Genomic DNA, 57,671 nt, shown 5'->3' with positions numbered 1-57,671 from the left:
AACCAATAAAATCACCATTTGAATGCCATGATGCTGCTGTACCATTTTTTAAAGTGTAGGTTATCCACCCTTTGGGGTATCTACCACCAGAACCTCTGGTTCTTGTGCCATTTCTTAAGATGTTTTTTAATTTTTGGGCGCCAAGTTTGTTTATTGCATTATCAGATCTATATTTTTCTCTTAATGCCTTATTATTTTTAAATCCAAAATAATTAGGGTGTTTAGTTACTTCTCTTCCAGCTTTCGTGAGATCAGATTTTTTGTACTTTGAAAGCGCAGATTTATAAAGCCTTGAGGGTTTATGACTACTTAGTTTATTGAATTTAGTTTTTATATAACCCTTCTTTGCTGGTGGGTTAAACTTGTTTTTTAACCTGTAATGACTAGACTTTCTATTAAAACTACGTTTTGCAAAGTTCTTTTTTGATTTTTTGTTATATATATATTTAAGACTCTTTTTGCGAGCGTTAGAGTTAAATCTAGTTTTTGCATATCCCTTTTTTGAAAACCGATTGAATTTTTTTTTGAGTGTTGGACGGGAAGCTCTGTTAAACCTATTTTTAGCAAAACCTTTATGGGAGGCCCTATTGAACTTACCTTTAATACTACCAGCTCTTTTAAAAGATTTTGGCAAATTCTTTTTTGGATTACCATTTATACTGGTCATACCCAAATGAACAGAGAAAATAAGAGATAGTAATGCTATGATATTTACTAAGACTTTCAATATATTTTAATTTTTATGGTTGGCGTATTCAGATATGCTATTATATATTCTACGGAAAGCGATAGGATTACTATTATAAAGAATTGCTAATCGTTTAGCGTCTTGAATAGCCGAAGATTGCATGGCATTAGCGCCAGAACCTAATCCTAAAAAAGAAAACCCTCTTTCAACCCATGCAGCTGTAGTCCTAGATAAAGCGGGATCTAATTCCAATAATATTTTAGGGTCTTCAGCAAGCCATAAAATATCATTACTCCAAAGCGTTTCGTGTAACTTTGCCAAATAAAATTCACTCAGTTCTTTGTTGTTTATATAACTCCAATCTTTGTTGAATAAAGCTGTAATAATACCAACTTCATTGAATTTTTCTTTTTTTGGGTTGTAGTTACAATAGCCATATACTTCTTTTACCTGAAGATCATTAAACCCTTTTTGCATTGCAATTTCAAGGTATGAAAGCGCTTTATCAACATTTTCGTCTTCATAATAAGAAATATAGCCTAAATATGCGTTTGCGGCTGCTGAGCCATTTTCGGCAGCTATATTTAACCATTGTGTAGCTTTTTGATTATAACCAAAAAAGTAAGCAGCTCTGCCTAAGCCAAATAAATAATGAGGATCCTCTTCTACTTTGTCTAAGGCAAACTCTTTACTGTCTTCAATAAGGTTTGCAATGTCTCTTGGGTCGCTCGCTTCAAGCACCTCATCAGTCGCCCCTAAAGCTTCTAATGTTATTTGGGCATCGTTTGGGTGACCACAATAACGATCAATTAGTAAGGCTATATCATTGTCATCATATGATTCAAAATCATTATCGTTTTTTGATGATTTTTGCATTTCACAGTTTGATAAAAAAGGTATAACCGCTATAAATACTATGATTTTTATTTTTTTCATGATATATGGTATTTGATTGGTCGGAATTTAAATAAAGTAAAGTTGTAAATTATTATCAAATTGTTTAGCAATAAAAGTTTAAAATTGAACATATTAAAAACTAATAAGAATTAGGCGACTCGCTTATTTGATAAATCATTAAAAAAACTTATCAAGCTTGTATATTTTATTATGTAAATAATTTCCAAGATAAAAATAACACCTAAGATTATTAGAACAAACCAGGCAAACCAATTTGGTGCTTTCTTGGTAAAAATAAAACCAATTATAACCTCTTTTTTTAGACTCGGCAGTAATATTCTTAAGTTAGTATTAGGAAACCGGTTAGGGATGGGCCCTTCATATTTTATCGTAAAACAATCTATGTCTTTTCTAATACCATTCAATAAATTTTTCTCACCATCTATAAAAGGTGTCCAATTATTATTAGAGTTACTAGTATGTTTTTTCAATAATTTCCAAGAATAATTACTTCCTATTTGATTTTCTAGAGATACCCATACAAAATCTTTTTCTTTTACTGGAAATTTTGTAACATGAGCAATAGACTTATCAAAAGAATTTTTAAAATAGGGCATATTAATTTTAATCGGTAAAATATAGCTACTGAATAAGAATTGATTTTTGTCATGATATCCGTAGTGTTTATATATTATCCTATGCTTTTTTAGGGTACTATCTATTTTATTAATAATGGGTAACTGCTTATTAACGTAATTATAATTAAATAATACGAGATTAAAATCAGACTTAACAATGGTTTCCAATTTTTTTCCAACATTATCAAAAGCAGCTTTTTGTTGTTTTTTATTTTGACCTTTTACATCATGTTCGAAATCACTGAGGATAACTATGTGTTTACTAGAAGGAATGTAATTACTTCTAGAGTTTAGAGGACCATATTGATGAGAATTTAAAAGGCTGGTAAAGAGGTTTTCAAAATCAGTATCTTTATTTTTGAATTTTAAGTCTAGAATATTGTTGCCAGCATTACGTTTGTTGTCATAAGTTGCTTTTGTGAAATAATTGTTTTTATCGGGAGGATATATTACCTTATATGATTTCCCAAAGGTGATTATTTGGAATCTATTGTTTATAGTGTCATTTAGTGTACTTAGTAATTCAAGAGTTTTAAACTGAATTAAATGAGAACGTTTAATAGTATCTTTAAAGACAGGAATAAATTGATCTCTCTTTTCTTGGTCTACTCCTAATTTTTTACATATTTCATAAAAACTATTCTTGTTGAACCAATCCGGTGTACTTGCTATTTTTTTATCACTGGTAGCACTAATATCCAAACAAATAAAATATTTATCTGGTATCTTTGGGTTTATTAAATTTTTAGTTAGGTCAAGACTATCGCTTGGCTTTATTCGGCTTGAAATTGTATCAACCAGATTATTATCATTTTCATGGATAATATTTGCGTATAAACTAAAAACAAAAACAAAAATGGGAACGATAAGTACTAATATTAGTGCATATAAGCGAGCTCCTTTTTTCCATTTAATACGAACAACGCTAATAACTATTAAAAGAAATCCGCAACTTATAATTAAAGCAAGCAAAGAATTATCTATCCAATCCATATATTATTTAAATATGTGGGAGTTAAAACTAATTAAAAATAGAATTTGCTTATAAATCAAGATTGACTGTAGAGCCCAAACGCTCCAATTCTCCTCTTACTTTATCTATTTTTAAAGCTAGGTTAGCTTTAGTATGATTACCTTCATTTACCAGTATCATGATACCGATAGCTTCTTGCGTGGCTTCTAATACTAGTGGCCCTCCACTATTACCATTATCTACATCAACATTAACGTCCAATAAAAAATCGTATTCATTAGATTTAGAACTAAAACTAGTGGCGGAGATAATACCATCGGTAACTTTGTTTTCTGGATTGTTTACCGGATATCCGATAGCATACACCTTTTCTCTGGTTTCTAGACCTTCTGAGATGCCTAGAGGTAGCTCAGGAATGTTTTGGAGGTTCTCGTACTCTAAAAGCTCCAACACAGCATAATCATTAAAAGACGATGCATAATTAGAAATACCGTCAGTAGGCATAAAGAGAATTTTTGCCTGGGTTTCAATAGGAGGGGAAAACTTTTTAAAAATCAATGTCACTTCATCATTAACGGTTAGGTGATCAACAACATGTTTCGCTGTTAATACCTTAGTTTCACTTATTCTAAAGGCAGAACCAAATGAACCATTGGCGTCCAAAAGAGCAACAGCATATTCAGGACCAATGGTCTTGTGTCCCTTTATGAATCCAAAGGTGAATAATAGGCAAATAATAAATGGTAATAATAGAATAACTAAAAAAGCTCGTGTATTTGTTTTTAAATGCTTTTTAAATTGTAGCGCTTTTTGCTTTTTGCTTGTATTGGTTAAACCGTAGTTGTTCATAATCTTAACTTTATTGCTGGTTATCTTCTTTTTTGTCTTGTTTTTTTACTGGTACATAGGCATTTCTGTAATTATTCCATGTTTTATCGGTAAACCCTTGGTCTTTTTGTAATGTAGGCGTCTTTTCATAAACTTCCTTCATTTGATCAATATAGCTAAGGTGTTTTAATGGAATAAAGGGAATGGCTTTTTCTTGATAGAAAACCAAAATATTTTTAAGGTTGTTTAGCTCTAATTTGTTGTCCCCTTTGTTTTCAAATTCTGAAAAAGAACTACTCTTAAATTTTTCTAGAATTTCAGTAAGAGAAGCATTGTCTGATGCTATTGACAATTTTGGTAAATAATGACTTTCTTGAAAAACCAAGTCTTGTGTAGAAACAAATGCATTAGATGATATGCGTGCCATATCAATACCTTTATTAATGTTTTGTCTTACATATTCGGCAACTTCATAGTCGCCAACGACTCCAGAAACATTTACCTTTTCCTTGTACTTGTAAAGAAGTAAATTAAATAAGCTAATGTTGAAGTTGTCTTTCGTATTAAGAATATCCCATAAATCTTCATTACTAATGTCTTTTTTACTGTAAGTATAAACATTCTTATTTCGTACAAATAGGGTTTTTGCATTTTCAGTATCTTTCTCAAAAGATCCTGTAGAGAAAACCCGAAGAATAGGGATGGTTGTATCTTCTATTTCCTCTTTTATTTCACCCATCCTTTTTTCAATGGAATAATATTCACTATCTGATTTTCCGTGAACTTGTGATACGAGGTTATATATCCTTACATAATCATTTATTTTTGGAAGTGTCTTACCAGATTTGTTAGAAGCAAAAGGGGTGTCCTTCTTTTCAATAAAAGTAGTAAGTTCAAAAATTGTTTTACCAAGTAAGTGCATTTTCATGAAATTGAAAGTAGAAAGCATTCTATCTTTAAGCGTGTCATTTTGCTCAAAAACAGCTTTATTTCTATTATTTAGCATCCAAGAACATTGATTGCGCAAAAACTTTTCCCAAGATTGTGTATCAGAAGACATATTAAATTTTTTCCAGTAAACAATATTTCCCTTCATGGCTTTAACCAATGATTCTAAAGTTTTTCTGGTGTATATAATGTTTTCTGACTTGTTAAGCATATTAACATTCAAATCGTAAATAGAATCTACAATAGTATTTACGGCTTCATTTAAGTTTCCTTTTACTTTAGCGTATAGTTTATCCGATTGATTACTGGAAAACAGGGATTTTAAATAATCATAGGGGTCTTCTTGAATATCATTTCTATTGATTTTTATGCTTTCAATTTCTATTGATTTTATGAGGTCTTCTCCTCCTACATGATCCAATTTTTCAAAAGCATTGTGTATAATGCTGTCCCATTCGTTCTCAATCATTGGATCGATAACACCACTATTTATAGGTTTGCCCATGGCATTTTCAGTGTCTAGCCATTTCTCCAAAAGTTTTTTTGACATTTCGCATGAAACGTATTCTTCAATATGGTCTTTTGGGTACTGAATAGCAGATAGGCCAAACGTTCCATAATTTTTTATAATACCGTTGCCTTTGGCATCTACCCAACGTGCACTACGTTTTTCGTACATTCCGGCTATATTCAGAAATATATATAAACCGGCCATTTTCACAAGACCGCTAAGATTTTGTAATGCAGGAGACCCGTCTTGGTAATCTTGTGATATGAATTGCGAGTAATCAAAAGGAGGCTTACTTGTTTCTATTTCCGCACCATCAGGCAGTTTTTCTTCATACTTGAAATTGATATCATTATAGATGTCGAGTTCTTTTAACGCTCCATAGGCATTGGCGTACATAGATTCATTGCCTCGCATTGAACTGGGGATAGGAGGTAATAAAAACAAACCAAAAACAAAACGAACATTCCTAATAAGGTGGCGTACTAAATAGCCTATATCTATAAACATTCCTGATGCAGTACCTCCTACTAAGGTACCAACAATATGCACTACAGGTTGAGTAGCAACCTCATCTTTTTGCGTAAAACTATTAACTCTTTCATGGGCATACTTTATAGCTTTAGCAATATTTTTAAAGTTATCACCTTCCTTGTTGTGTCCCCATAGAGCCAAACGACCACAAGGGCGAATACCACCTGCTCCAGCTCCTGCATCTACAATTTGTTCTTCAGGAGGTAACCAAGAAAGATTTCCCGAATACTTTTTAAGCTCTTGGACCATTAATTCAATATCTGCCAGGCTACTGAAAACTTTCCTGATATCTTTATCGGAGTCGGGAACAAAACTTTTTTCTCCATCAAAAGTTTCTATATATAGGTATTCCACATGCTCCGGCTTGTTTTTTTTGAAATTTTCAAAATAAAACTTCTGGGTTTCTTGTATAATATGGTAACCACTACTACCTAAACCTATAATTATTGTTGGTGCAACTTTAGCCATTGGTTATTGTTTTTAAATTGTTACTGAATTTTTTGTTTTTTATGTAATAAAATAGCAATACAGCTATAAAGCATATTAAATATGGAAATAGTGTAAGGTTTTGATTTTTGAAAAACGCTAAATATATTTTATAGTCTGACCATGTTATAGCATTGAAATCTATTTGATAGAAGAGTATGACCATTAATACTGAAAACACCAACATAAAAGCTACGATTGACCATAATAGGCATAATGGTAACCGAATATCAGATTTGAGCTGTTTTTCTTTTTTGTTCTTAAACAAAAACTTACTAAACAAGAAGTAAAAAAGATAGATGACTAGTATTGGAATAACCAGCCATATAACCGTTTTAATCAAGGTAAATACTGTATCGTGGTAATTTAAACTTGCAAAAATTTCCTTAAAAGAAAGATGTTCCATTTTGATGTGTTTTAAAAACCTTCAGGTTCGTTATAATTATCTGTGTCGCTATAGTCATTAGTTTGAGAATCGAAATTATTAGAATCCGATGATAAGCGCTGTAACTTTTTTTCCTGTCTTTTTTTATAGAATTGGTATCCACCAAACCCTAGAGCTCCCAGTAATACTATAAATAGGAGAATACCGCCACCACCATTTCCTACATTGATAGATATATAAGTCGTATCAGGTAAACAAATAGGGGAGGAAATAGTTATTTTATAAGTGTCATTAGGAAGTTCAATTTTATAAAAATTTGAAGTCGTAGAAAAAGTCATATTATTTTCTTTGTTCCCACTAGTGCTTCTTATAGACAATGTGAAGTTTGTACCTTTAGGAGCATCATTTACGGCCCATCGTAATGTTATGGGATTGGCTTCTATGTTTTTCGCTTTTTTTCTGCTTCCATTTGCATAACTGGTGAATTTAAGCTTACAAACAGAATCTATGGGAGTGTCCTTAACTACCGAGGCAGGTAGTGTATATGTCCATTTACTCACATCAGCATGATGAATCCGTATTTCAAAGTTGTTATCCAAATTAAAATCTATTTTTCCATGCAATGGTGCCACATACGGATTGGATAGGGTTGCAAAGTTGTTAATTAAATGCCTTTGAGCCGCTGTATAAATTGGTTTAGAGTTTGGACCTCCATAGTCATCGCTAATATTATCTGATACTATTAAAAGAATGTATTTGTCCATTCCCTGCGATTTTGCTGTTTGGGCAGCTTTCGCTTTTGCAAGATTTAAATAAGTGCGCTGATCTGTAACATACTTAGGGTATGAGCTATCAAAATATGCGGTGATATCGTTTTTTGTACGAATTATTTTAGGTGTAAATGACCCATTCATCCATTTAGTCTCACCAAAAGGCATAATTAGTAATTTTTTACCTGAAGAAATCAATGGGATACCACTTTCGGGCTTTATGAACGTTTTTGAATCCATATTCAACATGAAATTTTTGTTTTTAATGGATTCTCCAAGCACAAAGTTTTTCACGACCTCTTTGGCTTGTCTAAAATGATCTTGGTTGATAGATTTTGAGACATCTACCAAAATAATAACATGCTCTTGTGTATAAGTTTTTATACTTACGAACGAAAGAATGAATAATAACAGTATGGATTTTTTCATAAGATGAGTTTTTTAGGACTTAATAGAATAATAATAATGCATCCAATTAGATATATGACTAATACCCAAAAAGGAAAATACCATGTATTTGTTTTTAAATCATGAACAATGTCTTCTATTGCGAATGAATAATTATCGGTATCATAGCCTTCATATGTATTACCAGGATAACAGTTTTCAAATTCATTCACAAAGGGTTCGGCTGATAAATCAGGTGCTTTTAAATTAATAAGAAAAGCATTGCCCTCGTAAAATGCATCATAACCATATGAATCATTACATAATTGCGTGTCAAAAAAGCCTTCGGGGCCATCTCGAAAATCACTTATAATGATAGCTATTTTATTATCATATGTCTTTAGATTATCTGTTTCTAATTGTCTTGATACTAGATAATTATGCCATATTGCATAAAATATGAATTCGTTGCCAGAAGCTTGTAGGTTTTGAATAAGGTTAATAGGTAATTCATTTTGTAAGGGGACTGTGTAACTACAAAGTTGATCAGGATTATTCTTTTTAAGAATATCACTAAAGGTAGTATATTCAATACATTCAGATTCATTTGGATGAGGTGAAACAGAGATGACAAAATCTGTTGTTTTTTGATTCAAGTTGCCTAATGTATTAATAAGGTTACTTTTTCCCGTTTCAAGACCTCCATCAGACATACTTCCTGAGGCATCAATCACTATTGAAACTAAGTTTTGTTCATTTTTTAATAAAAAAAGCAATAAAAAACTTGTTAGAGGAAGCAGTAGCCAAATTTTTAATCGACTAAAATCTTTTTTTAGCTTTAAATAAGTTTGCGATTCTTTTATTCTAGTAATTGGTTGTGTTTCAATTTCTTGTATTTTTTTTCTGGAGAAATATGAAGTTAATCTGAAAAATGTAATTATTAAAACAGTTTGTACAATAATTATCGAGAGTAAAAAGGTAAATCGGTAATCTAAGCTAAAATAACCTTTAAAGTTAATTACCCAGCTATAAAGCGAAAGTCCCATGACTATTGTTAATACTATTGAACAGGAAATTATAAAGCTTTTTATGACTCTAAAATTGGCATTAGATTTTTTAGAAATGAATTTGAGCTTAGATGTAACTATAGCTAAAAAATAAACGGCCAATAGCGCAAGTATTGGTAATAGCCAAAGAGACTTATCGATAAAAAAACTATAGAATTCCTGGAAATATTCCCCGAACTCACGAAAAAATAATTTTAAATGATCTATAAACCTCATAATTAATTTTTTATTATAACCTCAGTTGTTTCGTTTTCAAAACCATTCACCTTTTTAAAACCAAATGAAAGAACCTGAACAATATGCTCAGAATCTACATTTGTATTTTTAAAGATACGATTGGTAGTATTGGAACTTACTTTTGTGAAAGTTTCTGATTCGTAATGACTTAAGATAGGTATATAATTAATTTTTAAATTAGCTAAATCTTGCAAGCTCTTTTTTAAATTGTTAATTATAGTTATTGCTCTTTTTTGTAAATCATCAGAAAATTGATTTGGCTCGGTAATGTTGCTCAATACTCTTAAATGCTCCAACTGGAGAAATATTGCATTAGCATAGGGTTCCCACAAATTTTTATAGGCTCCTATTTTAAGATATCTTACTTTTTCATCGTCATCACTGTGGCCTATAATGGTATCGGATAATGTTGTATCAGTAAAAACTTTACCTTTGGATAATTGATTTAAAAATATAAGCCAGTCATCAAAATTGTTGCTTGGGTAATTCCCCATAATGCTTAAAATCAAGTTACCTTGTTTTTCATTAATGTCGAGGCTTTTATTATTGACGAAATTGATGATTTCTTTTTGAGCACTTTTGAAATGATTGATTAACTCAACATAATTTTTTCCGATTGATTGAAGCTCAGTATTAACAAAAACTAATTGATTCTTATATAAATCTAAGTTTTTTGAACTTTCTATAAGGTTAGATCCTAATTTCTCATTTTGGTTTTTAATGTCTTTAAGTGATTCTTCAAGCCCCTCAATTTTGGTTTCTGCGGATTCTAATTCCTTTTTTTTGTCTCTTAATTCTTCTAGCGTTATGTTTTGTTTTTCATCGTTCTTTTGTCTACGAATTTCCTGAATAATGCTATTCGTATTTTGATGCAGCAGGTTTTCGAGTTTTTCTATTGTCAATTCCGAAGTAATTCTATTATATGACTCACTTTCGCCTATAGGTGTTTCGTTGTTTTCTCTTTTAGGTTTAAAAGCATAGTAATAGTCTATATTTAAATCATTTCCTTCTTTTTCTATTTTTTCTAAAATGTTAGCATTTGAGCTACGATTTTCTGAGGAATCAAAATGATAAGATTTGAAGATAGGATTTAGTTTCTTAAACTTTTTAGTAGACAAATTATGGGTTTCCATAAACTCTTTGATGCCTTCATTGTCGTAATGTTTTTTTATAGGGTGCTTAAAGTATTTATTTAATAAAAACCATATTAAAAGCCCAATAAGGATAATAATAACAAAAATTATTACAGTATTAAGGAGTTTTAGTTCGGTTGTTTTTCCCCATGTCCCATTATTATAACTGTATACATTTTTATTAAGAAATGTTGACTTCGCCAATGTATATTTTTCCGTTTGGGAAAGGTTTCTAAGAGTATTTGGCTCTAAAGAATATGTAGAATCTTTCTTTCTGTTGCTTTGGGTTAGGTAGCTTCTTTTAATTCTATACCATGTATTGCTAGGATGATTAATTCCAATAATATCACCATTGTCCAGCGTATCTTTTACAGAAACTATAATATTTGCTTTATATTTTGTTATATCATTAGCATTGAGAAAAATAGATGGAAAGCCTGGAATGAATAAACGTGTCTCATATCCGATTTTACTAGTGGAAATACAAGCATGTTTTTTATCAAATGTGATTATGTCATCATTATCATCATTATCATCATTATGAAAGATTAAATAGAATTTAGTACTAACGTTATTGTCGCTCAAGAGTTTTTTAACCTTAGAAAGATCAATCTCAAGATTGTTTTTTTCTTCTTCTTCTTGTTTAAAAATAGTATGCTTCTTTGCTAAAAGCTTTTTATATAGATCAATATTAGGTTGTTGTATTAATTTGTATCGATTTTGATCGACCTTAAACCTTAAAAGATCTTCATTGAAAATAATGTAATCTTGGTTGTCTTTATGATTAAGTTTTTTACCTTCAGCTCCCTTTTCCTTATTAATTAATATTTCTCCTTTTTCCAAAAGTATCGGAAAAATTGCAGTATCATTTTTTAACTCATGTGAGTCGTTATTTTCTATTTTAATCCCTTTGTCAAGTGCTATTTCAATCCAATTTTCCCCTTCAATCCAATTTTGAGTAAATGTATTTTGGATGGTGAAAACTGTTAATAATATTAAAACTAATTTTTTCATGTTTTGGTTGTTTTATTCTATATACCAGGTATAATGTTCTTCATTTTCATTAGTAATTTCCATATCTGAAATGATGTTTTTTGCTTTTTTAGGTTTTCCGGTTACTAACTTTATTGCGCAATCAACCATATCGTTTTCATATACTTCCATATACTGTTCAATCACATCCTGATCTGCTCGAATTCTGGCTACTTTATTTTTTTTATGACTCATATCATCTCTACGAACAATTTCTTGGGCATTTTTCCCCATTATTTGATAAAACTCCACATGGTGGTTGTCAAATTTAAAATTGCTTTTCACTGTTTGCTTACCAGTTGCTTTTGGAGTTTTCATACCGTTAAATTTCTTTCCGAAAGGAATCAATTCGACAAATTCTTCTTCGCCTTTTACACCAGTTTTGGTATGTTTAAAACCAAATACGCCATTTGTTTTAATATTGTTTACTGTAATACCAGATTTTGCAACGCCATACCAACATGCTCCCTTAGCAACAGCCGTCTTAGACTCATCGAAAGAAAGTTCTACGGTGTTTTTAACTTTTCCAATCCTTCTGGATACTGTTTGTTTTATTTCGGGGAAAAACACACTTCTGCCAGAAAAGATTATAGTGTCTATTTTCTTATTGGCTAAAGAGACTACATCATCTATGGCGCTTTTAATATTATTTATTATATATTTTATAAACAAAGGGTGATCATAAAGCTTCTTTGGTTTATTTTTTAATTCTTTCATTTTGAGTTCGTATTCTTCTTGAGTAATAAACTTATTAGAAAGATTAAGCTCAATGGCTGCTATTTCTTGTTCTATATGTTCATTATTAAACAGTTTGACCAGAGAATTAGAACTGTCTAATCCTGCAGTTATTGACAGTTCGTTTCTTATTATATTATTTAGTTGGGCAGTCGATAAGATGTAATTTTTTTTCTCTTGATTATTTTTAATAATTTCCATTTTTAAAGATAAAGCAAACTGTTTTAACTTGTTTTTTAGAGATAAATTAGCATTCTTGTTAAAGGCGGGTTTTAGGTAATTATGTAAACTCGTGCTACTACCACTTTCTTCATAGCATATTTTCAACAACACATAATCAATGGTGTCACCTCCAATACTATATCCAAGTTTTCCTTGGATATTAGAGTCATATACCGTTTGCCCTTTTTCATCGGTTAAAGGTTTTAACGTAATTACACTAGTATTTATAGTAGCGCCTCCCATATCAAATATTAAAATATTTTCCTGTTTGAGCTCATCATCTGTGTACTTTTTACGATTGGCCAGATAATAGAACGCAATGGCTTCAGCCTCAAATATATAACGTACTTCTTTAAACCTCTTTTTATTTTCTTGTTCATTGAGTACATAATCAAATGCACCAATCATATCCATTATTTTGGTAATCGTAAAATTATTAGGAACAGCAACCACAGCCCTTTGTGGGTTAAAGTCTTCATTGGTATCAAATGTAATCCCTTGATTTTCGACCGTTTTTCTCATGCCTCTAAAAGCCCCATTAATAAGCAAAGCGGTAAGCTTTCTTCCTGTTAGCGTAACATCTTTATCATTAAATGGGATTTTTTTAGCATCCTTGTAACCAATTAATTTTTTTACAGATTGAAACTTTAGGTCCTTATCAGGCCGTTGTATAGCAGCAGAACCAAACCTGAAAAAAGAATCAATACCTTCTGTTTCAAAATGAGGGAATTTTGCATTTTTGAATTCCCTGTCAGGATTAAATGAGAGTACAGATGGCATTATCTGTTTATTCGTTTTTATCTCTTTTCCAATATGTATAGTCCCTGGAGAGTTGGAAACAGCAATACAGGTACCTGTCGTGCCAGGATCTATTCCAACCCATGTATTACCTAGTTCTGGGCCAATTTGAAAATGAATCTCAAGGTCAGTTTCATTTTTAAATGAAATGAATAGTATCCTTTTGCGAGTTTTTACATGAATATGAACTTTTATTTCTTCGGGACTGTCTAATTTAAAATTAGGGTCATTGGATTCATAACAAGTGTAGAAATTAAAAGCACCATCTTTGGTTGCTACTATTAATGGTTCTTGTGGGTATGCACGCTCAGTGGTATTAAGCCCTCGCTTTAAATAGATATCAATGTTTTCGGGTTTTTTATCAATGAAGAGTTCCGCTCTTATTTTTAAACTTTTCCATTGAAATAAGGCATTTTTTCTGTATTTAAGGTTACCAGTAACTAAATTTTCATTAGTAAAATAACCTCTGCCATTTGTTGAAAACGGAAGATAACCAGTTAAAAGTCTACTTAGTCCATCATCATTTTTTAAAGTTTCCAGACTATCCGAAAATTTGGAGCAATTCAAAGTAAACCCCTTAGGTTTTCCTAACCATATAAAAAATCCTAGAATAATCATCAACGGGAGAATTAATAAAAAAGACATAAGGGTATAATTTTTTTGTTTTGGTTTTGCTATAAATGATTCAGCATTTAGTATTATTGTTCTTTTAGGGGTTTTAAAAACTGTGTTTAAAAACGAACCGGTATAGAGTTGGTATTTTGTATAAAAACTATAATTTATATTGAGTGAATCGGCGCCTTTTTCATTTGCAAGCGCAAACGATTTTGCGGTTTTAAGAGCTATGTTTTTTTTTGAAAATTTATAAATAGGAACCAAATTTTTATCATAAGTAACACTGTAATTAACATCAACATTTTCTAGTATGTTCTCATGTTTATCAGTAATTGTTAATATTACTTTATCTACAGAAAGCAGGGAATTGTGCGAAAATTTTAAAGACTGTGGACTTAATTCAAAGTCTATACTTTCATATGCCTTTTGAGTTATAACTATATCAGAATCATAAGATAACCAAGTATCTTCAGGTTTTATCTTTCCTGAATTTGGAGTTACCTTATAACCCAGAAAGCCTATTGACGTTGTTTCTTTTTTTAATCGGTCATAATAATTAAAATCCTGTTCGAAATAATCTATTTTGTGAAATTTCCTTTTTAATGTCTCATATTTTGATATGATTCTATCATAATAATAAGATTGTTCAAAAACTCGTTTTATGAGTTTAATGTCTTCTTTATTACCAAAATCTGAGCCAGTTAAAAAGTCACTTAAAACTATGATTATAAATTCTTCAGCGTAAGACTCTTTATCAATAGCATCCAAACCCATCGGGTATATTAAATGGGAAAGAGAAATTCCATTACGCCAACCAGGTTTTTCTATTGACCATAACGTTTTTATATATTCTGAAACATTTGTATTGTTATATTTTCTTTTGTAGGAAGACCAATCATACTCTGGATGTGGAAAAATAAATTTTTGTACGAAAGATGAATACAATTTCTCATTTCTGGACAAGTAATCTTTATGTTGTTTTAAATAGTTCGTATTCTTCTTGTTAATTCCAAAATGGTAGTATGAAATTTGATCTTTATTCGGGTCAAAGAATTTTTGAGCGCCTTCTTTTCTTATAACTTTATTTTCAAAAAACTTAATAAAGCTACTTTTTACTGCTAAAATTTTTTCTTCTTTTGAATAATGAGGGTAAGATATGTCATAGAAAATCAAAAAGTGTTTTCTATAACTTTTAGGATTATAATCGGTTTGACTAAATCCATAAATTGAAAATAACAATAAGAAAAGTAATGTTTTGGGAGTTGGTTTGATATTGTATAACAAATCTCTTTTTTTTAATCTTAACTATTTAAAAAAATACTAGAAATACTTAATAAATTTATTCATGATTAATAATCAATACGTTAGATGGATTTTAAAGATACTTTTTTTTTTAAAATGAGTGATAAATAGTATTTTAAAAGTAAGTTTTTTCGATGAAAAACCTTATTAATTGGTTTAAAGGGAATTATAGGCTTTTTGAGCTTTAAAATTTGGTCTTGTAACAAAAATATTTAGTTTAATTCCATATAATATAAATCTTCATAGCTAGCCCAAAACTGCAACCTAAGTATCAACAATATATTATATAATCATCTAGAGAATAGCCATAGAATATATTATTTCATTATAATTCAATTATAATAAAATCAATTATATATAGTACAAGAGCGAAATTTAAAGTATGCAGCACTTACAAGAACCAAGAAAAACTTATATCTTGTCAACGCGATTAAAGAGGAAAATGATACTGAAAGAGAAAGTCTTTTTGATACATAGGAGATGACTTCATTTAACCGAAATAATGCATAAATGAATAAGAATTAAACATAAATGACCCAAGACAATATAAAAAAATTAGAAACAGAATTATGGGATGCAGCAGACGATTTAAGAGCAAATTCTAAACTTACAGCTGCCGAATATAAAGATCCACTTTTAGGGCTAGTACTCCTGCGTTTTGCTCAAAACCGTTTTGAAGATGCTAAAATTGAAGTAGAAAACAAATGTTTCAGTAAATGCTAATCTAAGGCTTGTAAATAAACTTTCTACAAAATATTTGCGTATAGGAGCTTCAGCAACAGGAACAAAAAACGTTTTTGAGTTTTATTCAGGGGAATTTTACCTATATGTAAATTTATTATAACTTTATGCCTATAATATTGGGGGTGAATTTAAAAATTGCACATACTAAAATAAACTCCAAGCGTGAATTAAAATCGAGTCAAAAAGATATTAAATCACTTTCATATAAGGAGGGTCAAAGTTTTGAAACGTTTTATGCAAAGGTGTATGAAACCATGTTTCAAAGTCTTTTTGCTTACGGCATGCAAATATGTGGAAATAAGGATTTGGTTAAAGATAGTATTCAAGAACTCTTTTCAGAGCTGTGGAAAAACAAAAAAACATTTATTAATGTTAAGTCTGTAAAACCATACCTTCTTAAATGTCTAAAAAGAAAAATTAGACGAGAATTAGGTAAAGAAAAAAGAGTGCAAATACAGAGTGGGTTTGAATTCGAAATTTCTCCTGAGCTAAAGTTGATTAATAATGAACAAGAAGTTGACAATCAATATTTATTAAATAAAGCTATAAAATCTTTAACTGCCCGTCAACGGGAAGCCATCTATTTAAGGTTTTATGATAATCTTTCCTATGAGGAAACAGCCGAAGTTTTAAAGATTAATGCTAAAGCCTCCTATAAACTGGTATATAGGGCTTTATCTGCCCTAAAGGGTGCTATGATAATGTCTTTGTTCTTCTCTTTTTTACCTTAGAATAAAAAAAGTTTTCTTTTTATGGGGTAAAAATTAGAAAAATTGCCTGTAGTATATAAACAGTTATTGTTTATAGTTATGTCGGGCAAAAATTATTTAGATTTTACTCCAGAAGAATTCGCATCAGATACATACTTTCAAAATTGGGTATTGAAAGATGACCACATGACCAATTTATTTTGGGAAAAGTGGCTAAAAGATAATCCCAAAAAACAAGCTGACATAGATTTAGCTAGAAAATTGATTCAGCAATTCACCTTTAAAGAGTATCAAGCATCAGAAGAAGATTTTAATGAAGTATGGAAAAACTTAAAGGAGAATCAATCAACATTTGCAACAAAGAAATCTTTTAAGAAAAGATGGTATGCAATTACGGCTGCAGCTTCAGTAGCATTATTGATTTCGGTTTCGGTACTATTTAATAAAAAAGACCCCAAAATCAATCTGCCAATAATAGTAAATAACAATATTAAAGCCGGAACAGATAAAGCTATTTTAACTCTGGAGGATGGTAAGGACATAGCCCTGGAAAAAGGACAAAACTATACTACCGACAATATTGTAAGCAATGGTGAAGAAATAACTTATAAGTTTAGAAAGCGCAATAAAGCTAAAATATTATATAATTATTTGACAACCCTCGCAGGAGGCCAATTCCATATTACATTATCAGATGGAACAAAGGTTTGGTTGAATTCTGAATCCCAATTAAAATACCCAGTAACATTTATTGAGGGCGAAACCCGACGAGTAGAATTGGTATATGGTGAAGCATATTTTGATGTATCTTCAAGTACAGAGCATAAAGGTTCTAAGTTCAAGGTATTAAATCAAGCCCAAGAAGTAGAAGTGTTAGGGACAGAATTTAATATTAAAGCTTATAAAGATGAAAACAATATTTACACTACTCTGGTAGAGGGCAAGGTAGCTGTGAATTTCGAAAATACACAACAAGTACTATTCCCAAATCAACAATTAAATATGAACTTTAAAGATAACAGCACTAAGGTTTTATCTGTTGACGTTTATCGAGAAATATCTTGGAAAGATGGTGTGTTTAGTTTTAAAAATAAAGCCCTTAAGGATATTATGAAGGTTTTATCACGTTGGTATGAAATCGAGGTGATTTTTGAAAATCAAGAACTTGAAGATGTAACTTTTAATGGTGCCTTAGAGAAGAAATTAGACATTACAGATATTTTATCAATAATTGATGTTGACTATGAAATAAATAATAAAACAGTAACGCTCAAATAATAATTCAAACTAAAAACAACAAAGTATGGTATAAATAACTAAAGAAAAAAATGCTTAATAAAAGGCAAAATTAAAAGGGAAACAAGGGTCTGAATTCTGACAAACAACCCTTTACTTCCCCTTAGATGTATTAATTAATTTATTAACTAACTAACACAGAACAAATTTATGGAAATTAAATTTAGTACTACGCTTTTGCCCATACGGAAAAGTGTATTGACCTTCATTATGAGAACATTTATTTTGTTATTCTGTACATCTGTATTTAGTTTCTCTTCAGGAAATCTCCTGTCTCAGAATACTAAAGTGGTTATAGATGCAGATATGACAGTTACCATTGAAGAAGTTTTCGACATCATTGACCGACAAACTAACTTTTCCTTTATCTACAGGTCAAATTTATTTAAAGGCTTGCCAAAAGTAGAACTTAAAAAAGGTTCTTTTCGAATCAATAGACTATTATTGAAAAGTATTGATAGCAAAGATTTTAATTTTATCCTTACCAAGGATAATGCAGTAATAATTAAAAAGAAAGCTCCAGGTGATAAGAAACAAGAAGTTAAGGTTTCTGGTAGGGTAACCAATGAAAAAGGACTTCCCCTTCCTGGTGTTACGGTATTAATTAAGGGTACAGTTACAGGTACAGCAACAGATTTTGATGGCAATTATACTCTTACAGTTCCTTTTTCTGAAAATGTATTGGCTTTTTCTTTTCTGGGTTATGAAACCCAAGAAATCTTAGTAAAGGACCAAACGGTTATTGATGTTCAATTAAAGCCATCTATTACGGGACTTGATGAAGCAATTGTCATTGGCTATGGTAAAGTAAAAAGAGAAGCACTTACTGGAGCCGTTAGCTCCGTAGACGTAAAAAACATTACCAATCAAGCCCCAACAGTTAATTTAGATAATGCTTTGCAGGGGCAAATTGCAGGCGTTTATATTTCAAGTGCAACTGGACAACCAGGCGCAGCAGCAAGGGTAAGGATTAGGGGAACAACATCTTTGTTTGGGTCTAATCAGCCCTTATATGTCATTGATGGTATCCCAGTAGTCCCTAATAGTAATATACCGATTGGAGGAACCGAAGGCCAAAATTTAGGAAATCAATTGGCGCAAGAAGGTATAAGTACGCCATTAGGTAATATAAATAGTGCAGATATTGAATCCATAAGTGTCTTAAAAGACGCTTCTGCAGCAGCTATTTATGGTTCAAGAGCCGCAAATGGAGTTATTATCATAAATACTAAACAAGGGGTTTATTCAGGCAAACCAAAGTTTGATGTGAATTATTCCTTAAGTACACAATCACTGCAAACTTTAGACGTACTGGATGCAAACCAATATAGACAAGTGTGGACTACAGCAGTTGAAAACGGAAGTTCTAATGATGCTTTTGCTCAAAGCGTATTAGATGGATCGCACTTTGGAAACGCTAATACTAATTGGGAAGATGAAGTGAGTCCAGGTAATCCTTTAACCACATTTTTTAATATCAATGTTTATGGAGGCACACAAAAAACTAGATACCATACGTCTATTGGAATCAATACTCAAGATGGGATTTATGATGGTGTTGGTTTTGATCGTTATTCTTATAACCTGAATTTAGATACAGAAATAAATGATAACTGGAAATTTGGTTCTAAGTTAAATGTGTCATTTGCGAATCAAAAAGCATTAGATGGGGGAGTTACACAATTAACCTATAACTATAGACCTGATTTACCAGTGTTTAATGATGAGGGGGAGTATTCATTTTCACCAACATACAGTTTTGAAAACCCTGTAGCACGTTCTAAAGCAAGTAATAATAATAAAACATTACTGTTATTGGGGTCATTTTTTACAGAATTAAGGTTAGCTAAAGGATTACATATTAAGACACTGTTTGCTTTAAATTACAACAATGGCAACCAGCAAAGCTTTTATCCAAAATTTACATTTAGAGGAGGATGGAATAGGGCAAGAGGAGATGGAGATGGTTTTGCTCAAGAAAGTAGAAGTAGGTTTACAAATACGTTATGGCAAAACACTTTAACTTATAATACATTGATTAATGACTTTCATAATGTAGATGTCGTATTAGGAGCTTCTTTTGAAAAGACCAAAAATTCTTTTACAAAAGCTTTTGGGACAGGTTTTTTTAATGACGTACTCACTAATATATCTAGTGCAACAGTTTCTGATAGTGGATCATCTTTTGAATCAGGGTCTGGTATAGAATCTTATTTTGGAAGAATTAATTATGATTATGACGATAAATATTTTATTACGTTATCAGCAAGAGTCGATGGGTCATCAAAATTCGCTAAGGAGAATACACATGCCTTTTTTCCTGCAGCGGCAGCAGCGTGGAGGATATCCAAAGAGTCTTTTTTAGAAAATGCTGAGTTTATTGATGAATTAAAATTACGTGTAAGTTTAGGGAAAACGGGGCAACAAGATTTTGGAGATTATGCATGGCGTACACTTTTTGAAACTTCTAATTACGGAGGAGATCCCTCTGTAATTTTAAGCCAATTAGGAAATGATCAACTAAAATGGGAAACGACAGACCAATTTGACCTTGGCCTAGATTTTTCATTATTCAAAGGAAGGTTATCAGGAGGGATAGGATATTATGTTAAAGATACTAAGGATGCTTTATTTACAGCCATAATACCAGGTAGCACAGGTAGTAATAGAATAATTGCCAATGTAGGTAACACAGAAAATAAAGGTATTGAGTTTGAACTTAAAGGAGATATCATTCGAAAAGATGATTTTAGTTGGAATTTGGGCTTCAATATAAGTAAGAACAAAAATAAACTTACTAAAATATCAGATGACTTTTTAGGAGATGATGGGTTTTTGACAGGTTTTGGCGGCGGTGGAAGGCTTAGAGAAGGAAGCCCTATTGGTTTAATCTATGGATACTTGTCTGAGGGGATTTTCTCAACTCAAGAAGAAATAGATGCTTTAAATACTGCCTCGCCTACAGGAACTTACCAAAATACTCAAACTGCTCCTGGAGATTTAAAGTTTAAAGATTTAACAGGTCCAGATGGAGTCCCTGATGGAAGAATTACAAGTCTTGATCAGGATGTAATTGGAGATACACAACCTGATTTTTTTGGAGGTATTACTAACACGATAAGCTACAAGGGATTTACTCTGTCAACGTTCTTCTCTTATTCAGTTGGGAACGACATTCAGGCTTTTAATTTGGCTAGGGATACTAATTTTTTCAGTACTTTTTTTGGAGAAAATAAGACTACGGATGTTTTAAATGCTTGGACGCCAGACAATACTTCAACCAATATTCCAAGAAGTGTTTATAGAGACCCTAATAATAATGGAAGAATATCGAGTCACTACGTATATAAAGGCTCTTATCTTAGGTTAAAGACATTGAATTTAAATTATACGTTCCCAAAAGAGGTTATACAAAAGTTAAAATTTATAGATAACCTTTCTTTATACTTTACAGCTCAAAATTTGTTTACCATAACAAATTATCCTGGGGCGGATCCAGAAGCTTCTAATTTGTACAATAATGATATAAGTGCAGGAAGAGACAATAACCGTTTTCCAATAGCAAAGGTTTTTACGACAGGTATTAAAATAGGGTTTTAATTAAAAAAGAAATTATCATGAAAAAAATATTGATTATTACAATAGTACTTTTTTTTGCTACCTCTTGTGAATTAACAGATGTAGTGGAAAATAATCCACCAAATAATTTAGTTCCAGAAAATGTTATTCAAAATGAGAATGATGCAAAGGCACTATTAAATGGTGTTTACACAACCATAACGTCAAGAACAAGTGCCTTTTACTATATGTATACAGAATTGATACCGAGTACATTAATCGGTTCTATGAGTAGAGTTGGGTTTGGTACAGCAGCAGGCCAATTTGCAACTAATACTATGACGTTTGATAATACTAATGTCAGAGATTATTGGCTCATATTTTATAAAGTGATTGACCTTTCTAATAATGTTATAACATTAACAGAGGCGTTTCCTGATAGTGAGTTTACTGGAAATAATAAGTCGGAAATCATAGGAGAAGCTCATTTTTTAAGGGCTATGGCTACTTTTGATGCCTTGAGATATTATGGACAATTTTTTGACCAGAATAGCAGTTTGGGTATAGTTTTAAGAACAGAACCATCTAATTTCGTCAATAGAAGTAAAGCTAGAAGTACGGTTGCGGAGTGTTACGCTCAAATCATATCAGATTTGGATAAAGCTATTGCTGATGCACCTGATTTCTCTGTATCATATAGAGCTTCAAAAACGTCGGCAAAGGCCTTAAAAGCTAAAGTGTTACTTTTTCAAGGAAAGTATGCTGAAGCAGCAGTTCTTGCTGATGAAGTTATAAATGGCGGTGTTACAAGCTTAGAAGCAGATTATGAATCAGTTTTTAGTAAAGGATTAAATTCTAATGAAATGATTTTAATGGCTCACAGAGACGAGAACTCAGATGTAGATGACAACAATAGAAAGCGTTTTTATTCAGGAAGAGCTGGTACCACATGGTTTTCTACACTTATGGAAACAGACCCCAGAAAACCTTTTACCTTTAGTGGAGCTACAGTTTTAAAAACAAACGATGCGGATAATTTCAGGCCTACTTACTTCTTACGACTCTCTGAAATGTATTTAATAAAAGCTGAGGCTCTTGCTATGAGCGGTGCTACTTTAGCAGATGCAAGCGTTCCATTGAACATTGTTAGAAATAGGGCAGGTATTGGAGATTCTCCTGCCACAACCCTTGATGAACTTAAAGATGATATTTTCAATGAAATAACTCGTGAACTTGCCTTTGAAAATGGAAGTGAATGGTTTGCTGCCATACGTTTAGGAAAGGCTATGACATTAAAGCCAGCTATCACAAGCTCTAACCAATATATTTTACCAATACCGGAGGAAGAAATAACAGGTAATGGCGCATTGACCTTAGCCGATCAAAACCCTGGTTACGAAAGTATATAGTATCATATTTATTTGAGTTAGTCACTTAAAATAATAGAGCTGTAAACAAATTTACAGTTTATGGCTCTATTTCTTTAGATTTTTCAAATCTACTTATTTGGTATTAATAGGGCTATAACTCTTAAAATCACAAAACATCAATCATGAAAAATATAACAGTAATCATAATTATCATTTTAACCCTTTTTATAGGGGAAACAGTGGCTCAAACTACTAGTTTTAATACACACATCCCAATAGACCCATCAATTAAAACAGGTAAATTAAGTAATGGCCTTGCTTATTACTTAAAGCGCAATGCTAAACCAGAGAACAAAGCAGAATTAAGACTTGTATTAAATGTAGGTTCTGTACTAGAAGATGATGACCAGCAAGGTTTGGCGCATTTTATAGAACATATGGCATTTAATGGAACTAAAAGCTTTGAAAAAAATAAGCTTATAGATTATTTACAGAGCTTGGGAATTGAGTTTGGTGCCGATTTAAATGCCCATACCGGTTTTGATGAAACGGTATACAAGTTATCTGTTCCTACTGATGACGAGGCTATTTTTAATACCAGCCTCCAGGTTTTAAGGGAGTGGGCAGATGGTATTACGTTTGATGATGAAGAAATAGACAATGAAAGAGGGGTGGTTGCAGAAGAACTGCGGGCAAGAAGCGGTGCTAATATGCGCATGTTTTATCAATCTATACCAGCAATAACAAATAACTCCAGATATGCTAAAAGATTACCCATAGGAATGTTAGATGTTATTTTAAATTCAGAATACGAAACTATGAAGCGTTTTTATAGGGATTGGTACCGTCCTGATTTAATGGCACTTGTTTTAGTTGGGGACTTTAATGTTGATGAAACCGAAATCAAAATCAAGAAATTATTTGATGATATAGCCCCTGTTAAAAAAGCAAAAGAACGCATCTATTATGAGATTCCTAATAATATAAAGCCTGCTGTTACTATAATTACAGATAAAGAGGCAAGAGGTGTCAATATTTCTGTCTACCATAAAAAGAAAGGTAAAGCAATTACTACTTTAAAGGAGTATAAGCAAGTGGTTTTACAGGAGTTGTATTCAGGTATGTTGCGTCAGCGCTTAGATGAAATAGAAGTGTTACCTGATGCCCCGTTTTTAACAGCAACAGCTATAATTGGCAAGTTTTTTGGTAATATGCATAGCTATTCTTTAAGAGCTAATTTAAAAGAAGATAAAATTAAAGAAGGTATTGAATCTATATTAATTGAAAGTGAAAAGGCTAGAAGATATGGTTTTACAGAATCTGAATTAGAACGTTATAAATCGGTTATATTAAATAACGCCAATATATATAAAAAGGAAATAGGAAAAATACCTACCAGATACTATGTTGAACAATACATAGATCATTTTACCCATGGCGACCCAATTCCTGGAGATAACTTTATTTATGAATTTTATAAAGAGGTATTACCCGCCATAACGCTTGAAGAAGTAAACAAAGTAGGTGCAGAATGGGGTAAACAACAAAACATAGCTGTAGTGATAAAGTCCATAGCAAAAGATGGCTTGAGGTTACCAAGTAAAAGCGAAATATTGAAAATACTATCTTCCAGTTATACTAAAGATATTGAGCCTTATAGTGATAAGCTAGGAAATTTAGAATTAATGCCAGAGAAACCAAAACCTGGTAAAATTGTAAAAACGGAATATCACGAAAATGTGGATATCACTACATGGAAACTTGATAATGGTGTTACCGTTATTGCCAAACCCACAGATTTTCAGAACGATTTAATAGTTATGAATGGTTTTAGACCTGGCGGGAGTTCCCTTTCACCAGATTCCTTATATGTGTCTGCTAGAGAAGCGGGTAATATTATTAGCTCAAGTGGAGTAAATAATATTTCGAATATAGATTTGAAGAAATTGAATATGGGAAAAACTGTTAGAGCCGTTCCTTATATTAATTTTTATGAGGAGTTGTTTTCGGGTAGCAGTTCATCTGCCGATCTTGAAAGAATGCTACAAATGGTACATTTATATTTTACAGCTCCTAATAAAGATGCCAATGTTTTTGATGTACACAAAGAACGTTTAAAATCAACATATAAGGATAGAGATAACAGTCCAGGGGCTTTCTTTGAGAAAAAGAAAAGCGAGGTGATGACCCAAAATCATTTAAGAGGTGTTCCATTAACAGAAGGACAAATTGAAAATGAACTAAAATTGGATGAAGTTTATAATTTTTATAAAAAACGTCTTGAATCTGCCAATAACTTTACTTTTATTTTTGTTGGAAGTTTTGAATTGGAAACGCTCAAAAAGTTGGTGACAGGCTATTTAGGAAGCCTTCCTTCCAATTTAAAGGAAGAAAACTCTTGGAAAGATATTGGCTTAAGACGTCCAAAAGGTGTTATTAAGAAGACATTTGTAAAAGGCATTGATGATAAAAGTAAAGTAACTATTAATTTTACTGGAGAACTTGACTTTTCACCAGAAAAAAAAGGACAAATAAGCTTATTGGGTAAATTGTTGAAGATTAAGCTAACGGAGAAGTTACGTGAAAAAATGTCTGGTGTTTATGGAGTGCAAGTTTCAGGTTTTGCTATAAATAAACCCTATGATTGGTATAGGATGAATATACGGTTTACTTGTGCTCCAGAAAACGTAGATAAGTTAATAAGAAAAGTATTTGAGGAAATTGAAAAGATTAAAAATGAAGGGGTGTCAGAAGCTGATATAAACAAAATAAAAGAAGCAGAATTGGCGAATATTGAAGAACGCCTTAAGTTAAATTATTATTGGGTTTCTCAGATTAAAAATGTTAATGAATTCAATTTGAATTATGATGACATTTTAGATTACGAGACGAAAATAAATAAAATTGATTCAGAATATTTCAAACAGTCTGCAAACATTTACTTTAATATGAATAATTATGCCCAATTTATTTTAATGCCCGAAAATGAAGAGAACAAACAAGAGAACTAACTAATAAAACGGTAATGGTTAGAAAGCGAAAACCACCCATTATGGGTGGTTTTTTATGCACTGTCGTTTTTGATTATGATGCTTTAAGGAATAGAGTCTTTTCCATTCCAATTAGGGTAAGGTTGTAATTTTTTAGAATAATTAGTATTTACCCAATTTGTAAGTAGTGATTTTAGTTTTTTAGAACATCTGTTATAAATGTGGTATCTGTAGATATTTTAGCAAAATGAATATGCATTAGGTTTTCTTCATCTTCCTTTTTTAATTTTAAGATTAAATACTTAACTAAATTCTTATCTACTTTTTGATATACAATCTCGAACTTCATTAACAATCCGATTAAGTCATCGAGATAATCAACTTTTGATATACCATCTATAAGAGGTGATGCAGTGATTTTTAATGCTTCATAATAAGACAAAATACCATCGTTTATGTCTAAAGCAACAAGTAAACGGTACAATGTTGGTCTGTGCTTTTTACAAATGATTTTAATTCTATCTTTTGTGAAATTTGTAGTAGGCTTACAATAAGCATATTGCCCCTTGCCAAAAGTTAAAGGTGTTGAAGATTTAATTACACCTTTCTGTGTTGCTCTTTGGATTATTTTACGAGCGTTACTGTTTGATATATTAAAAGAATCTTCAAGTAACTGACATAATTCATTGCTTACTTTTACATTTTTATCGTCAAGAGATTTTAGAATAAAAGATTCATATTTATTTAAATTAGCCATAGTGAATGTCACACTGCACTTATATTATTTAATTAACACCTTTTATGGCACTCTTTAATTTTTATCTACAATGATTTTTTGTTTTATATCAATTTGATAATCAGTTATTTAATATTGTTTAAAATGCCTTTTTAAAACTAAAAAAGCCTAATAACATATCTTTTTTGTCACAAGCATATTAAATATTATAATCAAATAGCTTGTTTTATTAAACTCATTATGTATTCTAAATCGTTTGTATTTTTTATAACTAATTCATAATCTCCATTACCCCAATGACCAATGTTAGAAACATCACGCATTAAGTTTTTAGGGTCATCAAGTTCTCCACTTTTTAAGTTTACCCATAACTTTATACCGCTTTTTTGAATTAAAATATCACAAATGATACGGTTGCCTTTAAATGCAATTCTTTTCTTTCGTGGTATTATTTCTATGTCTTCTTTGAAATTTAGAATAGCATCTCTAAAAGATTCATACAACTCTACTGCACTATCAGACTTATTTAATGTATGGCCTTCTTCTGAGTAAACTTTTATTTCTTTGGTAATGTTTTCTAATTCCTTATTAGATGCTGTTATTGGCTTAATACTTTCTGCAGACTTACTTTTTCTAATTTGATTAATACTTATTAAATTATTTTCATAGCGTTTTACTTCCCACAGTTCAATTGCTATATCTTTAAAATTTGTTGCTGTTCGTTGATTATCAGTAAAAATTGTTGAAACAAAAACGACTCTTGTTTGACTCCAATCTACATCAGTACGCTTTAAATTCTCTTTTAAAGTTTCATTATACTCTACAATAAAATCAGCTTTGTTTTCGAGCATTAAACTTAGATACGTAAAACCTTGGTCAACAACACTTATATTCTTACTTCTCTTATATTCAATAATTATAAATGCATTTGATTGTTTATCATAAGCTAAAGTATCTATACGCTTATTTTTTATAGAGAACTCTGACTTTACTAATTGTAAATTCATCAAAGCATCTAAATTACTTTCAAAAAGAGCTTGTATCTCCTTTTCTAATTTAAATGGCTTTTCCTTTAGAATACTTATAGTATCTTTTGATTTTAAGTTATATAAGTTCATCTTAATAATTTTTAATAGTATAACTACCTGTTTTAAGAGAACCTACATATTCAATAAAACCTTCATCTTTTAATTTTTTAAGATAACGTTCTGTAGTAGATAAACCTTTATCTATAACAGTAGCAATATCTTTAGTTTTTAAACCAGAAGTAGAATCAATAAGCTCATAAATAGTAATAAGTTCATTTTTTATACCCTCATTTTCATCTTTAAAAGTTTCTTTTAGCTTACTTTTTATACCCTCATTTATACCCTCATTTATACCCTCACTATTTTTAAGAGTTACTTTAAGTTCCGGAAAAACAACTGTAGTAATATTATTATTTTGTTTCCAGGAAGGTGTTTTGAACTTATTCTTCTTACAATCATTAATCATTCTTAAAGTACCACTACCAAGCATTTCAATATACCTTCTTATAAAACATATTTTAGCAATATCTGGATTACGTAGTATAGAATTATGTTCTCTTCTTAAATCTCTTAATGTAATACCTTCTGGCAAACCACCATAATTAGCAATTTCTGTTCTATCAGAAAAAATTGAGATTTGTAAAAAACCATTAACAGAATTATAATCTCTATGTACCATTGCATTTAGTAAACCTTCTCTTAAAGCTAATAAAGGATAGTTTAATTTTTCTTTTCTATGAATACCATCAACACTAATACTTTTACCAAAAGTTGCATCTAAAAAACTTAGTACACCAGTTATGTTACTAAATAAATTATCATCAAAAATGCGGTCGTTTAAAAACCTATCTCCTGTACTATCTGATGGATATACTGTAATTCTTATTTTAGACTGCGGAATAAACAGCATAGGTGATTTTGCAAACAGTACAATACAAGCGTTCGTATAATGACCGTTTTGCATTAATCCCATTTGAATTAGGAAATCTTCTTCATCTTCAAAATGAACATCAGATTTAAAATCTTGATAATACTCAATAGTTTTGTTTATTTCATCTTTATCTAAATCTGAAAGAGAAGCACCTAAAACCGAACGTCTTTCCCAATGAAAATCTGCTGCTTTACGCTCACTAATTAGTTCTTTTAGTATATCTTGACTTGATAGTTTAGTTCTGTCATTTTCACGAGTAAAAATCTGACCTTTGTATTGATAAGGTTTATTTGCACCTTCCCAAACACTTATTAATACAAGGTCTTTACCTTTATATCTAATTACTTGCGATGAAATCGGTGCATTAGGTCTAATAGTATCTATTAATTGATGTTGTATTCTATTTCTTAACCTTTGAGCATTATCTACACCAACTATTTGTTTATTATCAGCTACACCAATTAATAAATCACCACCTTCTGTATTAATAAAAGCGGTTATAGTTTTGGCAATAGTAGTTATATGGGCATTCGTTTTAAACTCTAAACGTACACTCTCTTCTTTCTGTAATAAGTTATTTATAATAAAACTATTCTCCATCTGCCTCTTGTATTTCATTAATTATACCCTCAACAAAACCTTTATCTGAAAACTGAGTAATAATATAAGTTAGCATTTCATCTAAACGATAAAATTCTTGTGCCCAATTACCATTTCTTAATGTAACAGGTATATGATTCTCTATAACGTACTCATATATTTCAATAGTACGCTCATCAAAAAATTTATTCTTATCTACAACTATAGAAAAGTCTTTGTATTCATCATCATCTTTTGCAATAATTGTATCTCCTTTTTTAAGACGTAATTTACCACGTAATAAACGACCAAACGTAACGTCTCTATGTACTAAAAACCAATATGGTTTCTTTAGCTCAATCGCTTTTTTAATTTCTTCAAAAGTTATGTTTTTATCTCCAATATTTCCTGTACCATAATAAGGTCTTATAATCCCTAAAAACAAATCACATTCTTCTACTGTATTTAAACAGTTTTCTAAATTAGACAATGTAGGATTTACTTTTATAGTACCTATATGAGAGTTTAAAACTGTATAACCTAACTGCTGTAATTGCGCTACTATTTGGGATAGTTGGTCTTCAAAACCATAGACAGTAGAGCCTACCATTATTTTTATGTCTTTTTTCTTTTTAGCCATAATCTTCTTGTGGTTCTGCTGCTTGGTTAATATGCTTTTGCGCTTCTTTAAACGTTACTTGACCATTTATAAGCAATGGGGTAAGCCAGTCCAAAAGATTTTGATATTTATCAATTTCGGCAAAAAGTAATAACTTTTTTTCAACTAAAGGGGCAACTATATTATTATACTTTTTAATAATTTTTTCATCTGGTAGCACAATGTTGTGCACTGAAACATTCGTCCGAGTTAACTGACCTTGAACTGAACCAGTTGAAGAGTTTTTTAAATTTAGCCAACGTAGAGAATGATAAATAAATTCATTATTAATATTCTTATTCTTTATTTTAAAAACCATTGAATTACCAGTTATCCAAGATTTGGGCCTCGTCCTATGTATGTTACCACAAGCACCTCTGCAAGAAACAACAACTTCTGAATCTTCGTGATTAAATTTTGAATACTTGCCAATGATACCATTTGAGCCATAAACTAAATAACTCGCATTAGCATCCATAACTTTTTGGGATATAGTTTTAGGCTGATATATTTCACAAAAATCACCTAAAGTTATGGTTTTCCAACCATCAGGTATTTTTCTATTTAACTCTTTAGAATAAAACATTTCACCACCCGATGTTTTATAGGGTTTAATGCTAATGTTAGGAAAATCAAATTGAATAAACCAATAGTCGAAAATTGACATAGACATATTTTCAATTTGATTAATTAAGCTATTACAAACTTCTATTTTTTCATATATATTATATAATAATTCACCTATTTTACATTGAACTTCAAAGGTTGGTAAAAGTAATTCTAAATATGAAAAAATTTGCTCATTAAAACTTGCTCTTAATGTCATTATAGCGTTATTATTCATTGCTTTTCTAAAAAGATAACTTCTCAAGTAAAAACCAATAAATTTTGAGTCTACTAAACCTTCTTCTTTAGGTCGTAACCTCTTAGAAAAACCGCTAAATGTAGCATCTGGATAATCCTTTAAGGCAACTGAACTCATACCCAACTCATCAAGTGTTTCACTCGTACGAGTTAAAAAAATATCCCCTTTCTTTACAGAATATATTTGTCTTTCCTTTATTGATGTATTCATTAACTCATCAAGTTCATTTGGAAGAAAAACATTATTAAAAATTGTGCTAAATGATACAAACGGAAAACCGTGACCTGCTTGTTCGGGTTTAGAAGATATACCTGAACTCATATCATAGAGTTCATCAAATCTATATTTTTTTAATTTATTTACCACTGCAAGACAATTTTTTTAAATTTTTGAAAATCTCATTTTCTAATTGTGAAGATTTTACAGAAAGTTCACTAATAGATTTTTGATAGCTTACCATACTATCGACAAAACTTTCATTTGATATATCAATGTATTCTATTTTTACTTTGAAATATTGACCAGCACTGAAAGAATAATTCTTTTTTATAATATCATTATTAGAAACCACTACTGAAATATTATCTACAGTTTTCTTATTATTAAAGATTTCTATAATTTGTTGTTCTTCTATATCACTTAATACTGTTTTTTTATTTTTACCTTCTTTTATTTGTGTACCTAAATTTGAGGCGTCGATTAACACAACATCTTCAGTATTATTTTTATCTATAAAAACAATTGAAACATTTGTACCTGTAGTAGCAAAAATATTAGATGGCATACTTACTACACCTGCAAGCATTTTGCTTTCCACCATTTTTTTTCTAATCTTTTTGTCTATGCCAGTTTGTGCTGTAATAAAACCTGTAGGTACAACAATAGCTGCTTTACCATTTTTGGTTAAACTGTGTATAATATGCTGCAAGAACAAACTATAGATAGCCATTGATTCCTTTTTCTTTTTAGGAATATTTGGTATTCCTGCAAAGAAGCGCTCATTATTTTCTTTACTATCTAAATCGTCTCTATACTCGCTAAAATCTAACTTAAATGGTGGATTAGATACGATATAGTCAAACTTCTGTAGTTCATTATCATTATCTTTATGAAAAGGTGCTAAAATAGTATTACCACGTACTACATTTTGAAGTGAATGTACTAAGTTGTTTAAGATTAAATTTAAGCGTAATAGTTTCGATGATTTTTTAGAAACGTCTTGTGAATAAATAGTACACTTGTCCTCACCAATTGCGTGCGCTAAATTCATTAATAATGTTCCAGAACCTGCACTTGGGTCGTAACACGTAACATCTTGTATGTTATCTTCTGTTACTAAAATAGAGGCCATTATTTTGGCAACTGCGTGCGGTGTGTAATACTCTGCATACGTACCACCACTATCATTATTATAGTCTTTTATTAAGTATTCAAAAATAGTAGCATAGAAGTCGTATTTCTCATTAAAAATATGCTCAAAACTAAAGTCTACTAATTGATTAATTACTGCTTTAGCAAATGCATTTCTATCACCTTCATCAATTTTTTCGCTTATTCTTTCAAATAATGGTTCTTTTGAGCCACTTGTGGTTATTACAGAAAATATATCATTGTTTTGAATCGCAATATCCATCAAAGTATCGTCAAATGTTTTTGCGAAATCTGATGTATTTTGAATACCAAATAAATGTGATATAAAATGGTGTGATTGTAAAACTGCTGTATCTGCACTCAATTGCAAGGTTAACATTTCGTATTCTTCCTCTGTTAATTGTTCAATTGCTTGCTGCCATTTTTCCGCTTTAGCTAATTCAGTATTCAGCTGTTTTACCTCATAAGCAAACTTATCGTTTAAAAACTTGTATAGGAAAGTTTGTGTGATGATAATGTATTCGTCGCCACTATTACCCAAACCGTAATTAGAACAAATTCCTTTAAGGCTGTCTATTAGGTTTTTTACTTGTGTTTGAAATTGTACTGTTGTCGTCATTTATTTATCTAAGCTGTACGCCCGTGAAATTCGTTTGTATATTCTTGTACCACTAAATTATTTATGAATTTAGAAGTCTCTGGATTTAGTTTAATATTGTTTTGTTTTACAAATTGGTTAATCACCAATTTAATCATCATCTTATCTAAATAGCCCTCGTTTTGCAGTAAGCGACTGTTTTGTATTACTTGAAGGTCAGCTTCATTTTTAACGGATTGTAAGGCTTCAAATAGTTGGCTTTCTCTTTTCGTTAAACCTCCTTTTTCAATTAGTCTTTTATGAATACGACAGTATTTAGGGTCATTATCATATTTTGCTTGTAATAACCTATTCTGCCTATTTAACTCTAATATTTTTGCGTGTATTTCTCTTAAAGCACCAATATTTGCTTTCATTTCATCTTGAGTTACTTCGTTTAATTTCTTCTTCTTAAACAAACGCTCTAATTCTTCATATAGGCTAACAAACTCTGGGTCTTTTTTATCAAAATTACTTGCTAATTCCTCTCTTGTTTTACGAAGTGTGTCTTTTAGTTGGTCTGCTAATATGAGTTCTTCTTCACCAACTTTATTAAACATAAAAATAACATCCTCTAAAGCTACATTTAAAAGATTAGTAGTATCAATATCATTTTCTAATGCTTCTTTTTGATTGAGTAATTGTAGATGATTATTAGCTTCTCTATATAATAATGATAGCTTTTTAAAATCTATTTTTTCTAATAACTCAAAATGTCTAAATAAACGTATTAGATTATATAGACTTTTAGCATTACCTAAAGCCTTAACTAAACCTAACATCTTTTTACGGTCTGATATTTCAGAGATTTGTTGCGAGAATATTTCAGCATTTTGGGTGTCAAAATGAAATAGAATCTCCTTAATATCTGCTATCTCTTCTTGAATTTCTTCTTTAGATTTAAAGATGTTGGAATAATGTTCCATTTCATCTCCTAAAACATCTTGTAACTCCTCAAAATAATCTTTATTAGTTTTATCAAATTCAGCTTTAATATCTGCAAAATCAACAACAAAACCGTATCTATAATCTTTATATGTTCTGTTTACTCTGGTTAAAGTTTGTAATAGATTATGCTTTTTAATTACACGACCTATATATAATTTCTTCAAACGTTTAGCATCAAAACCTGTAAGCAACATATTGTAAACAAAGAGTAAGTCAATTTTACCATCTTTAAAATCTTCCACTTCCTGTTTGCGTTCATCTTTAGTACCAATATCGTGAAGTATTAAAGCAGCTGTTTTTACTTTATAACTTTCCTTTTTTTGCTTACCATAAGATTCATTTTCTTCTGCAACTTTGTCTAAAACTATATTATTGCTAATACTGTATTTATTATTGAAAATTTCAAATAGCATTTTAGCTTGGTCAGAACTATCACAAACTACCATACCACCAACAGACTCATCATTATTCATTAATCTGAAATCCTCAAAATCTTCAACAATGTAATCTAACATTGGTTCAGCAAATCTTGCATCTGCATAGATTTTTTTCTTGGGCACATCACCTTGCAATACTTTTATTTCTTTTAAGGCTTGTTCTAAAACCATTTTGTAATTAGAAGCAATTTCTTCTCTAATTAGTTTTAATGTATAACCATCAGCAATAGAAGCGTTGTAATAGTACTTATGAATATAGTCACCAAACAAGGTTTTAGAATTGTATTCAGTACCCAATAAAGGTGTACCTGTTAATCCAATTTTAATAGCATTTTTATCGGACTGTTCTAAATTAGCTAAGAAACTACCTTTAGGATTATAACTTCTATGAACTTCATCTAAGAAGTAAATACGTTGAATATTAATATCATAATCTTGTTCTGTTACTATCTGAGCATCCTCAGAAAACTTTTGAATATTTACTACTGTAATTTCTGCATTACCTCTTTCGTTATGAAGTGCTGCTTTAGATTTTATATCTGCAACAAATTCATTTCTTGAATTAACAATATGAACGGTTAAACCTCTGCTGGTAAATTCTCTTTTAGCTTGTATTAATAAGTCCAATCTATCTACTATAAAATAGAATTTTGGTATTACGTTTTGCTTTTGATAATAATCAGTTAGAAACTTTACATTGTAGTAGGTTAAAGCTGTTTTACCACTTCCTTGTGTGTGCCAAATAATACCTTTTCTAATACCCTCATTTAATTTACTCTCTATTGCTTTAGTTGCAAATAATTGAGGATAACGCATTATGTGCTTCTGTAAGCCTGCACTTTCATTTACATAAGCAATAGCATATTGTAAGATAAATGATAAACGGTCTTTTGAAAACAATGACGTAGAAACTCTATTTGTTGGTGTATTTGAATCTTTATTAGTTAAAAACTCTGGTGAGTGTTTTATGATAACTAAGTTGTTGTCTTTTAATATTTCATTTTCAGTAGCATCATTTTCAGGTAACAAAAGACTATTTAAATCAAATGCTTCTTCTTCTCTGAAATAATTAAATATTGGTTTATGATAAGAAGGTGAAGCGTAAAAGACACCTTGTACAGTATCTACATCATCAGTATCGTATTCCATATTATTAGAGAATACCATTAACTGAGTAATGTTTACAAAGCGTCTGAACTTTTTATTCTGAAAACGTTTATTAATTCTGTTGCGTTCTGCAATTATACCCTCTCTATTGTTAGGCTTTTTTACTTCAATAAAAACTAAAGGCAATCCATTAACCAAAAGAATTATATCAGGTCTAAACTCCTCGTCTCCATTTTTATAGGTAAGTTCTGTAACGACATTAAACGTATTGTTTTCAAAGTTTTCAAAATCAATAATCTTATGTCCTGTTTTTTGAATTATGCGCTCGTAAAAAGCCTTACCTAAATCTTCATTATCTAAAAGCAACGAAACATCACTCAATAATCTTTTGGCTTCATCTTCCTCTAAATTGTGATTTATTCTTTGTATGCTATCAATAAATATATCTGTGAATATGTTTGTTTCTTGATTCCAAACAGCTCCCTTTAACGATAAATACTTATATCCTAAACGAGTAAGATGCAGTATTGATGGTATTTTAACTCTTGAATCTTCGTTGAATTTCATTAGTATTGATTGACCTTTGATTTATACTTGTCATTTTTTATGCTACGGTTAATTTTCAATTAAAAGGTCACTTACCTTTATATTTAATATTTCCGCTATTTGATAAAGTACTTCCAAACTTGGTTGGTTTCTGTTTTGCACATAACCATTAACAGTATTGAAACTCTTACCTAATCGCTCAGCAAGCCATACCTGCTTAACCCCTCGTTCTTCGAGGACTTCTTTAATACGGTTCATAGGGAATTATTTTGAATGTTAAATATAGTATATACTTTGTATTAATACATCGTATTACGTTATATTTTTATAATAAATATGAATGTAGGTGAATATGTGTTAAGCGACAACCTTTGCTTTCTCCTTTAAAGTTTCAAGATGCTTTACCATATTGCTTTTACACCATACCTCTGGCTCTAATTTAGGTGCGTGCCCTATCGCTTTGGTTAATTCCTCAGTCATTATAGCCTCAACAACATCTACATATTCTGCTGTGGTAGAAATACTATCGTGAATTGTAAATATTGGTGCATCTGGATATTCTACAGAAATACGTTTTGCTATAACATCTATCATTAAGTAACTCTCAATACTCTGCAATAATCTTGGAAGTAGTGATTTGTCTTTACTCTTAATCTGTCTAAACACCTCATAAACGTATGGGAACATCTCCTTAAACATCTTCTTTGGTTTTGCATCCTCTTGCCCCAAGAATCTATTATCTGTAAATAGCACTTGGAATACTGCTGTTTTTACTTCCTTACGGTTAGCAAATGTTTCTCCCAATCGTTGGCTAAACTGTTGCTCTAAAAACTCATAAAGTGTACCACTCACCACAAGATTTATATACTGACTAAACTCATTATTCATAAGGGTTTTATCAATATCTCCTAACATAATGTAAGAATCAGTATCGTGTACTTTGATATGTGATATATTCAATCTATCATCAATCCTACCATCAACCTCATAATTATTATCATTTATATTATTAAAAGAAGAAAATAATGACTTTTTGGGCTCGTCAAACGTGATTGATAACTCTTTTGGTGCATTAGGCTCATTTTTTTGCTCAATCCAGAACGAGCGACTCAACAATATGGTGCTTAAATAAGGTTGACTATTTTTAATATCAATCGAAATTAATTTTTCGTTACTGCATTTCTGATAACGCTTCGCATATTCGTAAGGTTAGAATGGAAACGATACACATTATCATCGTGCAACAAATAATAATCTTGACGGCTTATTTTTTCTGCGCTAATTTTTGCGTGGTTTAATTGGTCAATCGGTCTTTTATATTTGACTTCAACCTTACCATAGTTATTAACCTTTTTGGATTGCCATAATGATTTGTTGTCTTTCTTTAATACATACTCTACGGATAAAAACTTGTTGACGTAATCAATATCAATTTCTAATTTTTCATCAAACCATTTGGTTAGATAGTTTAGATGCTTTACCGATGCTATTCTATTATTACGCTCAACTTTTAGTTTTCTATAAAATGTTTGTTCGCTTATTGTATGAATAGCCACTTCGCATCTGTATTTTTCAGTTAGCCTAAACCCTTTTGATTTTGACCCAACAAAGTATTGATTATCCGTTTCAATAACTTTTGCAACATTGATAAGATAATTTAAGTACTCTTTGTAATTAGAGGTTTTGTCCTGCAAGATTTTTGCACTTATAGACACAAAATCATCATACATTAAATCTTTGTTGTAGAGTGTAAGCGCATTTATTAAGTGAATAACATATAATAGCTTATCTCTTTTGTGTTTGTACTTTTTAAAATTAGGTGGATAATCATAGACAATTTGGTCTATGTCTAAATTTTCTGGTATGTATAATCTCATTATGCACTTTTGTTTTGGATTAAAATTCCGATTACATCATCATACTCATAATACATTGTTTTACCCATCTTGGTATAAGGTAATGTTCCGTTGATTCGTAAGTTCTGCAATGTGCCTGCTGAAATATTTAATAGCTCACGTACGTCTGCTGATTTTAACCACTTTTTTTGCTCTGTTTGGCTTCCTAAAATTGTCTTCAGTTCTGTGATGATTTCCTGTTTAAGAGTCTTTAAATCATCCTTTGTAATTACTTCAAATGTCATTCTGTATTAAAACGTGTAAACACCTGATTTATATTGTGTTAATTTACGACAATTTGATGCCTTTATAAAATGAAGTTATAAACAGTTGTAAACAAAAAGGGCTCTTTTTTCAACAGAAAAACCCCTGTAAAAACAAGGGTTTAAGCATATACTTATATATTTTGTATTTATGTTCTAATTTGCTATTCTATTGGAAGCGTCAATATTAGTTTTATCTGCAAACTTTTGTTTTAAAATTGCCATATCATCACTTACTTTTCTATCCAATATTTTAGCATAGTGTTGAGTTGTTTTTAATGATTTATGACCTAACATCTTGCTTACTGATTCCATTGGGACACCATTAGAGAGCGTTACAGTAGTTGCAAACGTATGACGAGCTAAATGGGTGGTTAAGTTTTTATTAATACCACACAAGTCTGCTATCTCTTTTAAATAGGCATTAGACTTTTGATTGCTTAATACAGGAAGTAAAACCCCTTTTGTAACTGCTTCTGGATGGTTCTCGTATTTCTTTATAATCTCTAAAGCGGTTGGAAGTAGTGGAATTACTGCGTGTATCTGTTTTAGTACACTTTGTCTTTATCCACTTATCGCCATCAATACCAAACACCAAATTGTCTTTTGAGAGTTTCTTAACGTCGCTATACGCTAAACCTGTAAAGCAACAGAATATAAAAATGTCTCTTACTTGCTCTAAACGATTGGTGTGTAACTCTTTTTCGAGCATTGTTTGTATTTCTTCTTCTGAAAGGAATTGACGTTCCACTTCTTTTAAACGCACTTTATAATTTAGAAATGGGTCTTTTTTAATCCAATCGTTGGCTATTGCTATACGTACTATCTTTTTAAAGTTCTTGATATACTTTATAGTACTGTTATGTCCGCAGTTTCTAACCGTTTTTAAATAGAACTCAAAATCTGTAATATACTTGTGGTCTATTCTGTTCACAGGAATATCACTTACGTTGTACTGATGTTGCATAAACTCTTGCAGATGCTTACATACGGTTTTATAACGTTCTAAAGTTCCTGCCGAAAATTCTTTACCAACTAATTTTTCAACTTGCTTGTTGTGATTGTTAAAGATGGTTATGAGCGTTCTTTGTTTTTCCTCAATACCTAAAAACTTGTTTTTAAGGGTTTCAGTTGTAACCTCTTTATTATCTTGAATTAAGTCTCTTTGACTTTGATATACTTTTGTAGTAAGTGAATCTAAATAGGCATTTAGTTCTCGTATATCTTCTGTTCTTCCAATAGCTTTATTGGCTTCAACGCTCCATTTTTCAATCTCAATGGTACGTTTTGTACTAATCTCTGTACGCTTACCATCTATGATAATACGTAGGTAAATAGGGCATTTACCCTGTGCATCTACTTTACTCTTTTTTAAGTAGAATAATAATCCAAATGTTTTGTTCATTCTGGTGACCTTTAATTATACATTAATTTACAAAATATAGAGGTCTTTTAGTTGATTTATATTACTGATTTATAAGTAGTTATAAGTAATTAGGTGACCTAATTAAGGTTTTAAAAAGGTCACCTAATAGGTCACCAACAGAATGGTTTTTAATACATATTTTGATGTTTTGGGTAAAATAAAAAGTCCCATAAACATTGAGTTTACAGGACTTTCGTCGATTTTGAATAAATCTTGGCGGAGAAAGAGGGATTCACTTCGTGCATCCCTTAGTTGAAATCCTGTACAAGCATGGAAAACCTGAATACGCTGCGCGTATTATGTTTTTTTGTTTTTATACACTTACAAAAGCAAGCTTTCGACGCATATAAAAACAAAAAAACCAGAACTTACGTTCTGGTTTTTCTTTTGCGGAGAAAGAGGCTCCGCTGACCTTTAAATTTTATCAGTGATATCAGGGGCTCCCGATTTTTTAGTTGCCTTAGGGTAACTTATAGGGTAACCGCTTTTTTTAGTATCAAAATGTTTAAATGTAAATATAGTTAATTAGTTTTAAGTCATTTAGAATATACAATTATTATTTCCTTTAATTATTGTGAGTTTTTGTATATATCCAAAATAAGAAATTGATAGAGTTACTCCAAATCTTAAAATAATAATAAAAGTAAGTTTTAAAATTTTTGATATAATACAACTGATTTAAACATAATGTAGTAACAAACTTTCTCCATAATAGTGATAATAAGAGTGAAGTTAATGGGGAGTTAAAAAAAAATGTATATATTTATAAAGTAGTATATTTCTTTAGAAATTGTATTACCTCCCTTTTAAGTTTTTAGTAGTATAAAGATTTCCTTAATATACCCTCTATTGGGTATTTTGAAAAATATAGAGGTCTTTAATTTTATTGTATATAAATAAAAACAACTAAAACCTTATTTAAAATGAAGTCCTTTTTCCTTTTTATTACACTTTTGTTATTAGTTAGTGTATCAAATTCTCAAAACTTTACAGTCAAATTAAATGCTGAAACAGGAGAAGTAATTTCAGGATTACCAACAAGCTTAGCTCCAGAAGACAAACTTGAGTTTCAATTGTATTTTGACCCTTCATACAAATTAAGGGAAATCAAAAAACTCTTAGACCATCATTTTAAAGCCTACAAAAGAATAAACCAACTCATTAAATCCAATGATAAAAGCGTTTTATTATTAAAGGATGAGAAAGGGCTCGTAATAGATTATGTGTTTCTTGATTCGAATGGCTATAAATTAAATGGAAGTCCGGCATCTTATACACGTATAATAGGAAAAGATGGTTTTAATATACATCCAAAAATTAATAGCAAGCTATATTCTTATGATAAACAGATTCTTAATGGTGTAGTTATCTCAGAAATATTATTTGATCCATTACAATCTAAGAATGATACAGACGGTAATGGTAATGTTAATGAATCTGATCAATATATTGAATTCCTTAATCTTGGTTTTGATGAGATAGATATAAAGGATTGGAAAATTTTTATTAATGGAAGTGAAATTTATAAGTTTGATAATTCTACTAAAATTAAATATGGAGAAGTTAAAATTAAATCGAAAGATTTTGAATTCAATAAATATGAGAGAAGTCTATCCGGCTTAGAGATTTGGCTAGAGGATAATGTAGGAAATAAAATTGATGAGGTTTATTTTGATTTTCCTATTCAAGAACCTAAAAAGAAAGATAAACCTCTCACTTGGTCTTATAAAGACGGGAAAGTAATTTTTGAAAGTTATGGTGAACCTGTTAAAACATCTATAAATAATATAATAGAAGATAAATTTCTGAGAGCTTTTGTACCAAACAGTGTAGTCATTAATGAAATATTTATAAACCCCAATACAGATTTAAATAGAGACGGAACAGTAAGTGCTGCAGATCGATTTATAGAAATCACAAATTATTCATACAAAGAAGAGAATATGAACGGCTGGAAGCTCTATAACGGACAAAATCTGTTACATACTTTTTCTAATGTCAATATAAAACCAAATACTCACAAAACTATATTTGGAGGTAATGCCCCTGCAGGATTGATAAATGCATCGGTTAGATCTTCCCAATTTAATTTTAACCAAGGTCTATTTTCTGTACAGAATCTAAAAACAATTCAAACAAAGATTAAAGAACAGGTTAATTGTATAATGAACGACCCTTTATTTGATTTAATAGGTCAACAAAAATTGATTGATTGGAATAGTTATGATAGACAGAGGGATGCTTTGGAATTTCCTGATAAGAATTCTATCACGTCTTACACCAAGAATTTTAATGTACCTGATTATACCACTATGTTTAAAAGAGATTATGAGCTTAAAATAACCTATTTTGACGCTAAAGGTCAAGTTATCAATGAAACATTCCAGAAGTTGAACCCAAAAATTGATTTAAGGACACTGCCTAAAGTTTCAATATCTAATACTAACTCTAATAAATTGATAGCATCATTCCCTTTAATAAGCATAGAAAATAATGGTGCATCAGAAATAGCTTATGAGTTAAGAATGATCAACCCATTTGGTGATTACTTAAATCAATTAGATGACGCAAATGTAAGGTCTGAGTCTTCTAAGTTTCTTTCGAAAAAACCTTTAGATAATATTTTTAAGAAGTATTCTCAAATCAATAAAAGCCAGAAACTATCTGAATATGATAAAGCCATGTTTGAGGCCGCATTAAAACATGAGGTCAAGTTGTACGATCTATCTGTACAATCCAATACCAATTTTAACAAATGGTTTCTTGATTTACTCTGGTTCAATAAGGGAGCGCTAAAAGTCAACCCGTTTAATAATGCCCTATTATCACAAGAATATAAATCTTTGGATGCAGATATTAAATTATTAGAATCTAGAATAGCCAATTCAAAAGATATACATAAGCTCGCCTCAAGGGCTAATGAAAAAAGCTACTTCTATAAAGATCCGGTAGAGTTAAACGGCAAAAAGAAGGCGTTTGCTAGAGTTAAAGGTAAAATAGAAGCCATTAACAGTCTTAAATCAAGAGGTCAGCTGCTCTATAAGGGGAGGCTATTCCTATCACAAGAGAAAAAAAATATAACAGATCTTATGAGGCATCATGATGCCAAGAATAAGTACATTTCATGGTATGAAGCGGATACTAAAGAAGTATCTGAAAACCAAGAACTTCATGTTTTAGTTGAAAATGAAAAAGTGAGTACAGTATTAAATTTAAGCTTAACAGAAACCGCTATTGACAATGAAGAAACAATAACTGGAGGAGATGCGAATAAAGATGGTGCACCAATTGATGGAGGGTCACAGGTAGTTAAAATGGATTTATCAGAAATTTCTAAAAAGAAGACTTTTTATATTGCCGATTTTGCCTATGAAATACCTACTTCTTCTATAGAAGATACTTCTCCCAGTTTACAGACTATAATAGTTCCATATCAACCACCCGTTTTGGCTCCTTCAAATGTCTCATATACTATTAAAAGTGGGCCTAGCGGTAAAGAAAAAGAAGAAGTCAATGCAAAATTCAGAAATAATAAGCTGTATAGGTTGCGATTAAAAGCTGGACTGTTGTACAGTGGTTTAAAGTTGCAGAGCATTGATACCACAGGGACAGCGGATGTAGGTAGGAAAAATGATTTTGGTGTAGATGGAACGTTTGGCTTGCAAATCTATTTTAAACGTACGGATATTAGAAAAATAGGAACAAAGTTTAGAGGGAAACGATCAGTGGCACCTTTTATATATTTAGGTTTTTCTATGAAATCTATAACAGAAAACCTTTATGTGGGTGCTGGTTTAGAACCTTTTAGCGGTGTAAGCTTGATGGGTGGTTTGCATATAGGGGAAAGAGATAAAATTGGTCAACCCGATAAAATAAATGATGCTGTTATTGGTAAAGAATGGGCTACAGGTATATTCGGATCCATTGTTATTGATACCGATGTAATAACCAAGCTCTTTGGGCTATCAACCGCCATTCCAATTGAGTAATGATTGATTTAATTCTACAGGTCACGCACGTTGCAGAGTTTAATCCAACTAAACGCTGGAGACAACTTATTGTGGATAGTTTAAGTCAATTGGGTTTAAACGTTGAAATAAAAATTAAAAAAATTCCAAATGTAAAGCCAAAACTTAAAGATTTTGACTTACATATACTGATGAATAAAACAGATGAATTTAAACAACAAGCCATTTTAGAACAGAAATGGTATATTAATCTGCTTATTGTTCACTCAAATCGGGATGGAGATTATGGATCTATGTTTTCTAATTTTGGTAACAGAAAAAGACAAGGGTGTGCTGTATTTCTAAATGCCATTAAGGCTAATTTTAATGCAACCAAAATGCAGGCTGTTTGTGCGAGAACCTCTATTCACGAAATTGGTCATATTTTTAATTTTTGCCATCCCAGTAACCCAGACTCTGACAATTCTGTTATGATTGGGACAGAAATGGCTAAACATAAAGATAATTGGCTAGAAACCAGTAGTTTTCATTTTAACAGGTTTGATAAGGCTACATTCCTTAGAACAAAATTTAGTATTAGTATACCAGGAAAAAATATTCCATTTCATTGTGCTTAAAAGAACATTATGTATTTAGAAAAAAAAGACTACGCGGATCAAATGTCGTTAAAAGAAAGAGAAGAGCTGGAATATGGTTTCGAGCTTATTGATATAGGCAAGAAAATCAAGAATCCCGCCAAGGAGATGGATGAATTGAAGGTTATGATAAAAAAAATTGGTTTTACTGATGCCAATAAGTTAGGGAAAGATAGCATTGCAAGTTTAAGGGAATATATCAGGATTTATCATTTAAATATTGAATGGTATATTAATAAAATAAGAAAAGTAACTAGGAAGAAAAATATATTATATACTGTTGGTATCGTTTTGATTATACTAATACCTATTTCAATTTTCGCATTAACAAAGGTTGAATCTATTAAGGGTACAGCCGCGTCCTCTTCAGGCGCTATTATAACTATGTTTTTAACTATTATTTTAGGTCTATATAAAGTAACATCTCAATGGTTTGGTGCCAAGAAATTTGAAGGATTATTTTGGGAGGCATCAGCTAAATTAAAAAATAGACTTTATGCTCTAGAGGATACCTGGATAGATAAATTAAATAGATCAAATACTAATGAATTTTTTATAGCATTAGAAAAAGAAATATCAGAAGGAAGAAAAATAGTGCAGGAAGAAACACAATCATATTTTGATAATTTCACGACGTCTATAATAGATGTATCAGGTACTCTTCTTGCTGCTAGGAACAATGCTTCAACTTTATTTCAATCATTCCAGTCACCTAAATTTAAAGAAAAACTTGAAAAAGAAAGTAGAAGTCTGAAAAATGAGCTCAAATCTGAGGATAATGCTCGTGAAGTAAAATTTCTAGAAAGAAAGCAGGAATTGATAATCTCAAGAATTCAGGATATAAGCGAAAAGCTAGATGGAGCTAATGACGATGCAGAAATTAAAAAAATCATTGCATTAAAAGAAATTTTAGAGAGTGAATTAGAAGCATCTGTTCATCAAATTTTATTAAAAAAAGCTGAAAGCGTCTTGTATGAATAAAGCTGAAAATTTATTGAGGAGAAATATATGTGTTGCTAATTAATAAGTTAATCTTGATTCTTCAACTTAGATTTAAAAATTTGCCTTTACCCTAATATAGATTTCATCAAAAAATAATTTACTAACTAATGCTAACCGATACCAAAACTAGAAGTATTAACTTAAAATATTTAGAACAATGAATAGATATGCAAAATTTGTATTTGGATTAACATTGTCTTTAGGATTTATCTTTGTTGGTTGTAATAATAGTAAAGATAAAGTATCAAGCAATAAATCAACTAACACATTCGGTAGAATTATTGAAAAAAACGAAATTAACGTTGGTTATTTCATTTTTGAACCTACTATTATGACAAATCCTGATACCGGAAAATTAGAGGGTGTTTTTATTGATATGTTTGAAGAAATTACAAAGTCAATAAATCCAACTATTAAGATTAATTACCTGCCTACAACATTAGCAACATTTCATACAGAGTTAAACTCTAAAAAATTTGATATATGTATAGGAGCTACTTTTGCAACACCAAAAAGGTCGGCAGTTGTGACTTTTTCTCATCCATTGTTTTATTGTGGATATACAGGAATTACAAAAAAAGAAAATGCTGAAAATTATGACTCTTGGGAAAGAGTAGACAATCCTGATGTTAAGGTAGCTGTATTACAAGGAAGCGCAATATCTGATTTAGTGAGAGTAGAATTTGAAAATCAAAAAAATATTGTCTCATATAGTGGATCTGATTTGACATTGCCCTTAGCAGCTGTTGGTTCAGATCAGGCAGATATTGGATTGATGAATCAGATTACGGTATTTACATATCTCAGGGAGCATCCCCAATTAGTAGAGGTTTTAGGTAATGACCCATTAGCAACGACATATTTTTCATGGTCCGTTAGACAAGATGACTTAGTCTGGTTGAATTTTATCAATACGAGTATTGACTATATGATCAATTCAGGAAAGATGTACAGGTTTGAAAAGGAATATGGAGTGCCTCTAATGCACGATAAAAAAGAATATTTTTTTCCATTAACGGATAAGTAAAGGAGATGTATAAATGGAATTGGGATTGGGTCATTGAGTATAAGGAACAGCTTATAGAGGCTGCTTATGTCACTATTAAACTTAATATTTATATAATCCTTATTGGGTCAGTAATTGGATTGCTTTTAGGATTGTTGAAGAGAGTTAATTTCTTTCCTATTCGAATTATAACAATTGGATTTATTGATATCATAAGAACACTACCTGCACTAGTGCTTTTAATATGGTTTTATTTTTGTGTTCCTATTTTTTTTCAGATAAGCATAGATGCCTTTACAACTACTGTTATAGTACTTTCTTTGAACTTGGCAGTATTTATTGCTGAAATTGTAGATGCAGGAATTGAATCTGTTCCTGAACTCCATAAAGACTATGGGGAATTACTAGGCTTTTCTAAAAGGAATAATCTTAGATATATTGTTTTACCAATTGCCTTAAGAAATATGACTCCTCCAATAGTTGGTCAATATATTAATAGTATTAAGCTTTCAGTTTTAGCGTCGTTTATTGCAGTTCCAGAATTACTGAGTGTTACACAAGACATCATAAGTCAAACCTATAGACCTCTAGAGTTTTACACAGTATTAGCAATTGTTTTTCTCGTGATTTTATTACCTGGGACGCTTTTGTCAAAACGTTATGAGCTAAAGGCAATGATGAAGAAATCTAATAAGGGGTATTAATTAATTTATCAATTCTAAATTGTGAGTGGAGATATAGATAGGATAATCGTAAATAATCTTGAAAAAAGATATTTTCCTGAAAAAGGTATTGGACCAGTTACTATAACTTTAGAAGTGAATAAAATCTATTCAATTATTGGACCCAACGCCTCTGGTAAAACGACATTGATCAGAAGTCTATGCAAGCTTGAAGAACTAGATAAAGGTGATATTCAATATGTTTTCAAGAGTTTAGAAGAGCAAAGACTACTTTATTCTGCCGTTTTTCAACAAGCGGAACCTTGGCCTCATCTTAATGTATACAATAATATAGCCCTGCCTTTAATGAAGTCCTTTGGTTTGTCCAAAAAGGAAGTTAAAAGCAAAGTAGATTATGAGATTGAGCGGTTTGCTTTAAAAGATCATTATAAGTCTCTACCTCATCAACTGTCTGGCGGATTGAGGCAGAGAGTAGTTCAAGCAAGAACATTTGCTATGAGGCCTAAATTTTTATTTCTCGATGAACCAACCTCAGCTCTAGACCCCGAATGGACGGACTATTTTGGAAAGCTTATAAAAAATTATGCTAATGAAGGTAATATGGTTCTAATAATTGCCCATCAGATGAACTTCCTAAAGAAAATATCTGATTACACTTTTTTCTTGGATAAGGGGCTTTTCTTGGAAAAAGGTACTCCTATTGAAATATTTAATAACCCCAAGAATGAAAGATTAATTCATTTTTTAACTAATTCATGATTTGCTAAATGAAAAACTTGTTCAACCATAAATATTTTTTTTACGATGTTAACTTACCATGTGGAGAGCAGAGAAGGTATGTTAACTTGGATAATGCAGCGACAACACCGCCATTTGCTTCTGTTGAAAATGGTGTGCTAAATGATTTAATTGAATATGGAAGTGTCCATAGAGGCGCTGGTAAAAAATCAAAAATTTCGACTAACAAATATGAAGAAGCTAGAGATACAGTAAAAAAGTTTGTAAATGCAAGACAGGATGATTATGCTGTTTTTGTTCCCAATACGACATCAGGAATTAATGTTGTTGCTTATATGTTTTCTCAAATAAAAGGAAAGATATTAGTTTCTGATATTGAGCATTCCTCTAGTTTAATTCCGTGGATGTTCCATGAAGGAAGGCATCAAAACAAAGAACAAGTATCCTTGGAAGACGCATTAAAAAACAATACGGAAACTTATAATGATACTATTTTAACTAAGGGAAGGGAAAAGGTTATAGTCCATAAGACCAAAGAGGATTTTTCATTTAATCTAAAAGATATTGAAAGCGTATTCAAAGAAAACTCGTCGAAATTACCTGATGACCGAATAAAGCTCTTAGTAGTTACAGGTAAATCGAATGTAACAGGATATAGAGCACCAATTAAACAAATGAGTAAGATTGCACATATGTATGGCGCTATGGTTTTGTTAGATGCTTGTCAATTATTACAACATGAAAAACTTGATGTAAGAGAAGAAGATGTGGATTTTGCTTTGTTTTCAGGGCATAAAATGTATGCTCCGTTTGGATCTGGAGCTATAGTGGGTAACAAGAAAATATTTGATGCATTTTGGCCATACCAAATAGGCGGTGGAAACTTTCCTTATATATCGGCTAGTGGTGAAATAGTAAGAGTGAAAAATGAACAAGCGCATGAATCTGGTACTCCCAACTATGTCGGAGCAAGAGCATTACATTTTTCCATCAAGCAGTTATTAAATATTGGTTTTTCAAAAATCAAAACTCACGAATTAAACTTGGTAAATAGGGCATACATAGGATTAAAATCCATAAAAGGATTAATACTATATGTTAATGAAAATAAGGATGGATTATTGAATACAAGTTTGTTGATTTTTAACCTGAAAAAATTTCCTTGTCGATTATTGGCAGAGATTTTAAATGATGAATATGGAATAGGAACACGTGCAGGATCATATTGTGTCTACGAATTCTCGAGACGAATTATGAATGTAAAATCAGATGAAAAAATTCTTGAACAAGCAAAATTTGGAAATATGTCTTTAATTCCAGGTTCGGTGAGGGTGAGTTTTGGCTTGGAGAATGAAGAAGAAGATGTAAGTTATTTAGTAAATGCTATAAGGACAGTTTCAGGAAATGGAGTTGATTATTATTTAACTAAGTATTCTCAATTATTCAATAGTGGAGAATTTGTAAAGAATGCAACAGCATGACAAATATAAAACCAGAAGATTTAAATTATCATTATTATTCTACAGAACAATACGATAGGGATATAGTAAGTACAATTCCAGGCTATAAAGTACTGCATAATGAAATTGCTCGTATTGCTAAAAACTTACCTCCTAATCCAAGAATATTAGAACTTGGCGTTGGAACTGGTAATACTACGCTTGCTATTGCCCAAAATACTAAGAACCCGAATTTTACACTTGTTGACTTTTCTGAAAAAATGCTGAATGGTGCTAAACATAAATTAGACAAGCTTAATTGTAAATATCTTTTGGAAGATTATTCAGCCATTGAACTTCCTCAAAAACATGATGCAGTTATATGTGTTATCGGATTTCATCATCAAGAGAGTGACAAAAACAAAAAAACCATGATTCTTAAAATATATAATTCATTAAAAAGAGGTGGACTCTTTATTTTGGGTGATTTAATGACTTATGATAATAAAGAATTCGCTGCCATTAATGAGGCTAAGCATTATCATTTTTTAGTAGAAAATGCGGAAGGTGAAGAGATGCTCAAAGAATGGGCTTATCATCATAAGTATCTTAATAGTTTGGCTTCAAAGGAATCACATATCAAATGGATGAATGACGTAGGGTTTAGTACCGAAGTAATTTTTGAAAAATTCAATACAGTCCTCATATTAGGAAAAAAGATTTAATGAGAGTTTAAGATGAACAACGACGTTTCAACAAAGACCATACAAGATATCATATATGACATTCATAAAAGGAAGAGTATGTACTTATTTGGATATGATGCTGATGACAATGAGTTTCATTATATGGATGAAGATTGTGTTGAGTGCATAAAAAAGAATGCTAAAGAATGTCCTTTCAATCACAGAGATGATTCATCTGAATCAGTTAAAAATCCTATGCGCTCCGTAAGATGTTATATGAAATATAACAAAGATTTTTTAAAATATCTAAAGCAGAATGACTTTGTAATTGCAGCCCCATTGTTTAGAGTACAAAACTTAGAAAATGAAACTATTTCTTATGAGGATGACTATTGGTATCCTTTTAGGTCAGGTAGTGCTTATCTAGATTTAGAATCTATGACCGAAGATTTCGAAGAAACCATAGATTTATCGGAAGATATATCTTTAAACGAACTTCGATGGGAAATAACCAAGCAAAGGGACGGTGTTAAAACCGAAGCCGAAATCCCCTTTAGTATTTTTAAAAAAGTCGAAAAAACTAAGTATAGTGCGGATGAAAAAGCGAAGTACATAGACGTTTGTGAAGGTCATGCTTCATTTATGATGACCTACTTCGTTATCTCGAGGAGATTTCGAGCTCTAGAAAATCAATCGAATAAAGAAAACAAGTTTTATGGAAAATTAAAATGGTGTATTTCAGACGCAAATGATCCACTTAAAGATTATCTGAAAAAAACCAAACATAACAGATTGAACCTGATACACAAAGGCAAAAAAGTGTATCGAGAATCAACTTGGAAGGAAGATTTAAAATTTTTGGGATTTGTAGATGATGAAAATAAAACAACCGATAAACTCAAATTATTTTACACTTGGTTATATAATAATCGAGATGAAGAAACAAATAATGTGATGATTCCATATAAGGAAGAGTTTAAAAATGTTGTAACACTTAGTTTGGAGGAACCAAGAATAACAATAGATCAGAGCAAGATTGCTCAAATCAACTACTCTAAAAAAGTTAAGGGAGATTTTACTCTTGATCCATCAATTCACTTAATAGTAAGAGCATTTTGGGAAACTCCAGTGCGATGGTTTTTTATTCCAATGACTCCAAAAATAGATGGGCGGAATATTATATCAATAAGCGGATTAATCCTTATGATAAAGGATGAAGTAGATACAGATATATATATGAGGTCGAAATGTACTGAGAATATCAATCAAAAAGTTAAGAATCTACTTCCCATACTTACATCAATTTACGCCATTGAAAAGCAAAGCTTGGAAGACTCTATTAATAAAAAAAGAATAAACTTGTCTAAAAAACAAAAGAGAGCGTCATTCCATAATGCAATAGCTAAAGTGTTTCTCAGAACTCTGTCTCATAATATTGGGTCTCATGTGTTAAGTAGAATGGTTACAACCAAAGATTTAAACATGCTTTCATTACTATTAAATAGCGAAAATTATCTTGATGCTCCTCAAAATGAGCAGTATAGAGGAGTTGGACTTAAAGATGAAGATCATTCATTAACAATTTTTGAAGAAGTAAGAAAGGCCTTAAGTAAGGGTAGAGAGGAAAGTAATGTTCTATGGGTTCTTTATAGAAAATATCTAAGTACTTTTAATTCTTACGTGCAAACACGTATGGAGTTTCTTGCAGATATTGTAACAGGGCCACCACTACTTCAAGTTTCAAAATTTTTTATTGAAGAAGTAATCAAGCCTTTCGATAAGAATAAATACTTATTAAACAGAATAAGTGGTTTAAGTAAAGATTTTAAATTCAAGTTCAAGATTGAGTTGCCCGATGGGGTTGAAGATTTGAGAGTTTCAATTTCCAATGATCTACTTGGGCAGCATGCCCTATATATCATACTTGAGAATATAATCCGTAACACTGCTAAACATAGTCCTCCTAGTGAAACTGATGATGTATGCTTCACTATCAAAGTCGAGGAATCACATTTAGATAAATCGTTCTATAAAGTGATTGTTTTTGACAATGTAGAAAGAAAAGATAAACCAGTTAGATATTCCCTTGACACTTTTAAGAAAAACTATAAAGATGAAAAAAATGAAAAGGTAAAAAAAATATTAAAGTGGTTTAAAACCTATAGTGAAAAGAATCAAAACGAAAAACTGATAATTACTGAAACACAGAAAATTGCTCTTGAATTAAACGCTTTAATCGATAGTGATATCATTGATAAAGATAATTTTGAACTCCGGGAAGAAGGTATGGGAATGATTGAGATGTTAGTATGTGCAGCCTACTTAAGACGGATTCCATCTCATAAGGTTCAGGATGACAAATACCGACTAATTTTTGACAATTACAGAATTGAAGAATTCAATAAACAAGTACGTAAAGGAGAAAATTCTCTAAAAATTTTCCGAGCAATTGCTTATAAGAAAAAACACCTTGGGTTTCAATTTTACCTACCTAAGCCTAAGGACATTTTTATCATAGACAAAAAAGAAGAATTCATTAATACTTTAGACTTAGAAGAGTCAAAAAGGAAAGGTATATGGATAGAGCCTTCTGTAAAACAAGATGATGCTATTTTACATGATATCTGTCTTATAAACGATACGTTTCAAGATTACAAAAGCAGTATGAACTTACCAGTTCGAAGGATTTCATGGAATACAGTTGGAAAATATCATTTTGCGAATAAAAATAACAGGCGAAAACTGTACAATGAAAGTTTAATTCTAAAGGTTTGGAGCGCATATGTTTCAAGATTGTTTGAGAAAAAAGGATTGATTTCCGGGAACAGTCCAGATAGATTATTGATTGAAAAAGCTTACCGCAAGTATGCATATTCTTTTGATGATCATGGTAAAGAATTTAGAGGAATAAACTTCTCAAAACATCATCATATTTATGGTTCACAAAATAATAGGATTGTTCACCGTATAAAGAAAAATTTTGATTTCAAGAATGATAATTCAGTTGAAAGTGAAATCTTAATTTATAAAGTTTTAACTGCATCAGTTACTAATGTGTTGATATTAGATGAACGAATTCAAAAACAATCAGAATCCAAAATATCCTTATCAAATAATGATGATTTTGGATCTATTACTTATCACGAATTCTGGAACATGATAAACGTATATATTCCGCAGGAAGAAGAAATTGATTTAAACCAGAAAAACTATGATACTAATTATACCAAGAAAATTATTAAAATTATACAAAAACAGTTTTATGAACATGAAGAGCGTGTATGCAAAGGAATCGATTTTATAGTAATACATCTAGGTGTAATTGAAAAAATATTGATAGCAGATCATAGATCTTCCAAAAAGAAACAAGAGGAAGTTTTAGATAAAGTGGAAGAGATCAAAAAAGAATTTGATGATGTGGAAATAGTAATTACTTCAGGTAGAGGTCAACCTGCTAATTTACCAAATAATATCCCTTTTGTAAGTTATTCTATGCTATCTCAATACTTAATTAAAAAAAGATTTAAACTGTATTTAAGCGAATTATTATACGCTGCAAAGCCAATTAACAAGAATAAAAATGGAAGATAATAGAGTCGTGGTTTTCTTTACTACCGAAGAAAAAATTAAAGATATATTTCTAACTGATGATGTTGTTGTTGAGTTTGACGAGTTAAACAAAGTAAAATATGAAATAGAAGGGTGCAATAATAGCTTTGTTTTTATACTTCATGATGACACAAAAGTAGAATTGACAGATATTGTCACAAATGCTAAAGGTTTTTATGTGTTCCATAGTAAGACAAATCCTGATCTGCAAGAGCTTATGGATAAAAATAGCTTCCTTGGTTTTTTAGATCATAACGTGGATAAAGATGATTCACTAGCAAAAGGATACTATTTATGGTTGCTTGATGTTGGAGAATATACCCTAAGAGAACAGAAGAAGATTAGCAAAGAGTTATTTGAAAAACTATGGAGTCTATTTGAAGCTACCTCTGAGTTAAAAGAAATACTAGATCTGCTTCATACTATCTACAGTGGTAGGCCTATTACCAATGGTTTTGTTAATAAATATGGTGAAAGACTTAATACGATTTCAAAAAAAAACATACATGAGGGCACAAAAAAATTCATAAATGATGTACAACAAGAGAATTATAAATACGATGACAGCCAGCAACACTTGCTTTCTTCCCTAAGAGATGTGCTGTTGTCAGACATTTAGTTAAGCAACTTCGATTTTATGATAACCAATCCAGATTATTTTTTTGGGAGAACCGATGTCTTAAGTGGACTAGTTCGGTCCTTCCCAAATTTAAAACAGATAACAAAAATTTCTGAATTTTTAAAGGCTCAACATGAACCCTGCAAAATAATATTACATATGGGAGATTCTAAGGCTTCTATTGACAGAACTGTTTATGAAATGCTCCTTTTAAGATTTGGGGGGGCTTCATACCATGAGATAATATTTACTTCATTTTTAGATTTATACTTTTATAAAGTAGAAACTTTTGGTTTACATGATATTAGTTTTTTGTACTTGCCAGATATTCAGATAATGCACTCTAAAGGTTGTTTTGAAATTACTAACTATTATAAACTCCTTAAAAAGGATAGAATTACGGAACAATTTGAACACGACATTCAAAATGAAAAGTATAATCATTCTATCATCGCCAAGATAGAGAAAAACATTACTAACTATGCGGCAAAATAAGACCATACAGCTATTTGTTCTTGATGACGACGTATCATCAAAACTAGAAACTAATTTAAAAGAAGCCTTAAGTTCAATTCAATTAGAGGAACTAAAAAATCTTGAAATTGAGGTTCTTGGGTTTGCAACTTCGGAGGAATTGATTTCAGCTCTTGAATCCAAAAAATGGCGTAACGTTAAAGCTATTCTCATAGATTGGGAATTACGTCAGCCAGAAAATGAAGCCGAATGGCAAGATGTATTCGGTGCCGACTTAGTAGATATAATCATCACTAAAAACCCTTCAATAAAAATATTTGGGATATCTGCTCATGACCCTCAGTCATCACGAAATAGGAATAATCTTAACTTTAAAAGATTTAGAAAGCATCCTAACGTTAAGGACGACTTTATCTGGAAGGACAAGATACTTAAAGGCGGAAGAGACGCAACTTCCGTTTTAACTAGAATATTCAGAGATATGCTTAGCGATATTGAGACTCCTTTTTTTGATAAGTTTGAGAAATATGTAAAAAGATCTAGCAATAGTTGGCATGTACCAGGTCATAATCGTGGTGAAGCTTTGAAAAATTCTGTATATGCAAAACATTTCTATGACTTTTTTGGAGAAAGAACGTTCACAGCTGATCATGATATTCCTAAGACATTTGGATCAATTTTTGCCAAAGGTTCTGCTAAGAATATTATTGGTGTGACACAACGTAAGGTAGCAAATACATTTGATACAGGACAAACATTTTTTGTGACTAATGGTAACTCGTCTGCTAATAATATCATTCTAATGTCATTGTTAAAACCTGATGATCCTGTATTGGTGTCTAGAAGTTGTCATAAATCAATCCATTACGCTATGATTATGTCTGGAGCGTCTCCGACTTATGTGAAATCACTTTATTCTCAGAAATATGAAATCATGGCACCTCCTTCAATTTCTGATATTGAAGCTGAATTTAAAGAAAAAAATAAAGGCTATTATAAACTATTAGTTGTAACGGGATGTAGTTATGAGGGCTTTGTAATGGATATTAAAAGGTTAAAAAAGTTGTGTGACGAATATGAGACTGAGCTTTTTGTAGATGAAGCATGGTATGGGTATTCCAATTTTCATCCTCTTTTTCAACCCACTAGTGCAACAAGAAATGGAGTTCAATATGTGACACAAAGTGCTCATAAGATGTTATCGGCGCTTAGGCAGTCGGCATTTATTCATGTCAATGCTAATGCAAGCTTAGATATGGCTTTTTTTAAGGACATATACAATACATTTACTAGCACGTCACCGCAGTACCAATTAATTGCTTCAATGGATGTCGCAGCTATGCAAATGAGAATGGAAGGCTTTGAATTAATTAGTCAAGCCTTAGAGAGAGCAGAAATGTTTAGAGAAGACTTTCATGACCAATCTTTTGAGAAAATTAGAATTGTCGGTGAGATGGATTTAAAACAAGAATTCCGTTCGATAGGTTATGATATGGAGGGCGAAGGAATATTTCTCGACCCTCTTAAGATATCCTTTGATATTTCTGAATTGGAAATTAATGCTAAAGATGCGTTTGACTATATAAGAAAAAATGCTCAGGTAGATTTAATAAAACACACTAAAAACTGCATACAAATTCTTTTTACAATTGGTACAGCGTTCGATAGAAATAAAGCGGCGACACTTATTACCACTCTATATAGTCTAGAACAAGACTGTATCGCAGGTAAATTACCGAAAGTACCCATTGAAAAGAGGAAAGAAACCATGGTTCCAAAGATTAATAATCTAGGCTATAAAGATAAATCGCCAAGAGAGTTTTTTTACGGTAAAAGAACGGCAAAAAAAATCAACGAGGCTTCAGGTTTAACAAGTGCCACACTTGTAACACCTTATCCTCCCGGTATTCCATTAATACTTCCAGGTGAAACAATTTCCGACAAACATGTTGAATACCTGTTAGAAGTCATAGATTTGGGGCACATATCAATTCATGGATTAGAGAACAATAAGATTTATGTTGTGGATGAGTAGAAAAAAATTATATTAGGTATCTGAAAATGAAATGTTTGTGATATTTTTGGTTGACTTGGTATTCTCAAAATAAATTCTGTATTTGTTAATGAACAGATAGTACTTACAGAAAGCTTATATGTCCAATTTTATACGAACATAAGTTCACTTATAACTAAAGCATCTATGATTTATTATATAGATTATAATATAAATACTGATAGTTTAGATGATAGAATTACTGGTATATCTCCAGCTGATTTTATGGAGTTGGATGACGTTAAAATAGATGATAATTTAGTAGTGCTATGTGAATTAGATATTAGTTCTAGTAAAGAAACAGTTAGTAGAAAGGATTTTTATGGAGTGTCTTTTGTTCAGGAACTGAGAAGGAAAAATTATATGAATAAGGTACTGTTTGTATCCTTTTTGCATGAAGATTATTATAAAACGAGAGTGCTTAATTCAAAGATTATGTTCTTCCCAGGGCATGGTTTTATACAGTTACCAACGTCATCTACTGAATGGATTGATGAATTTGAATGCTTTGAGGCATTGTCAGATTTATCATTATACGATGTTAAAAATCACTGCTGTGGTATTGAACAGGTTATTGAAGAACGATTTCATAGTTTAACCCCAAAATTTAATGTTACTAAAAAATTAACACCTTCTTTAATAAGTGAAGGAAATGAATTAGTGAAATTGATTTACGATAGTTTGAATAAACCTTTGCCAAAATTAGATTCGGTTTTAAATATTGACGTCTCAGGAATTGAGGCATTAAGATCATTAAGACGTCTTTGCGAAATTGTTTTACCAGAATCGACCACAGAGGAAAGTAAAAAGCTTCTACCCAAATGGAAACATTGGAAGGTGTTATGGCTTGATGATGAAGAAAATGAGGAAAGTCCATTGTTCAAAGAATTGGTGAGCAGACTTGGTTCTGAAGAAAAAGTAATTCTGTGTAAGACTTTTAGAGATGCAGTTTACGAATGGGAAGCTGACAAAGCTTTTAGAGAGATAGCTTTGGTGATCTGTGACTATCGCCTTAAGAAAGAGGATGGAACGCCAGCTAAGAAACAAGGTTATGACTTTATGAAGTATTTGTCCGAAACAGAAAGAAATGTGGGTAAAATTGCTTATTCCGGATTAAAAAGGAAATTTCTAATAGAGAGCTTCAAATACTATGGAATACAAATTAATATTTACTCCAAAATAGATTTTAATCAATATGAGAAATATGATCTAGCCTTTCTCACAGATGAAATAGTTAGACTTGGAGATGATCATTGGATTGAAATAAATAATGGACCACAGGCAACAGAATGGGCTAATCTAGCTTCAACCTATCATAAACTTAAGAATGGGTTTTCATTTTATACTTATCAAAACCATGTTTCAAGATTAGTAAAGCAAAACCTTGACACTTTTATTAATAATTTCAATAGTCAAAATAACAAACAAGGTATTTGGAGTTTAAAATTTACAGATACTTTTAAAGTCAGAACGAGTTGTTT

At 31.0% G+C, this 57,671-nt stretch carries 41 protein-coding genes (2 of these 41 only partly in view); 19 read left to right on the top strand and 22 right to left on the bottom strand.

Going from position 1 to position 57,671, the window contains the following annotated elements; all coding sequences use genetic code 11:
• The 9 genes from Q4Q47_RS18735 to Q4Q47_RS18695 all read right to left on the bottom strand — a co-directional run.
• Positions 1 to 727: the 5' portion of a hypothetical protein gene (locus tag Q4Q47_RS18735; protein ID WP_303308170.1), read on the bottom strand. The gene continues 26 nt to the left of window position 1, outside the view; the window shows 727 of its 753 coding nt (coding positions 1–727); its start codon is at positions 725 to 727; the stop codon falls past the left edge of the window.
• A gap of 6 nt (positions 728 to 733) precedes the next feature.
• Complete coding sequence (locus Q4Q47_RS18730; RefSeq protein ID WP_303308169.1) at positions 734 to 1,624, bottom strand: tetratricopeptide repeat protein; 891 nt, start codon at positions 1,622 to 1,624, stop codon at positions 734 to 736.
• A 110-nt stretch (positions 1,625 to 1,734) separates the two neighbouring features.
• Positions 1,735 to 3,216 (bottom strand): hypothetical protein, encoded by a 1,482-nt coding sequence (locus Q4Q47_RS18725; protein ID WP_303308168.1) that lies wholly within the window; start codon positions 3,214 to 3,216, stop codon positions 1,735 to 1,737.
• A 49-nt stretch (positions 3,217 to 3,265) separates the two neighbouring features.
• Positions 3,266 to 4,045, bottom strand: a complete 780-nt coding sequence (locus tag Q4Q47_RS18720; RefSeq protein ID WP_303308167.1) for a S1 family peptidase — start codon at positions 4,043 to 4,045, stop codon at positions 3,266 to 3,268.
• A 10-nt stretch (positions 4,046 to 4,055) separates the two neighbouring features.
• Entirely contained in the window at positions 4,056 to 6,482 is a 2,427-nt protein-coding gene (locus tag Q4Q47_RS18715; RefSeq protein ID WP_303308166.1) for a tubulin-like doman-containing protein, read from the bottom strand.
• 435 nt (positions 6,483 to 6,917) lie between these two features.
• The gene (locus tag Q4Q47_RS18710) at positions 6,918 to 8,084 is read right to left on the bottom strand and encodes a vWA domain-containing protein (protein ID WP_303308165.1); all 1,167 of its coding nucleotides are present in this window, start codon (positions 8,082 to 8,084) and stop codon (positions 6,918 to 6,920) included.
• Positions 8,081 to 9,088, bottom strand: a complete 1,008-nt coding sequence (locus Q4Q47_RS18705; RefSeq protein ID WP_303308164.1) for a hypothetical protein — start codon at positions 9,086 to 9,088, stop codon at positions 8,081 to 8,083. The genes Q4Q47_RS18710 and Q4Q47_RS18705 overlap by 4 nt, the downstream gene beginning before the upstream one ends.
• 239 nt (positions 9,089 to 9,327) lie before the next feature.
• Positions 9,328 to 11,493 carry a coiled-coil domain-containing protein gene (locus Q4Q47_RS18700; RefSeq protein ID WP_303308163.1) on the bottom strand — a complete coding sequence of 722 codons (2,166 nt, stop codon included), beginning with the start codon at positions 11,491 to 11,493 and terminating at the stop codon, positions 9,328 to 9,330.
• 12 nt (positions 11,494 to 11,505) lie between these two features.
• Complete coding sequence (locus tag Q4Q47_RS18695) at positions 11,506 to 15,165, bottom strand: Hsp70 family protein (RefSeq protein ID WP_303308162.1); 3,660 nt, start codon at positions 15,163 to 15,165, stop codon at positions 11,506 to 11,508.
• Between the two features lie 549 nt (positions 15,166 to 15,714).
• Between Q4Q47_RS18695 and Q4Q47_RS18690 the strand changes: the two genes are divergently transcribed.
• The 6 genes from Q4Q47_RS18690 to Q4Q47_RS18665 all read left to right on the top strand — a co-directional run bounded on the left by Q4Q47_RS18690 (position 15,715) and on the right by Q4Q47_RS18665 (position 25,872).
• Positions 15,715 to 15,906 carry a type I restriction-modification system subunit M N-terminal domain-containing protein gene (locus tag Q4Q47_RS18690; RefSeq protein ID WP_303308161.1) on the top strand — a complete coding sequence of 64 codons (192 nt, stop codon included), beginning with the start codon at positions 15,715 to 15,717 and terminating at the stop codon, positions 15,904 to 15,906.
• Between the two features lie 125 nt (positions 15,907 to 16,031).
• Entirely contained in the window at positions 16,032 to 16,658 is a 627-nt protein-coding gene (locus Q4Q47_RS18685; RefSeq protein ID WP_303308160.1) for an RNA polymerase sigma factor, read from the top strand.
• A gap of 42 nt (positions 16,659 to 16,700) precedes the next feature.
• Positions 16,701 to 17,915 (top strand): FecR family protein, encoded by a 1,215-nt coding sequence (locus tag Q4Q47_RS18680; protein ID WP_303308159.1) that lies wholly within the window; start codon positions 16,701 to 16,703, stop codon positions 17,913 to 17,915.
• 228 nt (positions 17,916 to 18,143) lie between these two features.
• On the top strand, positions 18,144 to 21,533 hold the full coding sequence (locus Q4Q47_RS18675; RefSeq protein ID WP_303308158.1) for a SusC/RagA family TonB-linked outer membrane protein: 3,390 nt from the start codon (positions 18,144 to 18,146) through the stop codon (positions 21,531 to 21,533).
• Positions 21,534 to 21,550: 17 nt separating this feature from the next.
• A complete protein-coding gene (locus Q4Q47_RS18670) occupies positions 21,551 to 22,900 on the top strand; it encodes a RagB/SusD family nutrient uptake outer membrane protein (RefSeq protein WP_303308157.1) in 1,350 nt (449 codons plus the stop codon).
• A gap of 143 nt (positions 22,901 to 23,043) precedes the next feature.
• On the top strand, positions 23,044 to 25,872 hold the full coding sequence (locus Q4Q47_RS18665; protein WP_303308156.1) for a M16 family metallopeptidase: 2,829 nt from the start codon (positions 23,044 to 23,046) through the stop codon (positions 25,870 to 25,872).
• A gap of 172 nt (positions 25,873 to 26,044) precedes the next feature.
• Here Q4Q47_RS18665 and Q4Q47_RS18660 read toward each other — a convergent pair whose 3' ends face one another.
• The 13 genes from Q4Q47_RS18660 to Q4Q47_RS18605 form a co-directional block, all read right to left on the bottom strand.
• On the bottom strand, positions 26,045 to 26,608 hold the full coding sequence (locus Q4Q47_RS18660; protein WP_303308155.1) for a hypothetical protein: 564 nt from the start codon (positions 26,606 to 26,608) through the stop codon (positions 26,045 to 26,047).
• Between the two features lie 191 nt (positions 26,609 to 26,799).
• A complete protein-coding gene (locus Q4Q47_RS18655; RefSeq protein ID WP_303308154.1) occupies positions 26,800 to 27,705 on the bottom strand; it encodes a DUF5655 domain-containing protein in 906 nt (301 codons plus the stop codon).
• Position 27,706: 1 nt separating this feature from the next.
• Entirely contained in the window at positions 27,707 to 29,164 is a 1,458-nt protein-coding gene (locus Q4Q47_RS18650; RefSeq protein WP_303308153.1) for an RNA-binding domain-containing protein, read from the bottom strand.
• Complete coding sequence (locus tag Q4Q47_RS18645) at positions 29,136 to 29,765, bottom strand: DUF4062 domain-containing protein (protein WP_303308152.1); 630 nt, start codon at positions 29,763 to 29,765, stop codon at positions 29,136 to 29,138. The genes Q4Q47_RS18650 and Q4Q47_RS18645 overlap by 29 nt, the downstream gene beginning before the upstream one ends.
• Entirely contained in the window at positions 29,758 to 31,014 is a 1,257-nt protein-coding gene (locus tag Q4Q47_RS18640; RefSeq protein ID WP_303308151.1) for a restriction endonuclease subunit S, read from the bottom strand. Before Q4Q47_RS18640 ends, Q4Q47_RS18645 begins: the two co-directional genes overlap by 8 nt.
• Positions 31,004 to 32,638 carry an HsdM family class I SAM-dependent methyltransferase gene (locus Q4Q47_RS18635; protein WP_303308150.1) on the bottom strand — a complete coding sequence of 545 codons (1,635 nt, stop codon included), beginning with the start codon at positions 32,636 to 32,638 and terminating at the stop codon, positions 31,004 to 31,006. Before Q4Q47_RS18635 ends, Q4Q47_RS18640 begins: the two co-directional genes overlap by 11 nt.
• An 8-nt stretch (positions 32,639 to 32,646) precedes the next feature.
• Positions 32,647 to 35,715, bottom strand: a complete 3,069-nt coding sequence (locus Q4Q47_RS18630) for a type I restriction endonuclease subunit R (protein ID WP_303308149.1) — start codon at positions 35,713 to 35,715, stop codon at positions 32,647 to 32,649.
• Between the two features lie 48 nt (positions 35,716 to 35,763).
• Entirely contained in the window at positions 35,764 to 35,952 is a 189-nt protein-coding gene (locus Q4Q47_RS18625; RefSeq protein WP_303308148.1) for a helix-turn-helix domain-containing protein, read from the bottom strand.
• 99 nt (positions 35,953 to 36,051) lie between these two features.
• Entirely contained in the window at positions 36,052 to 36,807 is a 756-nt protein-coding gene (locus Q4Q47_RS18620) for a hypothetical protein (RefSeq protein WP_303308147.1), read from the bottom strand.
• 47 nt (positions 36,808 to 36,854) lie between these two features.
• Positions 36,855 to 37,571 carry a hypothetical protein gene (locus Q4Q47_RS18615; RefSeq protein ID WP_303308146.1) on the bottom strand — a complete coding sequence of 239 codons (717 nt, stop codon included), beginning with the start codon at positions 37,569 to 37,571 and terminating at the stop codon, positions 36,855 to 36,857.
• A complete protein-coding gene (locus Q4Q47_RS18610) occupies positions 37,571 to 37,834 on the bottom strand; it encodes a helix-turn-helix domain-containing protein (RefSeq protein ID WP_079738437.1) in 264 nt (87 codons plus the stop codon). Before Q4Q47_RS18610 ends, Q4Q47_RS18615 begins: the two co-directional genes overlap by 1 nt.
• A gap of 174 nt (positions 37,835 to 38,008) precedes the next feature.
• Positions 38,009 to 38,353 carry a site-specific integrase gene (locus Q4Q47_RS23735; RefSeq protein ID WP_331497774.1) on the bottom strand — a complete coding sequence of 115 codons (345 nt, stop codon included), beginning with the start codon at positions 38,351 to 38,353 and terminating at the stop codon, positions 38,009 to 38,011.
• Positions 38,277 to 39,257, bottom strand: a complete 981-nt coding sequence (locus Q4Q47_RS18605) for a site-specific integrase (protein ID WP_331497756.1) — start codon at positions 39,255 to 39,257, stop codon at positions 38,277 to 38,279. Before Q4Q47_RS18605 ends, Q4Q47_RS23735 begins: the two co-directional genes overlap by 77 nt.
• A 944-nt stretch (positions 39,258 to 40,201) precedes the next feature.
• On the opposite strand from Q4Q47_RS18605, the gene Q4Q47_RS18600 reads away from it, so the two are divergent.
• The 13 genes from Q4Q47_RS18600 to Q4Q47_RS18540 form a co-directional block, all read left to right on the top strand.
• Positions 40,202 to 43,267 carry a lamin tail domain-containing protein gene (locus tag Q4Q47_RS18600; RefSeq protein ID WP_303308145.1) on the top strand — a complete coding sequence of 1,022 codons (3,066 nt, stop codon included), beginning with the start codon at positions 40,202 to 40,204 and terminating at the stop codon, positions 43,265 to 43,267.
• On the top strand, positions 43,267 to 43,863 hold the full coding sequence (locus Q4Q47_RS18595; protein ID WP_303308144.1) for a hypothetical protein: 597 nt from the start codon (positions 43,267 to 43,269) through the stop codon (positions 43,861 to 43,863). Before Q4Q47_RS18600 ends, Q4Q47_RS18595 begins: the two co-directional genes overlap by 1 nt.
• A gap of 9 nt (positions 43,864 to 43,872) precedes the next feature.
• Positions 43,873 to 44,862, top strand: coding sequence for a hypothetical protein (locus Q4Q47_RS18590; protein WP_303308143.1), 990 nt, complete (start codon positions 43,873 to 43,875; stop codon positions 44,860 to 44,862).
• 178 nt (positions 44,863 to 45,040) lie between these two features.
• Positions 45,041 to 45,910: a substrate-binding periplasmic protein gene (locus Q4Q47_RS18585; RefSeq protein ID WP_303308142.1), complete on the top strand. Its 870-nt coding sequence runs from the start codon at positions 45,041 to 45,043 to the stop codon at positions 45,908 to 45,910.
• A gap of 5 nt (positions 45,911 to 45,915) precedes the next feature.
• Complete coding sequence (locus Q4Q47_RS18580; RefSeq protein WP_303308141.1) at positions 45,916 to 46,593, top strand: amino acid ABC transporter permease; 678 nt, start codon at positions 45,916 to 45,918, stop codon at positions 46,591 to 46,593.
• Positions 46,594 to 46,614: 21 nt separating this feature from the next.
• A complete protein-coding gene (locus Q4Q47_RS18575; protein WP_303308140.1) occupies positions 46,615 to 47,331 on the top strand; it encodes an ATP-binding cassette domain-containing protein in 717 nt (238 codons plus the stop codon).
• Positions 47,332 to 47,339: 8 nt separating this feature from the next.
• A complete protein-coding gene (locus tag Q4Q47_RS18570) occupies positions 47,340 to 48,791 on the top strand; it encodes an aminotransferase class V-fold PLP-dependent enzyme (protein WP_303308139.1) in 1,452 nt (483 codons plus the stop codon).
• The gene (locus Q4Q47_RS18565) at positions 48,788 to 49,474 is read left to right on the top strand and encodes a class I SAM-dependent methyltransferase (protein ID WP_303308138.1); all 687 of its coding nucleotides are present in this window, start codon (positions 48,788 to 48,790) and stop codon (positions 49,472 to 49,474) included. The genes Q4Q47_RS18570 and Q4Q47_RS18565 overlap by 4 nt, the downstream gene beginning before the upstream one ends.
• Positions 49,475 to 49,486: 12 nt before the next feature.
• Positions 49,487 to 53,026 carry a hypothetical protein gene (locus Q4Q47_RS18560; RefSeq protein WP_303308137.1) on the top strand — a complete coding sequence of 1,180 codons (3,540 nt, stop codon included), beginning with the start codon at positions 49,487 to 49,489 and terminating at the stop codon, positions 53,024 to 53,026.
• Positions 53,016 to 53,663: a hypothetical protein gene (locus Q4Q47_RS18555; RefSeq protein WP_303308136.1), complete on the top strand. Its 648-nt coding sequence runs from the start codon at positions 53,016 to 53,018 to the stop codon at positions 53,661 to 53,663. The genes Q4Q47_RS18560 and Q4Q47_RS18555 overlap by 11 nt, the downstream gene beginning before the upstream one ends.
• Positions 53,664 to 53,822: 159 nt before the next feature.
• Positions 53,823 to 54,158 (top strand): hypothetical protein, encoded by a 336-nt coding sequence (locus Q4Q47_RS18550; RefSeq protein WP_303308135.1) that lies wholly within the window; start codon positions 53,823 to 53,825, stop codon positions 54,156 to 54,158.
• A complete protein-coding gene (locus tag Q4Q47_RS18545) occupies positions 54,145 to 56,172 on the top strand; it encodes an aminotransferase class I/II-fold pyridoxal phosphate-dependent enzyme (protein WP_303308134.1) in 2,028 nt (675 codons plus the stop codon). Before Q4Q47_RS18550 ends, Q4Q47_RS18545 begins: the two co-directional genes overlap by 14 nt.
• Positions 56,173 to 56,337: 165 nt before the next feature.
• Positions 56,338 to 57,671, top strand: partial view of a hypothetical protein gene (locus Q4Q47_RS18540; protein ID WP_303308133.1) — the 5' end (the start) only. It continues 1,429 nt past the right edge of the window; the window shows 1,334 of its 2,763 coding nt (coding positions 1–1,334); it begins with the start codon at positions 56,338 to 56,340; the stop codon falls past the right edge of the window.

It is taken from the genome of Flavivirga spongiicola (assembly GCF_030540825.1).
Taxonomy (GTDB): domain Bacteria; phylum Bacteroidota; class Bacteroidia; order Flavobacteriales; family Flavobacteriaceae; genus Flavivirga; species Flavivirga spongiicola.
This window is presented reverse-complemented; position numbering and strand designations above follow the sequence as displayed.

What these genes read in the sequence shown, in the direction of transcription:
- Q4Q47_RS18730 (WP_303308169.1), bottom strand. Translation starts at nt 1,624, where the DNA reads ATGAAAAAAATAAAAATCATAGTATTTATAGCGGTTATACCTTTTTTA.
- Q4Q47_RS18725 (WP_303308168.1), bottom strand. Translation starts at nt 3,216, where the DNA reads ATGGATTGGATAGATAATTCTTTGCTTGCTTTAATTATAAGTTGCGGA.
- Q4Q47_RS18720 (WP_303308167.1), bottom strand. Translation starts at nt 4,045, where the DNA reads ATGAACAACTACGGTTTAACCAATACAAGCAAAAAGCAAAAAGCGCTA.
- Q4Q47_RS18715 (WP_303308166.1), bottom strand. Translation starts at nt 6,482, where the DNA reads ATGGCTAAAGTTGCACCAACAATAATTATAGGTTTAGGTAGTAGTGGT.
- Q4Q47_RS18710 (WP_303308165.1), bottom strand. Translation starts at nt 8,084, where the DNA reads ATGAAAAAATCCATACTGTTATTATTCATTCTTTCGTTCGTAAGTATA.
- Q4Q47_RS18705 (WP_303308164.1), bottom strand. Translation starts at nt 9,088, where the DNA reads ATGGGACTTTCGCTTTATAGCTGGGTAATTAACTTTAAAGGTTATTTT.
- Q4Q47_RS18700 (WP_303308163.1), bottom strand. Translation starts at nt 11,493, where the DNA reads ATGAAAAAATTAGTTTTAATATTATTAACAGTTTTCACCATCCAAAAT.
- Q4Q47_RS18690 (WP_303308161.1), top strand. Translation starts at nt 15,715, where the DNA reads ATGACCCAAGACAATATAAAAAAATTAGAAACAGAATTATGGGATGCA.
- Q4Q47_RS18685 (WP_303308160.1), top strand. Translation starts at nt 16,032, where the DNA reads ATGCCTATAATATTGGGGGTGAATTTAAAAATTGCACATACTAAAATA.
- Q4Q47_RS18675 (WP_303308158.1), top strand. Translation starts at nt 18,144, where the DNA reads ATGAGAACATTTATTTTGTTATTCTGTACATCTGTATTTAGTTTCTCT.
- Q4Q47_RS18670 (WP_303308157.1), top strand. Translation starts at nt 21,551, where the DNA reads ATGAAAAAAATATTGATTATTACAATAGTACTTTTTTTTGCTACCTCT.
- Q4Q47_RS18665 (WP_303308156.1), top strand. Translation starts at nt 23,044, where the DNA reads ATGAAAAATATAACAGTAATCATAATTATCATTTTAACCCTTTTTATA.
- Q4Q47_RS18660 (WP_303308155.1), bottom strand. Translation starts at nt 26,608, where the DNA reads ATGGCTAATTTAAATAAATATGAATCTTTTATTCTAAAATCTCTTGAC.
- Q4Q47_RS18655 (WP_303308154.1), bottom strand. Translation starts at nt 27,705, where the DNA reads ATGAACTTATATAACTTAAAATCAAAAGATACTATAAGTATTCTAAAG.
- Q4Q47_RS18650 (WP_303308153.1), bottom strand. Translation starts at nt 29,164, where the DNA reads ATGAAATACAAGAGGCAGATGGAGAATAGTTTTATTATAAATAACTTA.
- Q4Q47_RS18645 (WP_303308152.1), bottom strand. Translation starts at nt 29,765, where the DNA reads ATGGCTAAAAAGAAAAAAGACATAAAAATAATGGTAGGCTCTACTGTC.
- Q4Q47_RS18635 (WP_303308150.1), bottom strand. Translation starts at nt 32,638, where the DNA reads ATGACGACAACAGTACAATTTCAAACACAAGTAAAAAACCTAATAGAC.
- Q4Q47_RS18630 (WP_303308149.1), bottom strand. Translation starts at nt 35,715, where the DNA reads ATGAAATTCAACGAAGATTCAAGAGTTAAAATACCATCAATACTGCAT.
- Q4Q47_RS18625 (WP_303308148.1), bottom strand. Translation starts at nt 35,952, where the DNA reads ATGAACCGTATTAAAGAAGTCCTCGAAGAACGAGGGGTTAAGCAGGTA.
- Q4Q47_RS18615 (WP_303308146.1), bottom strand. Translation starts at nt 37,571, where the DNA reads ATGAGATTATACATACCAGAAAATTTAGACATAGACCAAATTGTCTAT.
- Q4Q47_RS18610 (WP_079738437.1), bottom strand. Translation starts at nt 37,834, where the DNA reads ATGACATTTGAAGTAATTACAAAGGATGATTTAAAGACTCTTAAACAG.
- Q4Q47_RS18605 (WP_331497756.1), bottom strand. Translation starts at nt 39,257, where the DNA reads ATGAACAAAACATTTGGATTATTATTCTACTTAAAAAAGAGTAAAGTA.
- Q4Q47_RS18600 (WP_303308145.1), top strand. Translation starts at nt 40,202, where the DNA reads ATGAAGTCCTTTTTCCTTTTTATTACACTTTTGTTATTAGTTAGTGTA.
- Q4Q47_RS18595 (WP_303308144.1), top strand. Translation starts at nt 43,267, where the DNA reads ATGATTGATTTAATTCTACAGGTCACGCACGTTGCAGAGTTTAATCCA.
- Q4Q47_RS18590 (WP_303308143.1), top strand. Translation starts at nt 43,873, where the DNA reads ATGTATTTAGAAAAAAAAGACTACGCGGATCAAATGTCGTTAAAAGAA.
- Q4Q47_RS18585 (WP_303308142.1), top strand. Translation starts at nt 45,041, where the DNA reads ATGAATAGATATGCAAAATTTGTATTTGGATTAACATTGTCTTTAGGA.
- Q4Q47_RS18580 (WP_303308141.1), top strand. Translation starts at nt 45,916, where the DNA reads ATGTATAAATGGAATTGGGATTGGGTCATTGAGTATAAGGAACAGCTT.
- Q4Q47_RS18570 (WP_303308139.1), top strand. Translation starts at nt 47,340, where the DNA reads ATGAAAAACTTGTTCAACCATAAATATTTTTTTTACGATGTTAACTTA.
- Q4Q47_RS18565 (WP_303308138.1), top strand. Translation starts at nt 48,788, where the DNA reads ATGACAAATATAAAACCAGAAGATTTAAATTATCATTATTATTCTACA.
- Q4Q47_RS18560 (WP_303308137.1), top strand. Translation starts at nt 49,487, where the DNA reads ATGAACAACGACGTTTCAACAAAGACCATACAAGATATCATATATGAC.
- Q4Q47_RS18555 (WP_303308136.1), top strand. Translation starts at nt 53,016, where the DNA reads ATGGAAGATAATAGAGTCGTGGTTTTCTTTACTACCGAAGAAAAAATT.
- Q4Q47_RS18550 (WP_303308135.1), top strand. Translation starts at nt 53,823, where the DNA reads ATGGGAGATTCTAAGGCTTCTATTGACAGAACTGTTTATGAAATGCTC.
- Q4Q47_RS18545 (WP_303308134.1), top strand. Translation starts at nt 54,145, where the DNA reads ATGCGGCAAAATAAGACCATACAGCTATTTGTTCTTGATGACGACGTA.